General features: G+C 72.5%; 40 protein-coding genes (1 of these 40 only partly in view). 17 read left to right on the top strand and 23 right to left on the bottom strand.

From position 1 onward, the window contains the following. Positions 1 to 213 precede the first annotated feature (213 nt). Entirely contained in the window at positions 214 to 2,958 is a 2,745-nt protein-coding gene (locus GGD88_RS19140) for a hypothetical protein (protein WP_221237068.1), read from the top strand. Between the two features lie 27 nt (positions 2,959 to 2,985). Here GGD88_RS19140 and rarD read toward each other — a convergent pair whose 3' ends face one another. From rarD to GGD88_RS08540, 4 genes are all read right to left on the bottom strand, one after another. Further along, a complete protein-coding gene (rarD, locus tag GGD88_RS08555; RefSeq protein WP_221237067.1) occupies positions 2,986 to 3,963 on the bottom strand; it encodes an EamA family transporter RarD in 978 nt (325 codons plus the stop codon). A 60-nt stretch (positions 3,964 to 4,023) separates the two neighbouring features. Further along, positions 4,024 to 4,563, bottom strand: a complete 540-nt coding sequence (lptE, locus tag GGD88_RS08550) for an LPS assembly lipoprotein LptE (RefSeq protein ID WP_184434175.1) — start codon at positions 4,561 to 4,563, stop codon at positions 4,024 to 4,026. A gap of 67 nt (positions 4,564 to 4,630) precedes the next feature. Then, positions 4,631 to 7,228 carry a leucine--tRNA ligase gene (gene leuS / locus GGD88_RS08545; protein WP_184434172.1) on the bottom strand — a complete coding sequence of 866 codons (2,598 nt, stop codon included), beginning with the start codon at positions 7,226 to 7,228 and terminating at the stop codon, positions 4,631 to 4,633. A 113-nt stretch (positions 7,229 to 7,341) separates the two neighbouring features. Next, positions 7,342 to 7,908: a DUF3576 domain-containing protein gene (locus tag GGD88_RS08540; protein ID WP_184434169.1), complete on the bottom strand. Its 567-nt coding sequence runs from the start codon at positions 7,906 to 7,908 to the stop codon at positions 7,342 to 7,344. A 216-nt stretch (positions 7,909 to 8,124) separates the two neighbouring features. Between GGD88_RS08540 and tgt the strand changes: the two genes are divergently transcribed. Further along, positions 8,125 to 9,270: a tRNA guanosine(34) transglycosylase Tgt gene (tgt, locus tag GGD88_RS08535; protein WP_184434166.1), complete on the top strand. Its 1,146-nt coding sequence runs from the start codon at positions 8,125 to 8,127 to the stop codon at positions 9,268 to 9,270. A 175-nt stretch (positions 9,271 to 9,445) separates the two neighbouring features. On the opposite strand, the gene rplS is transcribed toward tgt, so the two are convergent. The 13 genes from rplS to GGD88_RS08470 form a co-directional block, all read right to left on the bottom strand. Beyond that, the gene (gene rplS, locus GGD88_RS08530) at positions 9,446 to 9,883 is read right to left on the bottom strand and encodes a 50S ribosomal protein L19 (protein ID WP_184434163.1); all 438 of its coding nucleotides are present in this window, start codon (positions 9,881 to 9,883) and stop codon (positions 9,446 to 9,448) included. A gap of 19 nt (positions 9,884 to 9,902) precedes the next feature. Continuing rightward, complete coding sequence (gene trmD / locus GGD88_RS08525) at positions 9,903 to 10,730, bottom strand: tRNA (guanosine(37)-N1)-methyltransferase TrmD (protein ID WP_184434160.1); 828 nt, start codon at positions 10,728 to 10,730, stop codon at positions 9,903 to 9,905. Continuing rightward, positions 10,723 to 11,301, bottom strand: a complete 579-nt coding sequence (gene rimM / locus GGD88_RS08520; RefSeq protein WP_184434157.1) for a ribosome maturation factor RimM — start codon at positions 11,299 to 11,301, stop codon at positions 10,723 to 10,725. The genes trmD and rimM overlap by 8 nt, the downstream gene beginning before the upstream one ends. A gap of 34 nt (positions 11,302 to 11,335) precedes the next feature. After that, complete coding sequence (rpsP, locus tag GGD88_RS08515) at positions 11,336 to 11,713, bottom strand: 30S ribosomal protein S16 (RefSeq protein ID WP_184434154.1); 378 nt, start codon at positions 11,711 to 11,713, stop codon at positions 11,336 to 11,338. A 151-nt stretch (positions 11,714 to 11,864) separates the two neighbouring features. Beyond that, complete coding sequence (gene ffh / locus GGD88_RS08510) at positions 11,865 to 13,529, bottom strand: signal recognition particle protein (protein ID WP_184434152.1); 1,665 nt, start codon at positions 13,527 to 13,529, stop codon at positions 11,865 to 11,867. A 240-nt stretch (positions 13,530 to 13,769) separates the two neighbouring features. Continuing rightward, entirely contained in the window at positions 13,770 to 15,155 is a 1,386-nt protein-coding gene (pelG, locus tag GGD88_RS08505; RefSeq protein ID WP_184434150.1) for an exopolysaccharide Pel transporter PelG, read from the bottom strand. 39 nt (positions 15,156 to 15,194) lie between these two features. Then, entirely contained in the window at positions 15,195 to 16,727 is a 1,533-nt protein-coding gene (gene pelF, locus GGD88_RS08500) for a GT4 family glycosyltransferase PelF (protein WP_184434148.1), read from the bottom strand. Further along, complete coding sequence (locus tag GGD88_RS08495; RefSeq protein ID WP_184434146.1) at positions 16,724 to 17,902, bottom strand: tetratricopeptide repeat protein; 1,179 nt, start codon at positions 17,900 to 17,902, stop codon at positions 16,724 to 16,726. The genes pelF and GGD88_RS08495 overlap by 4 nt, the downstream gene beginning before the upstream one ends. After that, on the bottom strand, positions 17,899 to 19,335 hold the full coding sequence (locus tag GGD88_RS08490) for a GAF domain-containing protein (protein ID WP_184434144.1): 1,437 nt from the start codon (positions 19,333 to 19,335) through the stop codon (positions 17,899 to 17,901). Before GGD88_RS08490 ends, GGD88_RS08495 begins: the two co-directional genes overlap by 4 nt. 115 nt (positions 19,336 to 19,450) lie before the next feature. After that, positions 19,451 to 21,253, bottom strand: a complete 1,803-nt coding sequence (locus GGD88_RS08485; RefSeq protein WP_184434142.1) for a tetratricopeptide repeat protein — start codon at positions 21,251 to 21,253, stop codon at positions 19,451 to 19,453. Then, positions 21,250 to 24,609 carry a tetratricopeptide repeat protein gene (locus tag GGD88_RS08480; protein ID WP_184434139.1) on the bottom strand — a complete coding sequence of 1,120 codons (3,360 nt, stop codon included), beginning with the start codon at positions 24,607 to 24,609 and terminating at the stop codon, positions 21,250 to 21,252. Before GGD88_RS08480 ends, GGD88_RS08485 begins: the two co-directional genes overlap by 4 nt. Further along, complete coding sequence (locus tag GGD88_RS08475) at positions 24,606 to 26,849, bottom strand: polysaccharide deacetylase family protein (RefSeq protein ID WP_184434136.1); 2,244 nt, start codon at positions 26,847 to 26,849, stop codon at positions 24,606 to 24,608. The genes GGD88_RS08480 and GGD88_RS08475 overlap by 4 nt, the downstream gene beginning before the upstream one ends. Then, positions 26,846 to 27,655 carry a glycoside hydrolase family 191 protein gene (locus GGD88_RS08470; RefSeq protein ID WP_184434133.1) on the bottom strand — a complete coding sequence of 270 codons (810 nt, stop codon included), beginning with the start codon at positions 27,653 to 27,655 and terminating at the stop codon, positions 26,846 to 26,848. Before GGD88_RS08470 ends, GGD88_RS08475 begins: the two co-directional genes overlap by 4 nt. Before the next feature lie 557 nt (positions 27,656 to 28,212). Here GGD88_RS08470 and GGD88_RS08465 point away from each other — a divergent pair. Then, positions 28,213 to 31,002: an HAD-IC family P-type ATPase gene (locus GGD88_RS08465; protein ID WP_184434131.1), complete on the top strand. Its 2,790-nt coding sequence runs from the start codon at positions 28,213 to 28,215 to the stop codon at positions 31,000 to 31,002. Between the two features lie 32 nt (positions 31,003 to 31,034). Here the strand turns inward: GGD88_RS08465 and cas7e are convergent, their stop codons facing one another. After that, complete coding sequence (gene cas7e / locus GGD88_RS08460; RefSeq protein WP_184434127.1) at positions 31,035 to 32,102, bottom strand: type I-E CRISPR-associated protein Cas7/Cse4/CasC; 1,068 nt, start codon at positions 32,100 to 32,102, stop codon at positions 31,035 to 31,037. 486 nt (positions 32,103 to 32,588) lie between these two features. Further along, positions 32,589 to 34,583 (bottom strand): sensor domain-containing diguanylate cyclase, encoded by a 1,995-nt coding sequence (locus GGD88_RS08455; protein WP_184434124.1) that lies wholly within the window; start codon positions 34,581 to 34,583, stop codon positions 32,589 to 32,591. 265 nt (positions 34,584 to 34,848) lie between these two features. On the opposite strand from GGD88_RS08455, the gene GGD88_RS08450 reads away from it, so the two are divergent. From GGD88_RS08450 to GGD88_RS08405, 10 genes are all read left to right on the top strand, one after another. Further along, on the top strand, positions 34,849 to 35,673 hold the full coding sequence (locus tag GGD88_RS08450) for an acyl-[acyl-carrier-protein] thioesterase (RefSeq protein WP_184434121.1): 825 nt from the start codon (positions 34,849 to 34,851) through the stop codon (positions 35,671 to 35,673). Positions 35,674 to 35,990: 317 nt separating this feature from the next. Then, complete coding sequence (locus tag GGD88_RS08445) at positions 35,991 to 36,827, top strand: FadR/GntR family transcriptional regulator (protein WP_184434118.1); 837 nt, start codon at positions 35,991 to 35,993, stop codon at positions 36,825 to 36,827. 74 nt (positions 36,828 to 36,901) lie between these two features. After that, positions 36,902 to 37,939, top strand: a complete 1,038-nt coding sequence (locus GGD88_RS08440) for a TRAP transporter substrate-binding protein (RefSeq protein WP_221237066.1) — start codon at positions 36,902 to 36,904, stop codon at positions 37,937 to 37,939. A 227-nt stretch (positions 37,940 to 38,166) separates the two neighbouring features. After that, positions 38,167 to 38,775 carry a TRAP transporter small permease subunit gene (locus GGD88_RS08435; RefSeq protein WP_184434112.1) on the top strand — a complete coding sequence of 203 codons (609 nt, stop codon included), beginning with the start codon at positions 38,167 to 38,169 and terminating at the stop codon, positions 38,773 to 38,775. 1 nt (position 38,776) lies between these two features. Beyond that, on the top strand, positions 38,777 to 40,105 hold the full coding sequence (locus tag GGD88_RS08430) for a TRAP transporter large permease (protein WP_221237065.1): 1,329 nt from the start codon (positions 38,777 to 38,779) through the stop codon (positions 40,103 to 40,105). A gap of 53 nt (positions 40,106 to 40,158) precedes the next feature. Further along, positions 40,159 to 41,310 (top strand): galactonate dehydratase, encoded by a 1,152-nt coding sequence (gene dgoD, locus GGD88_RS08425; protein ID WP_184434109.1) that lies wholly within the window; start codon positions 40,159 to 40,161, stop codon positions 41,308 to 41,310. Next, on the top strand, positions 41,304 to 43,541 hold the full coding sequence (locus tag GGD88_RS08420; RefSeq protein WP_184434106.1) for a dihydroxy-acid dehydratase domain-containing protein: 2,238 nt from the start codon (positions 41,304 to 41,306) through the stop codon (positions 43,539 to 43,541). Before dgoD ends, GGD88_RS08420 begins: the two co-directional genes overlap by 7 nt. Then, positions 43,538 to 44,191, top strand: coding sequence for a 2-dehydro-3-deoxy-6-phosphogalactonate aldolase (locus tag GGD88_RS08415; RefSeq protein WP_184434103.1), 654 nt, complete (start codon positions 43,538 to 43,540; stop codon positions 44,189 to 44,191). Before GGD88_RS08420 ends, GGD88_RS08415 begins: the two co-directional genes overlap by 4 nt. 48 nt (positions 44,192 to 44,239) lie before the next feature. Then, positions 44,240 to 45,166 carry a 2-dehydro-3-deoxygalactonokinase gene (locus tag GGD88_RS08410; protein WP_184434100.1) on the top strand — a complete coding sequence of 309 codons (927 nt, stop codon included), beginning with the start codon at positions 44,240 to 44,242 and terminating at the stop codon, positions 45,164 to 45,166. After that, positions 45,163 to 46,071, top strand: coding sequence for a sugar kinase (locus GGD88_RS08405; protein WP_184434097.1), 909 nt, complete (start codon positions 45,163 to 45,165; stop codon positions 46,069 to 46,071). The genes GGD88_RS08410 and GGD88_RS08405 overlap by 4 nt, the downstream gene beginning before the upstream one ends. A 66-nt stretch (positions 46,072 to 46,137) precedes the next feature. Here GGD88_RS08405 and cueR read toward each other — a convergent pair whose 3' ends face one another. Both cueR and GGD88_RS08395 read right to left on the bottom strand, forming a co-directional pair. Further along, a complete protein-coding gene (gene cueR, locus GGD88_RS08400) occupies positions 46,138 to 46,563 on the bottom strand; it encodes a Cu(I)-responsive transcriptional regulator (RefSeq protein ID WP_184434094.1) in 426 nt (141 codons plus the stop codon). Positions 46,564 to 46,608: 45 nt separating this feature from the next. After that, positions 46,609 to 46,968 carry an SHOCT domain-containing protein gene (locus tag GGD88_RS08395; protein ID WP_184434091.1) on the bottom strand — a complete coding sequence of 120 codons (360 nt, stop codon included), beginning with the start codon at positions 46,966 to 46,968 and terminating at the stop codon, positions 46,609 to 46,611. A 216-nt stretch (positions 46,969 to 47,184) separates the two neighbouring features. Between GGD88_RS08395 and GGD88_RS08390 the strand changes: the two genes are divergently transcribed. Next, positions 47,185 to 49,572: a heavy metal translocating P-type ATPase gene (locus GGD88_RS08390; RefSeq protein ID WP_184434088.1), complete on the top strand. Its 2,388-nt coding sequence runs from the start codon at positions 47,185 to 47,187 to the stop codon at positions 49,570 to 49,572. Between the two features lie 78 nt (positions 49,573 to 49,650). Here the strand turns inward: GGD88_RS08390 and GGD88_RS08385 are convergent, their stop codons facing one another. Beyond that, a complete protein-coding gene (locus GGD88_RS08385) occupies positions 49,651 to 50,601 on the bottom strand; it encodes an aldo/keto reductase (protein WP_184434085.1) in 951 nt (316 codons plus the stop codon). 229 nt (positions 50,602 to 50,830) lie between these two features. Here GGD88_RS08385 and GGD88_RS08380 point away from each other — a divergent pair, with 229 nt between their 5' ends. The 3 genes from GGD88_RS08380 to GGD88_RS19135 are packed head-to-tail and all read left to right on the top strand — an operon-like array spanning position 50,831 to position 55,195. After that, on the top strand, positions 50,831 to 51,565 hold the full coding sequence (locus tag GGD88_RS08380; protein ID WP_184434083.1) for an ABC transporter ATP-binding protein: 735 nt from the start codon (positions 50,831 to 50,833) through the stop codon (positions 51,563 to 51,565). A gap of 4 nt (positions 51,566 to 51,569) precedes the next feature. Further along, complete coding sequence (locus GGD88_RS08375; protein WP_184434080.1) at positions 51,570 to 53,933, top strand: ABC transporter permease; 2,364 nt, start codon at positions 51,570 to 51,572, stop codon at positions 53,931 to 53,933. Between the two features lie 5 nt (positions 53,934 to 53,938). Continuing rightward, the gene (locus tag GGD88_RS19135; protein ID WP_184434077.1) at positions 53,939 to 55,195 is read left to right on the top strand and encodes an efflux RND transporter periplasmic adaptor subunit; all 1,257 of its coding nucleotides are present in this window, start codon (positions 53,939 to 53,941) and stop codon (positions 55,193 to 55,195) included. 643 nt (positions 55,196 to 55,838) lie between these two features. Here the strand turns inward: GGD88_RS19135 and GGD88_RS08365 are convergent. Beyond that, positions 55,839 to 57,671: the 3' portion of a hypothetical protein gene (locus tag GGD88_RS08365; protein ID WP_184434074.1), read on the bottom strand. It continues 243 nt past the right edge of the window; 1,833 of the gene's 2,076 nt are visible here — the last part of the coding sequence; its start codon lies beyond the right edge, outside the window; the stop codon is at positions 55,839 to 55,841.

Genomic DNA, 57,671 nt, shown 5'->3' with positions numbered 1-57,671 from the left:
GATAACGCCGCGTCATCCGCCGCCGCCGGGTCCACCGAGGACACCGCCGCCGCCGCGCCGCCCGCGGCGGACGACGCCACCGGGGACGCCGACGCGGCCGCCCCCCGCCCCCGGGGATTCGGCCGCGCCGCCGAGCCGGCGTCTGCACCGGCCCGCCGTGCCGGGTTGCGGCCCGCGCCCGCGTCGGCCCAGGCCCGACGGCGGACCAACACCATGACCGATACCCCCGACCATACCGGCGCGGCCGGCCCGGACGACGACGCCCCGCCGCTGCCGCCCCTGCCCCCCGATCCCCCCCTGTCGGTGCCGCGCAGCCTCAATTGGCCGGCGTGGATCGCGGCCGGGGTGTCGCTGTTCTGGCTTGCCTTCTTCGCCTTCTACATCCAGCAGAGCGTGGGTTGGGGCAACCTGTTCATGCTGCTGCCGCACGAGTTCGCCGGCTTCGCCGCCGGCGCCCTCATCCCGGTGGCGCTGGCCTGGGCGCTGGTGGCGGTGTTCTCGCGCGACGGCCGCTACGGCCGCGAGGCCCTGGTGCTGCGCGACCAGTTGCGCAAGCTGTCGTACCCGACCGACACCGCGCGCGGCCAGATGAGCGACGTCGCCCGCTCGCTGACCGAACAGGCGCGGCTGCTGACCGATGCCTCGCGCCAGGCCCTGTCCGAGGCCCGCGAGGTGCGCGACGGCCTGCGCAACGAGGTGGTGGCGCTGAGCGCCCTCGCCGACAAGTTCCGCGAGGACATCGCCCAGGTCATCCGTGACACCGAGAGCCAGGTCTACGGCCTGGAGGACGCCACCGAGCGCGCCGTCAGCCGCGCCCGCGACGCCGGCACCACCCTGGAACGGCAGAGCAGCACGCTGAGCCAGGCCGCCGAGACCATGCTGGCGCAGACCCGCACCCTCGACGACAGCCTGCGCAAGCACGTCCAGGACCTGACCCTGGTGGGCCAGCAGGCGCGCGAGCACGGATCCGGCATCCGCGCCGTCAACGACAGCATCGCCAAGTCGCTGCTGGAGGGCCGCTCGCTGGGCGAGGAGCTGTCGGCGCTGTTGCGCGAGGTGGACGACCACCTCGGCGGCCAGCAGGAGCACCTCGACGACCTGCGCGGCCGCTGGGAGAAGACCAGCCACACCGTCATGGAGGGCATGGGCCAGCGCGCCCAGAGCATCGACCAGGTCAGCGAACGCCTGCTCAGCCGCACCCAGGTGATCGAGGGCACCATCGGCCGCCAGACCGACGCGCTGATGAGCGCCTCGGACCAGTCGATGGCCCGGCTGAAGGAGATGGAGGGCCTGTTCACCCGGCGCGTGCAGACCATGAACAGCGCCGTCGACGAGGCCACCGGCAAGCTGTCCGATGCCTCGCTGATGGTGGCGCAGCGCGGCCAGGAGGCGGCCGCCGCCACCGGCTCCGCCACCGAAACCCTGGAGCGCGCCGCCGGCACCCTGGACGACATGCTGCGCACCCTCTCCAGCGCCGTGCAGCGGGCCGAACAGCGCGCCCGCGATGCCGGCGCCGCGGTCAAGGAACAGGCCGAGGGCCTGGAGGACCACACCACCGAGGCCAGCCGCCAGGCCGGCTTCATCCGCGAGCAGATCGCCGCCCAGACCCAGGAACTGGCGGACGGCGCCCGCCTCATCGGCCACCAGCTCGAACTGGTGCAAAGCGCCCTGGCCCAGCAGGCCCGCCACCTGGGCGACGCCGCCAACGGCGCCGTCGGCCGCATCGAGGACACCGTGGACTCGCTGCGCCAGCGCCTGAGCGAGCTGTCCGGGGTCTCCAGCCAGGTGAACGCGGAGCTGGACTCGGTCGGCCAGAAGCTCACCGATCAGGCCGCGTCCCTGGAATCCACCGGGGCCCGCACCGTGGAGCACACCCGCGCCGCCGCCGAGTCGGTGCGCGCCGAGACCGAGAACCTGCAACGCCTGGTCGGCAAGGTGCATGGCGCGCTCGAGGGCCTGGAGGAGACCCTGGCGGCGCGCAACCTCGCCATCAGCCGCGCCGCCGAGAGCGCCGACGCCCGCCTGACCGAAACCGCCCAGGTGATCGAAGGCAAGGCCCGGGTCATCTCCGACAGCGCGGAGCAGGCCGACCAGGCACTGACCGGCACGGCCGGGCTGCTGGACGACCGCACCGGTCACATGGAGGCGGTGGTCAGCCGCGCCCTCGGCCGACTCGGCGAGGTCGGCAGCGCGCTCGACCAGCACGCCCGCCAGTTCGAGGAGATCACCGGGCGCGGCCTGTCGCAGGCCACGGTGGCCGGCAACCGGCTGCGCCAATCCACCGACGGCATCCAGGCCGCCGCCGAGAAGGCCGCCGAGACGGTGCGCGGCGCCGCCAGCCTGCTCGGCGGGTCGCTGGAGGACGCCGACGAGCGCGCCCGCGCCCTGGTGCCACTGCTGGAGAAGACCGCCGCCGCCATCCGCCAGGAGGTGGACGGCATGGCGCTGTCGGGCGAGAAGCTGTCCGAGACCACCAAGCGCCTGGGGGTCGAGTTCGGCCGCCACACGGATACCCTGGTGGCCGCCGCCGACAAGGCGGAGGAGCGTGCCGGCTCGCTGCGCGTCGAGATGGAACGCACCGACGTCACCACCTTCCTGCACCAGGCCAGTTTCATGATCGAACGCCTGGAGAGCGCGGCCGTGGACATCGCGCGCATCTTCAACCCGGTGCGCGACGAGGAGCTGTGGCGGCGCTACCAGAAGGGCGACCACGGCGTGTTCCTGCGCCACCTCGCCCGCGTCATGACGGTCAAGCAGCACGGCGCCGTGCGCGAGGTGTTCGACAGCGACCGCGAGTTCCGCGGCTACGTGACCCAGTTCGTCACCGACTACGAGAGCCTGCTGGAGCAGGTGCGCCAGACCGCCCGCGCCGACATCCTCACGGCGCTGTTCATCGGCTCCGACCTGGGCAAGGTCTACATGGTGCTGGCCAAGGCCCTGGGCCGCCTGGACGAGTAGCCCCCGACCGCGCGCGGGGGCCCGGCATCAGGTGGCGGTGGGGCCGGCGCCGCGGCGGCGCCAGCGGCCGGGCTCGATGGCGTACAGGGCCACGGCGGTCCAGATCAGTCCGAAGCTGAGCGCATGACCGGCGGTGAACGATTCGCCGTAGACCAGCACCGCCATCCCGAACTGGATCGTCGGGTTGATGTACTGGAGCATGCCCAGCGTGCCCAGCGTCAGCCGCCGCGCCCCCATCGCGAACAACAGCAGCGGGACCGCCGTCGCCGGCCCGGCGATCACCAGCAGGGCCATGTCCACGCCGCTGCCGAACGGCATCGCCCCGGCGCCGGCCCAGGCCCACCACAGCAGGCCGGCGGCCGCGATCGGGGCCAGCACCAGCACCTCCAGGGTGAAGCCGACCAGGGACTCGGCCGGCGCGATTTTGCGCAGCAGGCCGTAGAGCCCGAAGCTGACGGCGATCACCAAAGCGATCCAGGGCAGTTGGCCCAGCCCGATCACCATCACCACCACGCCCAGCGCCGCCAGCCCGACCGCCAGCCACTGCCGGCGGCTGGGCCGCTCGCGCAGCACCAGCGCCCCCAGCAGCACCGTCGCCAGCGGGAAGATGTAATAGCCCATGCTGGCGTCCAGCTTCTGGCCGCTGCCGGTGGCGTGAATGAAGGTCAACCAGTTGATCGAGATCGCCAGCGCGCTGCCCAGGAACACCGCCAACTGGCGCGGCCGCGCCAGCACCGACAGCAGGGTGGTCCACTGGCCGAACGCCACCACCAGCGGCAGCGCGAACAGCAGCGCCCAGACGATGCGATGGGCCATCACCTCCAGCGGCGGCACGTGGCCCAGCAGGTGGTACAGGATCGGCGACAGGCCCCAGAACACGTAGGCGCCGATGGCCGCCGACAGGCCGGCGCGGCGGCGGGCGGCGTCTCCCTGGGACGGTGCCCGGGGGCCGGAGGGCGCCGCCGGCGGGGCCGGAGCAGCGGAAACGGGACCGGAGTCGGGCACGGGCGGGATCCTTGCGGGCGAACGGGCGCGGCACCGCGCGGCGCCGCGCGGCCGCCCGGATCAGAGGCCGCGACGGCCGGCGAACAGGGCGGCCAGGCGGGTCTCGATATCGGCGGCGAGGTGCTCCGCCATGTCGCGCTGCGCGGCGCGACGGCTGGCCTCGGTGGCGTACTGATTGTCGAGGATGTTGTAGGTGACGGCGGCGCGCGCCGTACCCTCGGCGTCCAGACGCTGGCGGCCGTCGTCGACCCGGGTCAGCAGCCGCCAGGTCGCCGTCGCCTGGAGGTTGGCGAGGGTGGCGCGGTCGTCCCGCTGCACCCCGAGGTCCTGATCCAGGAGCGACAGCGAGACCTGGAGCTCATGGCGCGGCTCCGGCCCCGGCCGCAGGCGGTCCAGCAGGGCGTTGCGCAAGAGCTGGCCGAACCGCTCCGGGATCGGGGCCACCGCCACCGACGACAGCGCCGGGCCGCCGGCGCCGCCGCGGCCGTACATGGGCCGGAACCCGCAGGCCGCCAGCAGCCCGACGGCGGCCGACACCAGAACGGCGCGGCGGGCCACCGACCGGCCGCGCCCCCGCGGGAGTGCGGGCGCGAGAGCCATCCCCTCGGGGTCACGCTCCCGCATGGACCCGCCGCCGATGGTCCGACGCCTGCTCACACCGCCCCCGTCACGCCGCGACGACGATATTGACGATGCGGTTCGGCACCACGACCACCTTGCGGATGGTCTTGCCGTCGGTGTGCGCGCGCACGTTCTCCACCGCCAGGGCCGCCTTCTCGGCGTCCTCGCGCGGGCAGTCCTTGGGCACCTCGATGTTGCCGCGCAGCTTGCCGTTGACCTGGACCGCCAGCGTCACGGTGTCGTCCACGACATGGGCCGGGTCGGCCTCCGGCCAGGGGCTCTCGGCCAGGATGGTCGCATGCCCCAGCCGCGCCCAGCAGGCTTCGGTGACGTGCGGCACCATCGGGTTGAGCAGCCGCACCGTGGTCTCCAGCGCAAAGCGGCAGACCGCGCCGGCGCCCGGCGCGTCGCAATCGAGGTCCGCCAGCGCATTGGTCAGCGCGCGGATGCGCGCCACCGCGGTGTTGAAGCGGAACCGCTCCAGATCCTCGGTCACCCCGGCGATGGTCTTGTGCACCTCCCGGAACAGGGTCAGGGTCGGCTTGTCCAGGTCGCCCACCGGCACCGCCGCGCCGGCGGCGGGCAGCGCCACCGGCGGGTCGGCGATCAGGCGCCAGACCCGGTTGACGTAGCGCCAGGCGCCTTCCAGTCCGGCTTCGGACCACTCCATGTCGCCGTCGGGCGGGTTGTCGGAGACGATGAACAGCCGCGCCGCATCGGCGCCGTAGGTGTCCAGGATCTGCTCCGGGTCGACCGTGTTGCGCTTCGATTTGGACATCTTCTCGGGCCGGCCGACGGTCACCGACGCGCCGTCGCCGCGGCGCCGGGCGCTGCCGTCCTCGGCGATCTCCACCTCGGCCGGCTCGACCCAGGATCCGTCCGGCGCCTTGTAGGTCTCGTGCAGCACCATGCCCTGGGTGAACAGACCGGCGAACGGCTCGGCCACCCCCAGATAGCCGCAGTCGCGCAGGGCGCGGGTGAAGAAGCGCGAATACAGCAGGTGGAGCACGGCGTGTTCGACACCGCCGATGTACTGATCGACCGGCAGCCAGTAGTCCACCGCCGCGCGGTCGAACGCCTCGGTTTCGCTCCACGGCGCGCAGAAGCGCGCGAAGTACCACGACGACTCCACGAAGGTGTCGAAGGTGTCGGTCTCGCGCCGCGCCGGTTTGCCACAGGACGGACAGTCCACGTGCTTCCAGGTCGGGTGATGGTCCAGCGGATTGCCGGCCACGGAGAAGTCGACGTCCTCCGGCAGCACCACCGGAAGCTGGTCCTCCGGCACCAGCACGATACCGCAGGCGTCGCAGTGGATCACCGGGATCGGGCAGCCCCAGTAGCGTTGCCGCGAAACACCCCAGTCGCGCAGGCGGAACTGCACCGTGCCCTCGCCCTTGCCCAGGGCCTCGATGCGGTCGATGGCGGCGCGCTTGGCCTCGGTGACGGCGAGCCCGTTCAGGAAATCCGAGTGCACCGCGACACCGTCGCCCACGAACGCCTCGTCTCCGGCCACCAGCTCGGCGGAGAAGGCTTCGACGTCGGCGTCCTTCGGTGCCACCACGGGCATGATCGGCAGGCCGTACTTCTTAGCGAAGTCGAAGTCGCGCTGATCGTGGGCCGGGCAGCCGAAGATGGCGCCGGTGCCGTATTCCATCAGCACGAAGTTGGCGACGTAGACCGGCACCGTCCAGTCGGGATCGAACGGGTGCACGGCCCGCAGGCCGGTGTCGAAGCCCTTCTTCTCGGCGGTCTCGATGGCCTCTTCACTGGTGCCGATGCGGGCGCAGTCTGCGATGAAGGCGGCCAGGTCGGGACTGGACTCGGCCAGCTCGGCGGCCAGCGGATGGTTCGGCGACAGGGCACAGAACGAGGCACCGTAAAGCGTATCGGGCCGGGTGGTGAACACCTCCAGGGTGTCGTCGCGGCCGGCGATATCCCAGCGCAACCGCGCCCCCTCCGACCGGCCGATCCAGTTGGTCTGCATCAGCCGCACCTTGTCGGGCCAGCGTTCCAGGTCCTTGATGGCGGCCAGCAGGTCGTCGGCGTAGCGGGTGATGCGGAACGACCACTGCGCCAACTTGCGCCGTTCCACCGGCGCGCCCGAGCGCCAGCCCTTGCCGTCGATCACCTGTTCGTTGGCCAGAACGGTATGCTCGACCGGATCCCAGTTGACCCAGGCTTCGGTGCGGGTGGCCAGCCCGGCCTTGAGGAAGTCCAGGAACATCTTCTGTTCGTGGCGGTAGTAGTCCGGCTCGCAGGTCGAGATCTCGCGCGACCAGTCGATGGACAGGCCCATGGGCTGGAACTGCGCGCGCATGGCGGCGATGTTCTCGCGCGTCCACTTGGCTGGATGGACACCGCGCTGGATCGCCGCGTTCTCCGCCGGCAGGCCGAAGGCGTCCCAGCCCATCGGATGCAGCACGTTGAAGCCGCGCGCCCGCCGATAGCGCGCCACCAGATCACCCATGGTGTAGTTGCGCAGGTGGCCCATGTGGATGCGCCCCGACGGATAGGGGAACATCTCCAGCACGTAGTACTTCGGGCGGTCCGGGTCCTCGGTGGCGCGGAAGCAGTCGCGCTCCGCCCACACGCGCTGCCAGTGGGCTTCGGTATCCTTGACGTTGTAACGCTCGGCGGCGGCCATCGGCCTCATGTCCTTCGTCTGCGGTCGGCCCGCCGGCCGGCGACCGGCGGGGTCAGGGGGGGGGAAACGGTGTGACGGGCGGGAGGGGAACGGGCGGGCGCGCCGGGCGGCCCCTAACGGTCCCGCAGGGCCGCCATGCGGAGCTGCCGGGCGCGGGTCAGGATGGCGTCCTCAAGGTCGGTGCCGATCTGGTCGTCCACCGGGGCATCGGCCCACGGCCCACCGGCCGCCGCATCGGTCGCGGCCGCGTCGGCGCCGCCGCGCTGCTGCTTGAACACCGAGACCTCGATGCCGTCGGCCCGCAACGCCTTGGATAGGATGTAGACATTGACCTTGAACCGCTCGCCCTGGGTCTCCGGCGGCGTGTACCAGTCGGTGATGATGACGCCGCCGAACGGATCGGCGGAGGCCAGCGGCATGAAGGCGATGGTGTCCAGGGAGGCGCGCCACAGGAAGCTGTTGACGCCGATGCCGCCGCCGCCCTCGGACGGGCGGTCGCTGCCGGATCCGAACAGGTCGAGGCCGCCGGGGCCGAACACGGTGTCGCGCTCGTAGGGTTTGCTGAGGTCGCGCCGCACGGTCTCCGTGGACCCGGGCGGCCGATCCGGATAGATCGGGTCCGCATACTGGCAGGCCGACAGAAGAAGGGCCGCCGCCACGGCCGCGCAGACAGCTTTCATGGTCTCCCTTTCCTCGCCCGCTCGATGGACCCCGCGCGCCCCGTCCCGCGGACCGGCGGCCGCCACGGTGCGCGTGGCGGCGAAGACGCGGGCTCTCTTCCTTATAATAGCGCGCCTCCCGGGGCAACAGCGGGCCGGGGCGACGGGTCCGGGGGCGGGCGGCGGGACCGGCTTTCGCTTGAGGCCGGCGCGCCCCCGGTCTATCACCCCCGGACCATGACAGACACCGCCCCCGCCTTTCGCTTCGCCCTGTCCGCCACCGACGGCGCCGCCCGCCGCGGCCGGCTGGAGACCGCGCACGGCCCCGTCGACACGCCGGCCTTCATGCCCGTCGGCACCGCCGGGACGGTCAAGGCCATGCGGCCCGAGGACGTGGCCGAAACCGGGGCCCAGATCGTGCTGGGCAACACCTATCACCTGATGCTGCGCCCGGGGGCAGAGCGCATCGCGCGGTTGGGCGGCCTGCGCCGGTTCATGCACTGGTCCGGCCCGATCCTGACCGATTCCGGCGGCTTTCAGGTCATGAGCCTGGCCCAGTTGCGCACCCTGGACGAGGACGGGGTGACCTTCCAGTCGCATATCGACGGCTCGCGTCATCACCTGTCGCCGGAACGCTCGATGGAGATCCAGCACCTGCTGGGCTCGACCATCACCATGGCCTTCGACGAGTGCACCCCCTACCCCGCCGACCACGCCACGGCGGCGGCGTCCATGCGGCTGTCGATGCGCTGGGCGGCGCGCTCGCGCGCCGCCTTCGTGGACCGGCCGGGATATGCCCTGTTCGGCATCGTGCAGGGGGGCGTGTACGACGACCTGCGGCGCGAGTCGGCGGCGGCGTTGCAGGCCGTCGGCTTCGACGGCTACGCCATCGGTGGCCTTGCGGTGGGCGAGCCGCACGACGAGATGCTGCGGGTGCTGGACGGCGTCACCCCGCTGCTGCCGGCGGACCGGCCGCGCTACCTGATGGGGGTGGGGCGGCCGCAGGACATCATCGCCGCCGTGCTGCGCGGCGTGGATCTGTTCGACTGCGTCATGCCCACCCGCTCCGGCCGCACCGCCCAGGCGTTCACCCGGCGCGGCACGGTGAATCTGCGCAACGCCCGTCATGCCGAGGATCCGCACCCGCTCGACGAGAGCTGCGGCTGTCCGTGCTGCCGCGATTATTCCCGGGCCTACCTGCACCACCTGGTGCGGGCGGGCGAGATGCTGGGGCCGATGCTGCTCACCTGGCACAACCTGCAGCACTATCAGGACCTGATGGCCGGCCTACGCGCCGCCATCGCCGAGGGCCGGGTGCAGGACCATGCCGCCGCCGTGCTGGCCGGGATGGCCGGGGGCGACATTCCTCCGCTCCCGGCCTGAGACTCGGCGCTCGGCTGATCGACGGACGGTAGAGCCGATTCACGTTCGAAATCGGACCGCATCTGCGGTTCCGATTTCGAACACTCGGCTCTCAGCCCCCAAAACGCGACCGGGCGCGGCTTCCCTCGGGACGCCGCGCCCATGCGCGCTGTCGGCGTACTGCGGGACCGCCCGGCTACTCGCCCTTGGCGGCCTCGGCGGCAGCCTTGCGGGCCTTGGAGACCTCGCGCTCGTGGCTGAGCGCCTTCTGGGTCGCGGTGCCGTCCTCGACGATGCGGGCCGAACGGCCGCGACGGCCGCGCAGGTAGTACAGCTTGGCGCGGCGGACCTTGCCGCGGCGGACCACCTCGATGCGGTCGATGGTCGGCGCATAGAGCGGGAACACGCGCTCCACGCCCTCGCCGAAGGAGATCTTGCGCACGGTGAAGGTGCTGTTGATGCCGGCGTTGCGGCGCCCGATCACCACGCCCTCGAACACCTGGATTCGGCTGCGGGTGCCCTCGACCACCTTGAGGTGGACCTTGACCGTATCGCCGGGGGTGAACTCGGGCACGCCGCGCTGGGCCAGCGCCTTGTCGATCTGCTCTTTTTCGAGCTGTTCGATGATGTTCATGGTCGGATGTCCTTTCGCGTCAATCTTGGTTGGTCTTCATTGGCTCAGGGTGTTGTCCGACGGTCTTGGCGCCGCCGTTCGGGGGATCCAGGGACTCCGGGGCCTCACAGTGGGATTGCACATGACGCGCCCACAGGTCGGGCCGGCGTTCGCGGGTGAGGGCCTCCGCCTGATCCCGCCGCCACTGGGCGACGCGGGCGTGATGGCCGGACACCAGCACCTCCGGCACCGTCATGCCGTTCCAGTCCTGCGGCCGGGTGTAATGGGGATACTCCAGCAGCCCGGTCTCGAAACTCTCCTCCGCCAGCGACTCGGCCTTGCCCGTGACCCCGGGCAGCAGCCGCGCCACCGCGTCCAGCAGCACCAGCGCCGCCGGCTCGCCCCCGGACAGGATGACGTCGCCGACGCTGACCTCGTCCATGGCCCAGGCGTCGATCACGCGCTGGTCCAGGCCCTCGTAGCGGCCGCACACCAGGGTCACCCCCGGCCCGGCCGCCAGGTCGCGCACCAGCGGCTGGTCCAGCACCCGCCCGCGCGGGGACAGGTAGATCAGCCGCCGCCCGCTCGCCGGATCATGGCTCGCCTCCAGGGCGTCGCTCACCACGTCCGGCCGCATCACCATGCCGGCGCCGCCGCCGAACGGGCTGTCGTCGACGGTGCGGTGGCGGTCGCGGGCGAAGTCCCGGATGTCCACGGACCGCAGCGCCCAACGCCCCTCGGCCAGCGCCTTGCCGGCCAGCGACAACCCGAGCGGCCCCGGGAACATGGCCGGGAACAGGGTCAGCACCACCGCCGTCCAGACCGTGCCGGCGTCCGCGTCCACACCGACCGTCGCGCCCTCAGCCATTGGCATGCTCGGGAGCAGCCTCAGTGTCGCCCGCGGCCGACGCGTCCGCGTCCAGCAGGCCGGGACCGTCGGCCACCACGACCCGGGCACCGTCCAGGTCCACGACCGGCACCGCGGCCCGGGTGAAGGGCACCAGGGCCCCCCGCCCGCCATCCTGCGGGCTCACCTCCAGCATGTCGCCGGCCCCGAAGTCGTAGACCGCGCGCACGGTGCCGACCGGTGTCCCGTCTTCGCGCTCCACCCGCAGGCCGATGAGGTCGGCATGGTAGAATTCACCGTCCTCACCATCGCTTTGCGGCAACGCCGCGCGCGGCACGCACAACCGCACCCCTTTCAGGGCCTCGGCGGTGTCGCGGTCGGTGACACCGTCGAGGTGGCAGAGCACCACGCCCTTGGCCGTCCCGATCCGCCGGATCGGCCAGGTGCGCGCGCCGTCCTCGGTCGAGACCGGACCGTAGGCGGCCACGTCGGCGGGATCGGCGGTGAAGCTCTTCACCCGCACCGCCCCGCGCACCCCGTGGGCGCCGACCACGACGCCCAGACAGACGTGACGGCCCTCGTGCCCGGCCATGCCCGTTCCTCCGGCTGGCGCCGCGCCGCCGCCGCTACTCGGCGGACTCGGCCTCGGCCGCCTCGGCGGCCGCCGCCGCCCGCTCCTGGGCCTCGCGCAGGCGCTCCTGGGCCTTGGCCTTGGGCTGGCTCTTCTTGGTCTGCTCGGTGCGCGGGCGCGCGTCCATCAGGCCGGCCTCGGCCAGGAACTTCGCCACTCGGTCGGTCGGCTGGGCGCCATTGGACATCCAGTGCCGGATGCGCTCCTCCTTGAGGCGCACGCGCTCCTCGTGCTCGCGCGGCAGCAGCGGGTTGTAGGTGCCCAGCTTTTCGATGAACCGGCCGTCACGGGGCGAACGCGAATCGGCCAGAACGATGCGGTAGACCGGCCGCTTCTTGGCGCCGCCGCGCGCCAGACGGATTTTCAGGGACATGACCGGGGTCTCTCCTTTTGGTGTTCTTCGTCGGTGATGGGTGGGGGCGGCCCGGGGGCAGCCCCTCTGCGTTTGCGGCCCTTCGGCCGCGGGTCAGCGTTTGCGGCCCTTCGGCCGCGGGTCAGCGTTTGCGGCCCTTGGGCCGCGGGTCCTAACGTTTGCGGCCCTTGGGTCGCTGGGTCATGAGGTTGGCCGGCAAGCCGGAGCGGCCGGGCCCACCGCCCCCCGGGGCGCCGAGCCCCGGCGGCAGGGCCGGACTGCCCCCGCCCGGGGCGCCGCCGGGCGCGCCCAGGCCCGGCGGCAGCGCGCCGTCTCCCGACCCCTTGGACAGGCCCTTGGACAGTTCGGGCGGCAGCTCGCCCTTCTTGGCCATCTCGGCCAGCATCTTCGGATCCATGTCGCCGAGGCCGTCGGGCATCCCGCCCCCGCCGCCGAACAGGCCGCCCATGCGCTCGGCCATGCCCTTCATGCCGCCCATCTTCTTCATCTGCTTCATCATCTGGCCCATCTGCTGATGCTGTTTCAGCAGCTTGTTGACCTCCGGCACGGCGGTGCCCGAGCCGGCGGCGATGCGCTTCTTGCGCGACGCCTTGATGATCTCGGGGTGGCGCCGCTCGCGCGGCGTCATGGACAGGATGATGGCTTCCTGACGCTTGATCAGGGAATCGTCGATGTTGGCCGCCTCGATCTGCTTCTTCATCTTGGCGACACCCGGCATCAGCCCCAGCAGGCCCTTGATGTCGCCCATGCGGCGCACCTGCTTGAGCTGGCTGAGCATGTCCTCCAGGTCGAATTTGCCCTTCTCCATGCGGCGGGCGATTTTCTCCGCCTCGTCCATCTCGATGGTGCGGGCGGCCTTCTCGACCAGACTGACGACGTCGCCCATGCCCAGGATGCGCCCGGCGATGCGCTCGGCCTGGAAGTCCTCCAGGGCATCCATCTTCTCGCCGACACCCATCAGCTTGATGGGCCGCCCGGTGATGGCGCGCATGGACAGGGCGGCCCCGCCGCGGGCGTCGCCGTCGACACGGGTCAGCACGATGCCGGTGATGCCGACGCGGTCGTTGAACTCGGTGGCCACCGTCACGGCGTCCTGGCCGATCATCGCATCGGTGACCAGCAGGGTCTCGGCCGGGTTGGTGACCTTGCGCACCTCGGCGACCTCGACCATCAGCTCTTCGTCGATGGCGAGGCGGCCGGCGGTGTCCAGAATCACGACGTCGTAGCCGCCCTTGCGGCCCTCGTCCATCGCGCGCTTGGCGATCTGGACCGGCTTCTGGCCCATGATGATGGGCAGGGTGTCGACGCCGGTCTGCTCGCCCAGGACGGCGAGCTGGTGCTGGGCGGCCGGGCGCTGCACGTCCAGCGAGGCCATCAGCACCTTCTTGCGCTGGGTGGTCTTCAGGCGCAGCGCGATCTTGGCCGAGGTGGTGGTCTTGCCCGACCCCTGCAGGCCGACCATCAGGATCGGCACCGGCGGCGTGACGTTCAGGTTGAGAATCTCGGCGGTGCGGTCGCGGTCGGCCTCGCCCTCGTCGGGCGTCCCGACCTGTCCGGCCAGCATCTCCACCAGGGCGTCGTGGACGATCTTGATGACCATCTGCCCCGGGGTCACCGACTGGATGACCTCCTGACCGACGGCGCGGGTCTTCACCTTGGCGATGAAGTCCTTGACCACCGGCAGGGCAACGTCGGCCTCCAGCAGCGCCACGCGCACCTCGCGCATGGCCTCGTTCACGTCGTCCTGGGAGAGACTGCCCTTGCCGCGCAGCTTCTCGAGAACGTCGCCGAGACGACCGGACAGCCCTTCGAACATCCCAAACCCCACGCGCGTCGCGCGTCCGGCCTGCCCTGCCCTCGCCCCCACGTCACGCCAACGCGTCTGGCGCCAGTGCGCGAACCCTCGCGGACTGGCGGGCCGCCGTGGCGGCGGGACAGGCAACCGAATGCGGTGCATGAACGGTCCGGCGCGGGCGCGCCCCGCCGGAAGCGTGCCTTGTACGCCCGCCGCCGCGCCGGAGTCAACCATCTCCGCGCGCGTCCGGCGGGTCGGGCGCTACGGCGATCCGCGCACCGACGGGTTGTTGGCGATGAACACCAGATAGGGCACCTGGATCAGGTTGCCGAACGTCACGGTGTAGGCGATCACCAGCATCACCGCCGCCGCGATCAGCGCGCCCAGTCCGTAGTACGGCAGCCCCAGGCCCATGGTCCACCAGGTCAGCACCCCGTTGAGCAGGAAGAACAGGATGTGCAGGGTCAGGGTGTGGCGGCGCAGGTCGAGGTAGGTCAGCACCGTGGCCATGAACAGCATCAGCACCTGCAACAGCGCGGCGATCACCCCGAAGCGGAAGATGCCGATCATCAGGTAGGGCAGCCCGAGCAGGTCGAAGATCTTGGGCGCCAGCATGACCACCGCCGCCGCCAGCGCCCCCTGGAGGATGGCGACGTTGCGCAGGCCGACCATCGCTTCGGCCACCATCGTGCGGTGGTCGCGGGCGATGCGGCGGTAGGGTGCATGATGGCGGATGCCGCTGAAGAACGCCTGGTAGGCGCTGAAGAACCGCGTCTCCACGTGCAGCACGAACAGCGCCATGGCCGGGATGACGGTCAGGTAGGCCAGGAACATGCCGCTGTCGTAGATCGGATTGTAGCGCAGCCCGGCCAGGGTGACGCCGTTCGGCGCCAGCCACATCACCCACTTGTCGACCCACAGGGCGGCGTTGCCGATCAGGCCGCTGAAGGCCAGCGTGGGGTAGAGCCGGAAGTACGGCAGGAAGGCGAACGGCCGCACCGGCGGATAGGGGTACTCGCCGAAGACCCGGGCCACCAGGACGAACAGGATCACCGCCAGCCCGACGTCGAAGCCGAGCAGCAGGCCGGCCATGCCGAGCGGCTGCACCAGCAGCCACGCCGCCCCGGCCGCCACCGCCATGCCGCCGGCGAAGGCCAGGGAGACCGCCTTGTAGTCCTTGAGCGCGGTCAGGAACACGCCGACCAGCCAGATTCCCGCCACCAGCACGTAGTTCCAGATCGCCGCCACCCGCTCCAGCAGCGTCAGGTCGGCGTACCAGCCGTACAGCAGCACGGCCAGCGGCGTCTGACTGGCCACGATCAGCGCCAGCCCGCCCAGCAGGGCGCCCGGCGCAGTCTCGGGCTGCCTGTCGTAGGTGCGGTCGGCCAGGTAGCGGGTGACGATGATGGTGATCGGCCCGCACAGCACCAGCGAGAACGAGAAGTTGTAGATCACCACCAGCCGGAACAGCGACAGCGCCCGCATGTCCACGAACACCTGCGCCAGCGCGTTGACGGTCGCCAGGCACAGGATGGTGAACAGCCACGGCCCCACCGTGATGAAGGCGGCATAGACGTAACCCTGCACGATGCCCAGCAGGTTGTCCTGCTCGGTCAGGTGCCGCAGGGTGAATCCGATCCCCGCCATGCCTGCGTTCTCCCTCGTCTCGCCGCCGGCCGCCGCCCCTCAGGCCGAGGCCCGAACGGACGGCCGATCGGGTTGCGCGATCATGCCGGCGTAGAGGTCGGCGTAGGCCCGGTCGATGTCGGTCTTGTTGTACAGCCGCTCGACCCGTCGGCGGATCGCCGCCCCGCAGGCCGCGCGCCAGTCCGGATCGGCCAGCAGGCCCAGCAGCGCCCGCGACGTCGCCGCCGGGTTGGCCAGCGGCGTGATGGCCCCGCCCGGCCCCAGCGGCGGGTCCTCCTCCGGACGCCCCAGGATCATCTCGCTGCACGCGCCGACATTGGTCGCGACCGTGGGAATGCCGGCGGCGCCGGCCTCCAGGATCACCAGCGGCTGGGCCTCGGAAATGCTGGTCAGCACCACCACGTCGATGCGCGGCAACCACGTATGCATCGGCACCCGGCCGGTGAAGCGCACCGTCTCCTCCAGCCGCAGGTGCCGCACCATCGCCAGGCACTCGGCGTGATAGTCCGGATCCTCGTCGTAGGGTCCCAGCACCAGCGCCTCGACGTCGGCGATGTGCTCGCGCAGCATGGCGGCGGCGCGGATGTAGGTCTTGACGTCCTTGATCGGCACCACCCGGCCGATGAGCGCGATGGTCGGCCGCCGGCCAGGGTCGGTCTCGCGTGGCAGCGCGGACAGGCGGGCGTAGTCGATGCCGTTCGGGATGATGCGCTGACGCTCCGGCGCGGCGCCGTCCTCGCGTTGCAGCACCTGGTTGCCGGCGTACAGCGTGATGATCTGATCGCAGGCGTCGTAGCAGAGGCGCGACAGGCTCACGAAGGTCCGGATCCAGACCTCGCGCAGGTCGTGGCCGGTCTGCTCCAGGCTCAGGCTGCCGCGCCGGGTCTCGTACAGCCAGTCGGCGGCGGCCACCTCGATGCGGCGTTCGTTGGTGTAGATGCCGTGCTCGGTCAGCAGCACCGGACGCCCGGTCTCCAGGCCGGCGCGCGCCGCCAGCAGGCCGCCGTAGCCGGTCGACAGCGCATGATAGACCCGCGCCGGCGGCAGCTCCGCCAGCATGCAGGCGAAGATGCTGCCGCACAGGCTGCGCCAGGTCCAGAAGTAGTCCGAGAACGAGGCCGCCGGCATGGCGCGTTCGTACATGTCCAGGATGACCGCCCACGCCGCCTTGCTGTCCATGAGCTGGCGCCGTCCGAGACGCCGGCGCCACGGCGCGATCAGGGCCTGAAAGCGCGCCAGATCGGACAGGTCGGCCCCGGTGAACAGGCGCTCCAGGGTGACGCCGAGACGCCGCATGAGGGGATCCAGCCGGGTCGGCGCCTGGCGCGGGCCGCCCGGCATCTCGTGCAGGAACACCAGGGTGTGCCCGACCACGTTGTCCGGCAGGTCGTAGCGGGCCGCCGGCGCCGGCCCCTTGGCCAGCACGCTGACCAGGTGGAAGGTCAGAGGGGACTGGGCCCGGATCAGGTCGTGCACCCAGGTCGACACGCCCCCGGCCACGAACGGATACGTGCCCTCCAGCATCAGGCAGACGTCGGCCTCGGGGACCCGCTGGCGGCGCCCGATCATCATCGCGCGGCCCCCTCGGCCGGCGTGCCCGCCCAGGCCGACTCCACCGCCGCCACCGCCGCCGGGTCCGCCACCGGCAGCCGGTCCCAATCCGGCCGGCCCGACCACAGCCCCAGCGCGGGCAGGACCGCCGCCCGCACCGGCGTGCCGTGGGCGGCCTCGGTCAGGCGCAGCGCCGCCACGTCCCGCAGCGTGTCGTACTCCCGCAGGGCGTACAGGCATTCCGCGTACCAGTCGTCCAGTTCGGGCGCCCGGACCCCGGCCGTCTCGCGGAAGGTCGTGATCCACACCCGCGCCTCCGCCGGTCGGTGCTGGCGCATCAGCAGCCGGGCCACGGCGATGCGCGGGCCGGGGGCGCCCGGGTCCAGGTCGATGGCCTTGAGGTAGGCGTCCAAGGCCCGCTCGCGGTTGTCGGCCTCGCGGCCGGGGTCGAGCAGCCCGGTATAGGCGTAGTCGTCAAGGTGGCGGGCCAGCGCCGTCCAGCGGTCGGCGGCCTCCGGCGCTGCCTCGACGGCGTCCTGCAGGGCCATCAGGCGGTCCTGGAAGCGGCCCTCGATCTCGGCCACCGCCGAGGCCGCCTGGACCCGGATGGCGGCCAGGTCGTCGTCGAGGGCGCGCCGCAGGACGGGCGCGAACGGCGGCCGGAAGTGGGTCGTCAGCAGCGACAGCATGGCCTGTTTCTGGGCCAGCGCACCGTGGTCCAGCACGTCCATGAACGACACCACGCTGTCGGTGCCCACCGTCTCGCGGCCGCTGACGATGGCCTCGTACAGGGCCTCGGCGCGGCTGCGGTCCTCGTCCGGGAACAGGGCGACGTACCACTCGTCGACGGTCAGCGCGTCGCGGCGCCAGCGCGCGGCCAGGGCCATGGTCGCCAGCGCCCCGACCGCCGCCACCGGACCGAGCACCGGCAGCAGCACGCCCAGCAGCAGCCCGACCGCCGTCACGCGGCCCTGGCGCCAGCGCCAGGACAGCCAGGCCACCACCCCCGCCGCGACCGCGGCATGCATCAACAGCACGGCCGGCAGGGTCGCCGGCATCAGCAGCGCCACCGCGGTCAGCGCCAGTTCGACCGCGGCCACCCGGCGCAGCAGCGGGCCGGCGGCCTCGGGGTCCGCCGTCGCCCGGCGCGCCGGCGTCGGCGCCGGCGTCGGTGCGGTCTCGGCGGCGGCGGTCATGCCGGATCCGTCCCGGGGTCGTGGAGGGAGACGACGGCGATCGACAACCGCAGGTCGGGATCGAGGTCGGCCAGCTGCGGCGCCAGGCTCTCGCGCAGCTTGCCGGCCACGACCTCGGCCCCGTCGAGCGGCGTGTTGGGCAACAGCAGCACATAGCTGTCGTCGGCGTTGCGCCGGTCGAAGGCCAGGTCGGTGGTGCGCAGGGCCTCCTCGACGCACGCCGACAGCGCCCGGCCGATCCGCGCCGCCTCCGCCGGTGCGGCGGCCTTGCGGCCCTCCACCCGCAGGGTGATCTCGGTGACCGGAAAGCCGATCCGGTCGGCCAGGGTGACCAGGAAGCGGCTCTGCCGCTCCAGGAAGCTGGCGGTCAGCAGGTTGACCTCCGGGTTCAGCACGCTCTGGTCGCGGGCCGCCTCGTACAGGCTGGCATTGGCGTAGGCGGTGCCGATCCAGTCGCAGACGGCGCGGAAGTTGTCGACCAGCCCGGGGTTGAAGTCGAGGAAGGGCATGGCCTCGATCTTCAGCATGCCGACGGTCTCGCCGCTGCGGGCGTTGACCAGGGGGCCGGCCAGGAGTCCGTGCTGGGAGACCGACGCGTCGTCGCGGTCAGCCGCGCACAGCACCCGGCGCCGCCCCACGATGTCCTGATACAGCAGGCTTTCCAGCCCGTAGGCGCGCGGGTAGCGGTCGCCCTCGGCCCAGCCCTCGGTGACCGCGGCGCGCAGCCCGCCGCCCTCCTCCAGGAGGAAGACCGAGAACTTTTCCGGCGCCAGCAGGGTCTGCACCAGGGCCGCGATGCCCTCGAGCACGTCCTGGCGGCCCAGGCGCTCCATGGCGCGGGCCGCCTCGTAGGTGGACAAGACGGTCCGCAACTGGCCCGCGACCCGCACTTCGAGGGCCTCATTGACGCGGCTTTGCGCCTCGTAGGCATCGGTCAGCGTGGCGGCCTGGGTTTCCAGGGCGCGCACCCGATCGCGCAGCTGGTCGCGCTCCGCGATCTGGCGGTTGCGTAACTCGCCCACCAGCACGCCGACCACCAGCCACAGCAACGGCAGCCGCGCCACCGCGAAGGTATAGGCGAACACGTCCTGGTCGATGTGCTGCGGCGGCATGTTGCCGATCAGCAGGGCGGCCGTGCAGGCGGCCACCGTCACCAGCGCCTCTGTGGAGCCGTAGCGCAGCGCGATGAACAGCACCGGCAGCCAGAACGGATGCGGCGCCACATCGCGGAAGCGCGTGCCGTCGAACACCAGCAGATCCAGCGCCAGCACCACCCCCAGGAACAGGCCCGTCTCCAGCACCGCCACCCAACGCATCATGTGACGCAGGTCCGGCAGCACGTCGAAGCGACGGCCGAGCCGGGGCAGCACCGCATCGTCGCCGCCCGGCGGCGTCGCGGTCCTGTCCCTGTCCGTGGCCCTGGCCCTGTCCATGGCCCTGTCCGTGCCCCTGTCGCCGTCCCGCATGACTCCCCCCTGGATGCGCCGGGCCGGTGGCGTGGTCGGCCCGCGCCGTGCTGGCGCCCCGTGCGCCGGCGTGGCGCGGGCGCTACCAGCGCACCCGCACCGCCACGCCGAACCGGTCCGTCACCCCCCCCGACGTGCTGGTGGTGTTCACCATGCTGCGCGCGGCCTCGCCGGTGATGTCGATCCGCTCGGTGAGCGGCACCGCGACGCGGCCGCCGAACACGACCCCGTTGTCGCCGAAGCGGTCCAGCGTGTAGCCGGCATAGGCGCTGGCCTCGGTGGCCTCCGGCCAGGTCTTGTTCCAGGTCGCGAGCACGGTGTGGTTCTCGCGCGTCTCGATGGGGATCGGCTCGAAGACCGCGCCCGGCAGCCCGCGGATCGGCTTTTCCGCCCGGGACAGCGCATACTCGGCGTCCATGGTGTACTCGATGGCCCAGGCCCCGTAGCGCCGCACCAGCACTTGTGTCACGCCGAGCGTGGCGGTCGCGGTCTCGGTCAGGACCTCGTACGAGTCACCACCGAGCCCGTACCGATTGTAGCCGGCACCGGCGCGCAGGATCGTGTCGGGGGTCAGCTCGTGGGTGGCGGTCACGGCGACGCGGTCGCGCCAGCCATCACCCACCAGCGCCTCGACGAAGCCCCAGTAGGGCTCGTGCAGGGCGAGCGTGGCGGCCAGACGGCCGATCGGCGTGTCGGCGCTGGCGCCCAGCTCCAGGCCGACGGTGCCGCGGCGCGTGCCGCTGAGGCCGACCCGGCCCAGGACCGGGCCCAGGAGCCGGCCGGTGACCGGGAACGCGGCGTCGACGTCCAGCCGGTTCAGGGTGTCCGAGAAGTCCTCGATGCGGCCGTCGGTGCGGCGGGCGTCCGGCGCGTCGACGAGGCGCGTCTCCAGCCCGGTGGTGATCTTGACGTCGCGCCAGAACAGCGGGCCGGCGGTGACCGGGACCACGACCTGAGTCTCGCCGTCCTCGACCTGGATGACGCTGAAGCCGACCTCGACACCGGGCTGCACCTGGCGGGCCAGGCGGCGGCGATCCTGGTGCAGGAAGCGGTCATCGGGCGTCTGCGCCAGCGCTCGCTCGTAGAAGGCCAGCGCGCGCCGCGGGCGGTTCAGGCGCTCTTCCACCGACCCCAGCAGGGCCAGGATCTCCGCGTTGTCGGGGGCCTGGGCCAGCAGGTCCTGGAGGCTCGCGCGGGCCGCTTCCAGGTCCCCGGACTCCACCTGCGCCCGCGCCCGCAGGATGGCGGCGCGCCGCAGGGCCGCGGCGGAGGCGGTGGCGGCGCCGTCCGGCGCGGCCTGCGCGTCCCCGCCGCCGGCTGCGCCCGTGGCGACCGTCGGCGGCCCGAAGCGCACCGTCACCTGGGCGCCGTCGCTGGTCACCGCGACCACCCGCGGCGTCACCGTCTCGATCAGGACGCTGTCATAGCCCGCCTGCGCCCCGGCGATGACATCGGGGGCGCGGGCCGGCAGGTCCGCGACGTCCAGCCTGCCAACCGGCTGGTCGAGGCGCAGCACCAAATCGCGGTTCTCGTAGGTCCAGGTGACGGTGACCGGGCGCGGGAAGCGCAGGTCCACGCGGGTCTCGTCGTCGCCCCGCAGTACCGTGACGCGGCCCGCCGGCCCGCCGCCCCCGCCGCCCGCGTCGACATCGGCCTGGGCCAGCAGCGGCGCCGTCGCGGCGGTCCGCCGCATCAGCACCCCGAACCGGTTGAGGGAGCCCGCGGCGGGCCGGGCCGGCGCGCCCACGACCCCGGGGGCCGCCGGCTTCGGTCCCGGCGGTGGAGCCTCGGCCCGGGCCGGCGGCGTGGCGCCGGCGGCCAGCAGCCCCGCACAGACGAGCCCCAGGAGGACGCTGACCGGTGGCCGGACGCGGCGGACCCTCATCGCGCCACCTGCGAGGTGCGCAGGCGCGGGCCGTCCAGCACCGCCTCGGCGCGGGCGATCTCGCCCCGGTCGAGCAGGCTGTTGGCGTATGCCGTGCGCAGCGTCACATCGCCCGGATGCAGGGCGATCAGGCGGGTATAGAGGCGTTCCGCCTCCTCGGTGCGGCCGAGCCGGGCCAGCAGCATGGCCCGGGTGCGCTGGATGGCGAGGCTGTCGCCATCCTCGACGCGGTCCAGGGCGGCCAGGGCGCGCGCGTCGTAGGCGCGGGCGGCCCGCTCGCCGCCGCTCCGGCGCAACACGTCGGCATAATACAGCGTGCTCTCCCAGTCGGCCCCCCCGCCCCGCATGACCTGACCCAGCGCCGCCTGGGCCGCCCGCCAGTCCTCGGCCGCGTAGGCGGCCTTGCCCAGACCCGCCAGGGCCTCGGCGTCGTTGGGCCGGCGGTTCAGCACGGTCTGGAACCCGGCCTGCGCCAGCCGCGGCAGTCCGCGCCACAGGGCGATGCGGGCGTGGCCGAGGAGCGCATCGGCGTCCAGCGCCACGGGCTGCGACGGATCCAGCGACAGCGCCAGGAAGCGGCGCAGGGCCATGCCGTCGCCGTCGCGCTCGGCCGCCCGCACCGCCACGTCCAACACCGCCGGGTCGGCCAGCGCGTCGGGGCGGTCGTCCAGCAGGGCGAGCGCCCGGCCCGCCGCGCCCCGGTCCACGAGGTGCGCCAACCAGCCGCCCAGATCGTCGGCGCCGGCGGCACGGGCGCGCTGCTCCAGCCACGCCAGTTCGTCGGCACGGGGGCGCGGCCCCCACAGGTACAGCAGGTTCGAGACCGCATCGGCGGTCGGTGGCGCCCCCTCGGCGAGGCGCCGGAACAGCGGTTCCGCGGCCGCCTTGTCGCCGATCTCCAGCAGCTTGTAGGCCAGTTGCGCGCGCTCCGGCGCCCCCAGATCCGGCCGCGCCGCGCGCGCCCGCCAGAACCGGGCCAGGGCCTGGGTCTGACCGCTGCGGCGCAACTGCTCGGCGTAGATGTCCGACCATGGCGGTCCCTGGCGCACCGCCATGTCGCGCAGCCGCGACCCGGCCGCCGCCGGATCGCCCTTGTCGAGCAGCGCGTACAGCCGCGCCTCGCGTTGTTCGGTGGACAGGTCCGGCCGCTCCAGCTCGGCCAGCAGGAAGCGCGTGATTTCCTCCGAGCGGCCCAGTTCGGCCAGGATCTCCAGATAGGGATAGAGCCAGCGGTCGGGCTCGCGCCGGGCCAGCCGTTCCAGCCGGGGGGCGGCCGTCTCCAGACCGCCCAGCCGCGCCAGCGTCGCCAGCCACTGCTCGGCCCGGGCCGGGTCGTCGGCCGCGACGCGCCGCTCCGCGGTGCGGCGGGCCACCACCGCCGGCGGCTGGTCGGCCCGCGTCGCCACCACGACCGCGCTCGCGTAGGCGGCCGCCAGGGCCGGCTCGGCGTTCGGCAGCAGCGGCCGCAGACCGCCCAGCACCGCCGCGGCCGCCTCCGCCGCCGCCGACGGATCGCCGAGCACCGCCGCCTCGGCGGCGGCGACCGCCTCCCGGGCCTCGGGCGACAGGCCGCGCGCGGCCGGCGCCGGCACCGCCACCCCCAGGGTGCGCGCCAGCGTCGCCGCCAGGCGGGGTGCGGGATCGGCCAGGGCGGCCAGGCCGGCGGCGGTGTCGGGCCGGGCCAGGATGAAGGGCCGCAGCGCCGCCAGGTCCGGCCGTGTCACCGCCGCCATCGCCATCGCGACGGTCAGTTCAGCGCGGTCCTCGGGCGAATCGCGCACCGCCACCAGGCGTTCGCCGGCCGCCAGATGAAGCCGCCAGGACCCGGCCTCGCCGCCCAGCGTCCGGATCCGCTCCAGGGTGGCAACGTCGAGGCGACCGAAGGCGTCGCTCTGCACCCAGTCCGCCACCACGTCGGTGCGGCCGGCGTTGACCGCCAGTACCAGCCACCCGAGCGTCATGTCCGGATCGGCGCCGGTGGCGGCACCACGCTGACGGAAGTCGGCAAGTCCCTCCGCAACCCGGCCCTGGCGGACGTAGGCCCAGGACAGGCCGGGCCAGACGTCCGGCGGTGGCGACGGCTGGGCCGCAACCTGACGGAACATGGCCAGCGAGGCCGCGTCATCCCCGATGGCGCCGAGCAGCGACGCCAGCGCGAGTTGCTGGTCCCCCGACAGGTCGCGCCAATGGGCATGCGCCGTCATCGCCCACTGGCGCGCCATCGCCGGGCGCCCGACGGCGTGCATCAGGCGCGCGGCCAGCAGCGGCACGGGCTCCAGATCCGCGGCGTCAAGGTGCGCCAGCAGCCGCTCCAGGAACGCCGGCCGACCGTCGAGCAACGCCTTCTCGATCAGGGAGGCGACCATCCAGTCGGGGATCAGGGCCGGCGGCGCGGCGCCCGCGAGAATCGACAGCGCCTGATCGAGATGGCCCGTGGTCAGCGCCAGATCCATCAGGGTCTCGACCATCCAGGGCTCCAGGCGGCCCTGGTCGTACAGGCGGGTCAACCGCAGGCGCGCCGCCTCCGGCGCCCCCGTCGCCCGCAGCAGGCGCGCCACCTGACTGAGCAGGTCCGGACTCACCCCGGCCAGCGCGTCGAAGCGCGCCAGCACATCGAGGGCCAGATCGGGACGCCCGAACTGCTCCAGGTAGATGGCGTGCTGCATCGCCGTCTTCAGCGTGCCCCCGCCGGCGATCCACGCCCGCGCCGTGCGCGCCGCCACGGCTGTATCCCCGCCGGCGGCCAGCGCGAACACGCGCAGATTGGTGACATCCGCGTTCACCGCGCGGGGCGACAGCCTGGCCAGGCGGTCCAGGGTCTCGACGGCGGCATCGAAGCGGCCCAGCGCCACCTGGATGTAGGACAGGCCGAGCGCCTCCTGTTTCGTCGCCCAGCCCCGCGCCACCAGTTCCGCCATCGCGTCCACCTGGGCGTCGAGCCGGCCGGCGCGGTTGTACAGCGCGGACAGCGTCCGCAAGAGGGGCGGGGTGCTGTCGATGGCCCGCACCCGCTCCAGTGTCAGGCGGAAGTCGGTGTAACGCTGGGCGTAGCGGTAGTAGGTCGCCAGCCGCTCCAGCGCCGCCACGTCGCGCGGGCGCCGGTCGGTGTAGCGCTCCATCACGGCAATGGCGGCGTCGACATCGCCGGCCTGGAGATGCAGCTTGACCAGCGGGGTGACCACGAACGAGGTCCAGTTGCCCTCGGCGAGTTGGGCCTCCAGCGCCGCCTCGGCCTCGGCGTACTGCTTGTCGCGGAAGTACATCTGCCCGAGATCGTCCTCGCCCGGCACCAGCAGCAGCGCGGCGGCGGTGATCAGCGAGACCAGCAGAAAGACGAAGACGACGTGCAGTTTCATGACGGCCTCGCCAGGGCGAGATGCACCTCCACCGCGTCGAGACCGACCGGCGGCAGCGCATAGGCGAGGCGGCCGGTGCGGTCGGCCCGGGCCGACAGGCGCGCCACCGCCGCGCCACCGGCATCCCGGGCGGTGACGCGCGCCTCGGCCTCGGGTGGCACCTGCCAGGCCATCGCGCCGTCGCCGAAGCCCTGCGCCTGCACCGTCAGGCCGTCGCCGTCACCGTCGCGGCGCAGCGCGCGCAGCGGCCAGCGGCTTTCGATCAGGTACGGCCGCGGCGTCCCGGGTGGCGCCCGGTCCGGGGTCGGCCAGTCCATGAGCGCGATCTCGGGCGCCGCGACCGCCGGGTCCAACGCCACGTACAGGCTGCCCTGGTAATGCCGCTGGCCGAGCACGCCCTCGGAGGCCACCATGTCGACCGCCCGATGGGTGGCCGCGTCGAAGCGGATGGTCTGGAGGGCACCCCGGCCGGAGACGCGCCAGCGGTCCGGTCCGAGCGGGATCAAGAGGGTATCGTAGAAGCCGTCGACGATGGTGACGAAGTGCGTCGTGGTGACCGGGCAAACGGGGTGGGCGCGGGCATAGTAGAGGTTATGCAGCAGCGCGTTGAGGCTCGCCACCTTGCTGCCCGAATACATGTGGTAGTAGACGTTGATCGGCTTGAGACGCATCGGCGACTCGCAGCGGTCCAGCGTCTCGGTGAGGAACCGGAACCCGAAGAAGCGCCCGCGCCACAGGTCGGTGTAGGTGTTCTCGTTGCTGGCGGCGGTGTAGATCTGGCGCTCTTCCTGGTCGGGCGGCCCGACCAGCCGGCCGTTCGGGGAGACCCAGGCCACGGACGGAAACGCCCCGTCGAAGCGGGTGTCGCCGCCGTTGATGTTCAGCAGGCCCGCCTCGCGGGCGGCGGTCAGCGCCTCCGGATAGGGCTTGGTGTCGCCGGACCACTGCACCAGCCGCACGGGCTTGTCCGCCGGCGCGAACCGGTCGATGAAGGCGGCGGCGCCGCCCATCTCCCGGTCGAGATCGAACGGCTGGTCCAGGAAGGCCCGCGGGCGCGAGTACTTCTTGCTGAGGTCCGCCTCGCCGATGTCCAGGATCTCCTGATCGAGCGCGGCGCTGCCGTAGGTGTTGAGTTGTCCACTCGCCTCCAGGGCGGCGACGAACGGCGCCTCCTTCTCCGGCGTGTAGTCGGCGAAGAAGTCCCAGTGGAACGGGTGGGTATAGGTGTGGCTGGCGGTCTCGACCTGCGGCAGCGCGAACAGCGCCCGGGCCATGTCCTGCGACTGCGGCACGGCCCGCCAATCCGGATCCAGTTCCGCCGCGATCGGCGCCACCGTCACCGGCAGATCGGGGAACGGCTCGATGGCCTCGCGCATCACGACCTCGGACGCGATGGCGCCGCGCTCCTCGTAGCCCGGCAGTTCAGCCTTGCTGTTCCAGCCGTCGCCGTCGATATGGCTGAAGTACATCCGCCGTCCGGTCAGGGTGGTGATGTCCGGGCGCGGCAGACCGTCCAGGCCCAACGCCTGACCGAAGAACAGGAACGGATCCAGCAGCCAGGCGCGCAGGCCGTCCGGGTCCAGGTCCTCCGACGCCGGGTTGTAGCCGGAATCCTCGGTGAACACCTCGTAGCCGGCGGCCGCGAACCCGCCCGCCGGGCCGGTGACCACCAGGTGGCTGTCCAGGTCGGGGTCGTCGTCGTAGCGCGCCACCAGCCACGACCGCACGGCCGGATCGGTCGGATCGGTCGGCCGCACCACCGGATACTCCTGGAGCATGCCGCCGAGCGCGCGTTCGTAGTCCATCATGCGCGCATCGCGCACCGGAAAGGTTACGCCGTAACTGGCGGAGATCCAGCGGTCGCCGTAGCGCAGGCCGAGGCCGGCAAGGAAACCCGCCAGCGGCGCCCGGATCGCGGGGTCGTCCGGTGACCCGGCGAACAGAAGATCGCCCAGGACCACGAACCGCACGCCGCGCGCCTGGAGGCCCCCCGCCCAGGCCAGAAATGCCGCCGGATCGTCCAGACGCGCACCGCGGAACCAGGTGACGACCGCCCGCAGGCCGGGCAGCGTGTCGGGATCGGGCAACGGCTCCAGCACGTTGTGATAGCGCACCACCATGCCGAGGTGATTCATGGGAAACTCGGCGACGGCATGCAGCAAGTGATAGCGGATCTCGTTGCCCGCCGGATGGTACAGGGCCAGGACGGTCCGGGGCATCGCGGCGGGCGGCGCGGTCATGGCGACCTCCCCGGTTCCGGCACGATGGTGTCGAGCGCGATGGTCGCCACGTAGGGATCGAAGCCGTTGCGCCGCTGGGCCTGGTAGATCTTCGCGATCACCTCGGCCTCGCCGGACGGCCAGTAGTCCAGCGTCAGCACGCGCAGGGCGGGATTGGCCCGGCGGGCGGCCACCAGGCGCTCCACCTGCCAGCGGTAGGCGTCGTCGTCCACCCGGCGGTAGGTGCGGGACTCGAAGTCGAACGAGGCCACCACCGCCTCGCCCAGCAGGATGTCGATCTGATCGACGATGCGGGGCAACAGCGTGTAGGCCCGGTTCACGGCGATGCGCATGGCGGGATAGTGCCGGCGCAGCGTGCGCACCAGCCCCGCGGCGGCGTCGATCATGCCGGCGTGGCGGGCGGGGTCGGTCTCCTCGCGGTGAATGGCCGTATCGAGCGTGTCCAGGAACACGCCACTGAAGCCGTGCCGCAGGATGCGCGGCACCAGTCGCTCGACCACCATGCGGGTCCAGGCGGGATCGCGCAGGTCGATCAGGCGGCTGTCGGGCCAGTTGGGATTCACCGGCCCGAGCAGGCCGGCGGCCTCCAGGTCGTCGGCCCAGGGTCGGTAGCGATCGACCTCGCCCAGCGACAGGTAGCCGAGCACGTCCTTGTCGCGCTTGCGCAGCGGCCGGACGATCTCGGTCACCGCGCTGTCGAGCACCACCAGATCATAGGGCGCGAAGGCTGACATCGGCGCCTCGGCCCCGTAGTAGACCACCCAGCGCCCGCCCTCGCCGTCCGGCGCGGCGGCGGCCGCAGACATCGCGGCCGGTCCCGGTCGGAGCCCCGACCAGGGGCACGCACTCGCCGCGACACCGATGGTGCCGCCGACCAGAAACGCCCGGCGATCAAATCGGACGGTCATCGCTGAACCCCGAGCGACGAGAAAACGACCCCATACAATCAGCCATAATCGTACGAAACACCTTGTTGATTAACAAGTTGAAATGGGTTCTTCACGCGCCGCCGCCTTGCGCGGGCGGCGAAGATCTAGGCGGCCCCAGGCCCCATGGTCCGGCGCGACCCGGATGCGATCGGTCCCGACACCGCGGTGACTTTGACGCCCTGGGTGCGACCGCCGGCCCGTTCATCCAATAGGCCCAGTCCCGGCCGTCGGATCGCCTTGGAGTCGCACCCATCGGCCCCCCGCGCCGCCGGCACGGCACCCGGCGCCAGGGCGCCGCCAGGATCTTGGACCGGCGGTGGAACGGCTCAGGATGTCCTTCGCCCGCGCCCAGACCGGTGGTACCGTGGAGGGTGGCGGCCCCTGGGGTCCCGTCAGGGCTCTGGTTGGCGGCGCCGCCGCGAGGGAGAGCGGACATGGACACCTCATCGCCCCGACGCGCCGTCGCGGCGGAGTCCTCCGAACGACCCGAGACGCCCGACTGGGCCGCCCTGGACACGGCCGCCGTGCTCGCCCGCCTGAACACGGACCCCGCCACCGGCCTGTCGCCCGCGGAGGTCGAGACCCGGCGCGCCCGCTATGGTCGCAACGCGCTGCCGGAACCGCGGCGCCGCACGGCGCTGATGCGCTTCCTGGCCCAGTTCAACAACGTCCTGATCTACGTCTTGCTGGTCGCGGCCGCGGTCACGCTGCTGTTGCAGCACTGGATCGACGCCGGCGTCATCCTGGCCGTGGTGGTCGGCAACGCCATCATCGGCTTCATCCAGGAGGGCAAGGCCGAACAGGCGCTGGACGCCATCCGCACCATGCTGGCGCCGTCGTGCACCGTGGTGCGCGACGGCGAGCGCCTGACCATGCCGGCCGAGGATCTGGTGCCCGGCGATATCGTGCACCTGGAGGGCGGCGACCGCGTCCCGGCCGACCTGCGCATCGTGGGCGGGCGCGAGCCGCGGATGCAGGAAGCGGTGTTGACCGGTGAGAGTGTGGCCACCGCCAAGGCCCCCGCCCCGGTGGCCCCGGGTGCGTCCCTGGGCGACCGCACCAGCATGGCGTTCTCCGGCACCTATGTCACCGCCGGCACGGCGCGCGGGGTGGTCGTCGCCACCGGCGCGGCCACCGAGATCGGCCGCATCAGCGACCTGGTCTCGGGCGTGCGCACGCTGACCTCGCCCCTGCTGCGCACCATCGACCGCTTCGGCGTGCGCCTGACCATCGCCATCCTGGCCATCGCCGTCGCCATGTTCCTGTTCGGCTGGCTGGTGCGCGACTACGCCTTCGTCGACATCTTCATGGCCGTGGTCGGGATGGCGGTCGCGGCCATCCCCGAGGGCCTACCGGCGGTGCTGACCATCACCCTGGCCCTGGGGGCGCAGGTGATGGCCCGGCGCAACGCCATCGCCCGGCGCCTGCCCGCGATCGAGACCCTGGGCTCGGTTTCCGTCATCTGCACCGACAAGACCGGCACCCTGACCAAGAACGAGATGATGGTGGCCCATGTCGCCACCGCCGACCACGACATCGCCGTCACCGGGGCCGGCTACGACCACGCCGGCACCTTTTACGTGGACGGTGTCGAGAGCCACGCCAAGACCCTGCCGATCCTGGAGGCGCTGGCCCGCGCCGGCGTGCTGGCCAGCGATGCCGGCGTGCATCCGGACGGCGACGGCTGGCGCGTGCACGGCGACCCCATGGAGGGCGCCCTGGTGGTGCTGGCGCGCAAGGCCGGCATCGACGTGGCGGCGCTGCGCCGGGCCGAGCCGCGCGTGGACGGCATCCCCTTCACCAGCGAACGGCGCTACATGGCCAGCCTGCACGACCATCACGACGGCGACAGCGAGGTGCTGGTCAAGGGCGCGCCCGACCGCCTGCTGGATCTGTGCCACGCCGAACGCACCGCGACCGGGGACCGGCCGCTCGACCGTGACCGCTGGACCGCGCGCATCGAGGCCATCGCGGCCGAGGGCCAGCGGGTGCTCGCCGTCGCCCTGCGCCGGCTGGACGGCCACCGCACGCACCTGACCGAGGCCGACGCCGAACGGGACTTGGTGCTGCTGGGCCTGGTGGGGTTGCAGGACCCGCCGCGGCCGGAGGCGGTGGCGGCCATCGCCGAGTGCCAGCGCGCCGGCATCCGCGTCAAGATGATCACCGGCGACCACGCCGTGACCGCCCGCGCCATCGCCCGCGAGCTGGGCCTTGTCGCGGTGGACCGCGCGCTGACCGGCGCCGAGCTGGACGCCATGAGCCCCGATGCGCTGCGGCGCGCGGTCGCCGACGTCGACGTGTTCGCCCGCACCAGCCCGGAAAACAAGCTGCGGCTGGTGGAGGCGTTGCAGGCCGACGGCGCCGTCATCGCCATGACCGGCGATGGCGTCAACGACTCGCCGGCGCTGAAGCGCGCCGACATCGGGGTGGCGATGGGCTGCAAGGGCAGCGAGGCGGCCAAGGAGGCGTCCGATCTCGTCCTCGCCGACGACAACTTCGCCACCATCGCGGCGGCGGTGCGCGAGGGCCGGCGGGTCTACGACAACCTCATCAAGACCATCCAGTTCATGCTCCCCACCAACGGCGGCGAGGCGCTGGTGCTGATCGCCTCGGTCCTGATGGGCTTCTCGATGCCGATCACGCCGGTGCAGATCCTGTGGGTCAACCTGGTGACCGCCGTCACGCTGGCGCTGACCCTGGCCTTCGAGCCGGGCGAACAGACCATCATGGCGCGCCCGCCGCGCCCGATGAAGGAGCCGATCCTGCCGGGCCGCCTGGTCTGGCGCATCGCCTTCGTCTCGGTCCTGTTCCTGATCGGCGTTCTGGCGATCTATCGGATCGCGCGCGGCCTGGGCGCGACCATTCCAGAGGCGCGCACCCTGGCGACCAATACCCTGGTGGTGTTCGAGATCGCCTACCTGTTCAACGTGCGGCGCTTCGGACGCGCCGGGCCGGGACGCGGCGTGCCGCCGATCACCCTGCCCGTCGGCGCCGCCGTGGCCACGGTGCTCGGCTTACAGGTCGCCTTCACCTATCTGCCGGGCCTGGACCTGCTGTTCGATACCCAACCGCTGAGTGCGGCGGCCTGGGGCGCGACCGCGTTGGCCGGGGTGGCGGTGTTCGGCATCGTGGAGGTGGAAAAGCGGATCGAGACCCGGATCCTGGGGCCACGCCGCCGCCCCGGCGAGACGGCCGCATCGGGCCCTCCCGACCCGTCTCGCTGACGTCGTGTATCGGCGGGGTCTCGGGGTCGGCGCTACCCGGCGGCGAAGGCGGCCAGCTCGTCCAGACAGCCCTTGCGACCACGCCAGGTTCCGGTGATGTCCAGCGCCAGTGCGTCCGGGGTATCGTTGTAGGCCGCCGAGAGGGCATCCCGGGTGGTGGCCAGCGCCCGCACCGACTGCGCCAGGTAGTTGCCGGGCGGCACCGGCCGCAGGAACGCCAGCGACAGGCCGCGCGGCGGGGCGGGGCCGCGCTCCACCAGCACGAAGCCGGCCAGGGCGTGGTGGGCGAAGGACGCGATGTGACCGCGCGGCGCCACGGTGGCGACGGCCCGCACAAGGGCCGCGCTGGCGGCCTGGGCGATGCCGTCGTGCCCCTTCAGGTTGTCGCGGAGCTGGTCGCGGTTGAGGCAGACATAGAGGTAGTAGACCCCGGCGCCGAACGCCGTCTCGGGCAGCACCTGGGGATGGGCGGCGGCGTCGCCCGGCGGCGCGTCGGGCGCGTCGGGCTCCTCGGGCGCGGACGTCAGGTCGCGTTCCACCAGTGCCCGGTGGGTGGTCACGGCATGGGCCACCTGGGCGGCCGGCTCGCGGGTGTAGGCGGGGTCGTCCTCCTTCATGCGCCCGAACACCGCCATGTCGGCGGCCACGTCGGTGCGACGCAGCGCGGACGCGGCCGAGGCGTCGATGGTCTCGCCGGCCAGCGCCCGATCGGCCAGCGCGAACGCCCCGGCCGTCTCCTGGGAACTGATCGAGGACAGCCGGCGCACGCTCGGCGCGGTGCCGTTGTCGCCGGCCTCCATGCGTCCGAAGACGTTGACGATGGCCCGCGTGACCTCATGCGCCCGGTCCTCGGCCATGTTCTTGGCCGTCAGGTAGGCATGCACCTCCTCGCCCAGGCGCTCGCGCCGCTCCTCCAGGTGCCCCGCCAGGGTCTCGGCGAAGGTCGGCGACGTGCGCCACGCCCGCGTCAGGCACTGGCTGGAGATGCGCAGCCGCGGCACCCCGCCCATCATCATGCGGGCCGGCCGTCCGGTGTGGTCGCTGCTCAGATTGGCGGCCGGGTAGAAGGTGAGCGCGTGAATCTGGACATAGGTACTCATACCGGGTCTCCGAAGAAGAACACGGCGGGTCCCGGGAGATGGCGGGGCGCCCCTCACGCGGTATCCGGCGCTCCGCCGCAGGCTTCGCTCCGTTGCCGTCCAGGGCCGGATCATGACAGGCAAATTGAGACACGGGAAGATCGCGTCTCACAATCACCGCCTGTTTGCACCATCTCCGATCGGTCTTGGACGCGCTCTGCTCTTCTGCGTGCCTTACTGTGTATTTACAATCAAGACTATATATTAGAGCCGATTTCGAACGTGAATCGGCTCTACATTATTGATTTTACAGCCGATTATCGCCACAAACCGAAATCGCGCCGCGATTCCGGCTTGTCGCAATCGGCTGTATGCTGGGTCGACACGCGCGGCATCGCCCCCCGGAGGCATCCGCGCCCGCGCCATCCCGACCGACGAACGCGCTTTCTCCGTCGGCCGGCCGATGCGACCCCACCGGCGCCGCGGCGCGGCACGAGCCGGCCGGGATCAGTCGGGGATCACCCGGTTGCGGCCGGTCCGCTTGGCCCGGTACAGCGCCTCGTCGGCCCGGTTGATCCACGTCTCCAGCGAATCGCCCACCCGCCAGCGCGCCACGCCCATGCTCATGGTCACCCGTCCGACGCCGTCGAACAGGGCATCGCCCACGGTACCGCGCAACGCCTCCGCCAGGCGGAGAGCGCCGTCCAGGTCGGTGCTGGGCAGGATGACCAGGAACTCCTCGCCGCCCCAGCGCACCAGCCGGTCGGTCTGGCGGATACGATCGCGCAGCCGGGTGGCCAGAGCCTGGAGGACGCGGTCTCCGGCGATGTGGCCGTGGCGGTCGTTGACCCGCTTGAAGTCGTCCACGTCGGCGAGGATCAGGGACAGCGGCCCGGTGTGCCGGCGGCACCGCAGGATCTCCCGCTCCAGCTCCTCGGCGCCCTTCTGCCGGCTGAGCGCGCCGGTCAGGGCATCGTGATTGGCCTTGCGTTCGAGTTCGGCCATCAGTTCGTGCTGGCGGGTGATATCGGTCAGCATCGTCAGCATGTACTCGGCGCCGCCGCTGGTGAAGCGGGTGCTGGTCCACTGGCAGACCAGGGTGCGCCCGTCCGTCAGCCGGAAGCCCATCTCGGTCGGCTCGCCGGGGGAGCGCGCCTCCACGTCGGCGAGGACCTGGCGGCGCGCCTCCTGGGTCTGGAAGAACCCCAGGTCGACGGTGTTGCGGCCGATGACCTGCGCGCGCTCCAGGCCCAGCGCGCGCAGGAACGCCATATTCACGTCGATGAAGCGCCCGGTCTCCGGCTCGGTGATGGCCATCAGCGTGGCGTTGTCGAGGAACACGCGCTCGAACTTCTCGCGCAGCAGGGACAGTTCGGAGAGATCCCGGCTGGAGGTGAACAGCGCCGGCGCATCGTCCCAGGTGCCCCGTACGACCCGGGTCTCCACCGGCACCGGTCGGCCGGCCCGATCGCCGAGTGTGAACGGCTCCGACTGCGAGCGCCCATCCAGGATGGCGCGAATGCGGTGGCGCTGCTGATACCGATGATGGCGCGACAGCAGCCGGATGACGCTGCGCCCGATCAACTGGGGCCGCGTCCACCCCAGGCGGCCGGTGACCGCGGCGTTGATCTCGCGGATGCGGCCGCGCTCGTCGAGCACGAGCAGCAGATCCTGGGAGAGTTCGAAGAACGCCTTGAGGTTCTCCAGGGTGCGGCGCTGCCGCATCTGCGCGGTGCGGCGCTCGGTGATGTCGTGCCCGACGCCGATGATGGCGGTGATGCGCCCCTGATCGTCCAGCACCGCGGTGTCCTGCCACGCCAGCCAGCGCCAGCCCCGCACGGTGAGGGCGCGCTGCTCCAGGTAAGCGGTGTGGGGCGGTTCGCGCAGGCGGTCCATCGCCGCCGCCGTGGCGGCCCGGTCGGCCTCGTGCACCAGCGGCATGAAGGTCTCACCTGTCAACTCGCCGGCGCTGCGGCCGAACAGCGCGCAGTAGGCCGGGTTGACGTACAGGAAGCGGTTCTCGGCATCGACCTTGACGATCAGGGCGGCCTGGTTCTCCGCGATCAGCCGGTAGTCGGTCTCGCCGGGACGTCGCGGCGAGGCGCTGCGCCCGTGCTGCGGCGCACCGTCGCCCAACAGGAGCACCCCGCTGGTGGTCCCGTCGGTCCCAACGATCGGCTCCAGAAGGAAGGTCTCCCCACCCGAGCCGCCGTCGGTCCCCGCGACGTCCCCGCGCCCGGTCACGACCTCGCCCGACAGGCCGGTGCGCACCACGTCGCGGGCCATCGTGACCACGGCCTCGGGCAGGGCGAGGTCGGACAGGCGGCAGCCGGCGACGCGCGGCGGCGTGCCGGCCGCCAGGGCCGCGAACGCGGAGTTCGCCCGCCGCAAGACCAGCCTGTCGTCCACCTCCGCCACCGGCCATCGGCTCTGTCGGAACACCGCTGCCAGCGTCCCGTCGGCGCCGCCTGCCGAGGCCTCGTCCGCAATCATCCTGTCCATGGCGCGCGGCGTCCTGTCGCGAGTGCGGCCCGAGACCACACGTATAACTAACGTAGCGCAGTCTCAAACCGCATTCGCTATTATTAGTGTATCTGCCCCCGGAAGGATAGCCACACGAAGGTCAGGGGAGAGGCTATGCCGTTCGGATGATACGGACGGTGCAATCCGGGTGCCGACCGAAACAGGCGCGCCTCTGGCCCCGCCGGCGCGGACGCTGTATGACGGCGCTCCGACACCCATCCTCTGCCCCGGAGACGGCCGACCGATGGCGGACTCCCTCCAGCCCCCCGTCTGGACCACGATCACCGACGCCGCCGCGCCCGCGCTGGCAAGCCGGCTTCGCTTTCCTGTGCGCGTGCGCGAGGCCACGCCCGACGGCCGTATCGGCCTGCCGGCGCTGGCCGACCTGTGCCAGGAGGCCGCCGCCGCCAATGCCGACCGGTTCGGCGAAGGCCTGGCCGACACGATGGCGCGCGGCGGGGTCTGGGTGCTCAACCGCGCCCGCTATGCGCTGCGGCGCTACCCGCGCCTGGGCGAGACCGTGAGCGTGGAGACCTGGCCCGGGGCGGTGGAACGGCGCGGCGCGGTGCGCCACTACCGTCTCGCCGTCGAGGGCGGTGGCGTGGTGGGCGCGGCGGTCTCCGTGTGGTCGCTGTTCGATCTGGCCACGCGCCGGCCGCTGGCCCATCCCGACGCCGTGCTGCGCGCGCTGCCCGCGCCGGGTCCCGCACTGCTGCCGGCACCGGCCGTGCCGGCCCCGCTGCCGGCCGACGCCGTGGCGGCGACCGCGCGTTATCCGGTGCACCCGGCGCAGGTCGACGTCTACGGTCACGTCAACCACACCCATCTGGTCGCCTGGGCCCTGGGCGAGGCCGGCGCGGTGACCGCGGCGCCGTTCCAGCCGGACGAGCTGATCATTGCCTTCCGGGGCGAATGCCCGCCCCACGGCGTCATCGAGGCCCGGCGCGACGCCGGCACCGGCGGTCGCGTCCGCAGCAGCCTGGTGACGGCCGCCGAGGGGCGCGACATCGTGCGCGCGGCGGCGCTCTACGGCCACCCCGGCGGCGACACGGCGGCCCCGATCGCCTGACCGCCCCGGCCGGCGGCCCTCTCCTTCCTTCGATGCCATCGGCGATCCGAGTCGCAGCCCGGCTTGGTCGCGCCCGCGCCCCGTCGGCCCGCCATGGGGCGGGCGGCCGCGCGCGCATTGGGCGGGTCGTCACGGACCCGGATCCCATTAGAGCAGACATGTTGCAGTGCAAGATAGACTTGCATGGTTCATAAGTATGAGCTGATTGCGGCCATGTCAGACATGGGGTACCGTTTCTGCCATGGTTCATGGCCGGCCCGCCGCGATCCGCGCGGCGCCGCCCCGCAGGGGGGCCGGCCGAACGGGGAGACGCGGTCATGGCCCGCCCCGAGTCCAGCGCCACCGATCCCACCGAGACCGGGCCCGCCGCCCGCAACCAGGGCAGCCGCGTGGCCGAGCATCTGGCCCGCGAGCTGTTCAGCGGGGCGCTGCACCCGGGCGACCTGCTGCCGCGCGAAGTGGATCTGGCCGAGAGCTTCGGCGTCAGCCGCGCCAGCGTGCGCGCCGGTCTGCAAAGCCTGACCGCGCTGGGCATCATCAGCCGCCACGCCGGCCTCGGCACGGTGGTGCGCGAGTACGGCGACTGGAACATCCTGGACCCGCTGGTGACCCGCTGGATGGCGGACTACGCCGCCCCCAACCCCGAGATCCTGCGCCAGATCTTCGAGTTCCGCCGCGCCACCGAGCCCTTCATCTCGGCCCAGGCGGCCGAACGGGCGAGCGCGCGCGACCTGGCCGCGATCGAGGAAGAGTTCCTGGGCATGGAGCGCGCCCTGGCCGAGGCCGCGCCGGGCCAGCCGCTGTCGCGCGCCTTCACCGAGCACGACGTGGGGTTTCACGCGGCCATCTACCGCGCCACGCACAACCTGGTCTGGTCGCAGCTCGCCCACATCCTGCGTCCGACCATCCTGATCGTCATCCGCAAGACCAACGACACCGCGGCGGAACTGCGCGACAGCCTGGAGCGCCACCGCCGCCTGCTGGAATGCATCCGCCTGCGTCAGCCCGAGGCCGCCTTCACGGCGGCCGTCCACGTCATGGCCCGGACCGGACAGGATCTGGGCCTGGAGGACGGGGGCACGACCGCGGACGCCGCCCTGCTCGCCCGCGCCTGGGCGAGCCCGGCCCCCGGCGCCGACAGGCCCGAGGCATAAGGGAGCCGGACCGCGACCGCCGGCCGGTGGTCGCGCCCCGGGTCCCGAACCGTGCACCATCTCCATGGGAGGACATGATGACCGTGCGCACCGTGACCCCGCTCCTGAAGGGCGCCGCCGGCGCCGTCCTGGGCGCGGCGCTGCTGGCCGCCCCGGCCGGCGCCGCCGACTACGAGTGGACCTTCCAGACCTCCGAGACCGCCGGCGAGCCGCAGTACAAGATCAAGCAGCAGTGGGCCGAAAACGTCGGCGTGATGTCCGGCGGTCGCATCAAGATCGAGATCCTGCCCACCGGCGCGGTGGTGCCGCACAACCAGACCCTGGACGCCGTCGGCAGCGGCATCCTGCAGGGCCACCTGACCGACCCGAGCTACTTCTCCGGCCTGAACCCGGCCTTCTCCATGCTGGGCAACCTGGTGGGCGCCTGGGGCGATCCGCTGGAGTTCCTGGAGTACATGCAGTACGGCGGCGGGGAAGAGCTGTATAACGAGCTGGTCAACCCCTACAACGTGCAGCTCATCGGCGCCGCCGCGACGGGCCTGGAGGCGTTCGTCTCCAAGAAGCCGATCCGCTCGGTCGAGGACCTGGAGGGCCTCAAGCTGCGCGCGCCCGAGGGCATGGTCTACGACATCTTCTCCAAGGCCGGCGCCACCCCGGTGAACCTGCCCGGCTCCGAGGTCTATACCGGCCTGGAAAAGGGCGTCATCGACGCCGCCGACTACACCGTGTTCTCCACCAACCACAGTCAGGGCCTGCACAGCTTCGCGCAGTATCCCAGCTATCCGGGCTTCCACTCGCTGCCGATGGTGGCGGTGTCGATCAACAAGGACATCTGGGACGGCCTGCCCGACGACCTGAAGGCGATCCTGGAGACCGCCACGGACGCCCTGGCCTATGACCTGGTGTTCAACCTGAAGGCCCTGGACCTGGAGGCGGTGCAGGAAGCCCGCGCCGATCCCGAGATCACGGTGGTCGACCTGCCGGCCGAGGAGCGCAAGAAGTTCCGCGCTATCGCTCAGCAGGAATGGGCCAACTGGGCCGAGCGCAACGAGCTGACCGGCAAGGTCTACGAGTCCGTGGTCGCCTTCCTGAAGGCCCGTAACCTTCTGTAGACCCCATCGGCCCTGACCCGGACCGAGTCCGGATCAGGGCCTCCGCCGCGGCGTGGCGCCGGCGCGGTCGCGCCGGTGGCCGACCGAACGAAGGGTGTCGTTCGGCGCGCGGCGCGATCCTCCGGCCGGTCCCGGGTGGCCCGTCGCGCGCCGCCCGGGGTCCGACCCGCGCGCCGGATGCCGTGCCGCGTCGGTGCGCGCCCCACCTTTGTCACGGGGGCTCGGTCATGTCCGACCCATCGTCGTTCCCGCCCAAATCCGTCCACATCCCGGAAACCCCGGAGCCCGACCCGCATCGCGCCGCCGAGGGGATCATCCGCACGCCCCTCGACCGCCTCATCGCGCGCAGCGCCGACGGCGTGGCCTGGCTGGTCTTCATCGCCATGGCGATCAGCGTCTTCGAGGTCATCATGCGCTATGTGTTCCACGCCCCCACGTCGTGGGTGCACGAGAGCACGGTCATGCTGATCGCGGCGCTGTTCGCCCTGGGTGGACCGGTGGCGCTGGCCCGCGACAAGCACATCCGGGTGCGGGTGATCTACGACGCGGTGCCCCCCCGCGTGCGGCGCTGGCTGGACGTGTTCAACAACAGCGTGATCCTGGCGTTCTGCATCGGCATGACCTATGCCGCCTGGCAGCTGTTCTACCGCGCCAGCCACAGCCCGACCGGCGCGATCCAGCTCGAACGCTCGGGCACCTCGTGGAACCCGCCGTTCCCGGCCTTCACCAAGGGCTTCATCCTGTTCGCGGTGGCCCTGATGACGCTCCAGGCCGCGTTGCACCTGATCCAGAGCCTGCGCGGCCACAGCATGCCGCGCGACGGGGAGGAACGGTGACATGGGCGGCCTCGGCATGAGCGACATGGGCATCGAGCTCGGCACCTATATTCTGGTGGGCAGCATCTTCCTGTTGCTGCTGACCGGGCTCCCCCTGGCCTTCACCACCGGCATGGTGGCGCTGGTCTTCACCTTCGGCTGGTTCGGCCCCAACGCGCTGCCGCTGGTCACGAGCCGGGTCTACGGCTTCATCACCGAATACTCGCTGGTGGCCGTGCCCATGTTCGTCTTCATGGCTTCGCTGCTGGACCGCTCCGGCATCGCCCGCGACCTGTTCAACGGCATGCGCGTGCTGGCCGGGCGCGTGCCCGGCGGCGTGGCCGTGCAGACGCTGGTGGTGGCCTTCTTCCTGGCCGCCATGTCCGGCATCATCGGCGGCGAGATCGTGCTGCTCGGCCTGCTGGCGCTGCCGCAGATGCTGCGCCTGGGCTACAACAAGCACCTGTCGATCGGCGTGGTCTGCGCCGGCGGCTCGCTCGGCACCATGATGCCGCCGTCGATCGTGCTGATCATCTACGGCCTGATCGCCAGCGTCTCCATCGCCGACCTGTTCACGGCCGCGATCACCCCGGCGGTGATCCTGATGCTGTGCTACATGGCCTACGTGCTGAGCCGCTGCTTCTGGAACCCGGCCATGGGGCCGCCGGTGCCGGAAGAGGAAGCGCACATGCCGTGGCGCGAGAAGCTGCGCGAGATGCGCCACATCGTGCTGCCGGCGATCATCGCCTTCATGGTGCTGGGGTCGATCTACGGCGGCGTGGCCTCGGTGACCGAAGCGGCGGCGATGGGGGTGTTCGGTGTGCTGGTGGGCATCGTGCTGCGGCGCGAGTTCTCGTTCGCCCTGATGCAGCAGGCCGTCACCCAGACCATCAACACCTGCGGCATGATCATCTGGATCGGCGTCGGCGCCGCCACCCTGGTGGGTGTCTACAACCTGATGGGCGGCAACCGCTTCGTCTCCGGCACCATTCTGGGCCTGGACATGGCCCCGGTGCTGATCCTGATGGTGATGATGCTGATCCTGCTGATCCTGGGCCTGTTCCTGGACTGGATCGGCATCGCCATGCTGTGTCTGCCGATCTTCGTGCCGATCGTCGAGCAACTGGGCTACGACCCGATCTGGTTCGGCATCCTGTTCGCCGTGAACATGCAGGTGTCGTTCCTGTCGCCGCCGTTCGGACCCGCCGCGTTCTACCTGAAGGGCGTGGCGCCGCCGAACATCACCCTCGTGGATATCTACCGCTCCGTGCTGCCGTTCATGGCGATCCAGATCGTCGTTCTGGCCCTGCTGCTGTTCCAGCCGCAGATCGCGATGTGGCTGGTGGATTGAGTCGGGCGGCGCGCCGGACCCACGGCGCGCCGGCCCTCCTGGGACGTGACATCATGCGCATTACCGCCCTGAAGACCTACCCCGTGCCGCCGCGCTGGCTGTTCCTGAAGGTGGAGACCGACGCCGGCCTCGTCGGCTGGGGCGAACCCGTCATCGAGGGCCGCGCCGCCACCGTCGCGGCCGCGGTGGAGGAGCTGTCGGACTACCTGATTGGGCGCGACCCGCGCCGCATCGAGGACATCTGGCAGACCCTGTACCGGGGCGGCTTCTACCGGGGCGGACCGGTGCTGATGAGCGCCATGGCCGGCATCGACCAGGCGCTGTGGGACATCACCGGCAAGGCCCTGGGCGCGCCGGTGCACGCCCTGATGGGCGGGCGGGTGCGCGACCGCGTGCGCATGTACGCGTGGATCGGCGGCGACCGCCCGGCCGACGTCGGCGCCCAGGCCCGGGCCGTGGTCGCGCAGGGCTTCACCGCCTTCAAGATGAACGGCACCGCCGAACTGGCCATCGTCGACAGCCACGCCAGGATCGACGCCGCCGTCGCCCGCGTGGCCGAGGCGCGCGCGGCCGTGGGACCGGACATCGGCATCGCCATCGACTTCCATGGCCGCGTGCACCGGCCGATGGCGAAGGTGCTGCTGCGCGAGCTGGCGCCGTTCCACCCGCTGTTCGTCGAGGAACCGGTGCTGCCCGACCACCTGGACCAGTTGCCGGCGATCACCCAGGGCCTGGGCTACCCCATCGCCACCGGCGAGCGCCTGTACCACCGCACCCAGGTCAAGCCGGTGCTGGACTCCGGTGCCGTGGACATCATCCAGCCCGACCTGTCGCACTGCGGCGGCCTGACCGAAGGGCGCAAGATCGCCGCCCTGGCCGAGACCTACGACATCGCGGTGGCGCCGCACTGCCCGCTCGGACCGCTGACCCTGGCGGCCTCGCTCCAGCTTGACGCGGTGGCCTACAACGCCTTCATCCAGGAGTTCAGCCTCGGCATCCACTACAACGTCAACTCCGACATCCTCGACTACCTGGTGGACCCGGCCCCCCTGACCGTGGGCGCGGACGGGTTCCTGCCGGTGCCGGAGGGGCCGGGGCTGGGGGTGGAGATCAACGAGGCGGTGGTGATCGAACGCGCCGCCGAGGGCCATCGCTGGCGCAACCCGGTGTGGCGCCACGAGGACGGGAGTGTGTCGGAATGGTAGACGAGGCGTCCCCCACCGGGCCGGGCACACCCCCGCCCGGTCACAACACCCCGATCGTCATCGACGAAGCCCACAACCCCTATCGCGACTGCATCCAGGGGCTCGCCAACGAACCCATCACCGTGGTGCGCCTGCTGCGCGACGCGGTCGAGGCGCTGCCCCCCGGCTCGCCGCTGACCCGGCTGGAAACCGTCACCCTGCCCGAGGTGGTCAGCCGCCTGGTCGCCAACCGGCCGCGCGTGGCCATCATCGCCGGCTCACCCGACCACCCGGCGCACCTGCTGGACCGCGCCCATGCCCTGATGGCGGCGGCGCGGGTGTGGCAGAACGGCGGCGTGCCGTTCCACTTCTCGGTGCCGGTGATCTGCGACGGCACGGCGCAGAGCAACATCGGCCAGAGCTATTCGCTGGCCTCGCGCAATCACACGTCGGCGGCGGTCAACATCAATTTCGAGGGCCACTCGTACCATGCCGCCTACGTGCTGGCGGGCTGCGACAAGTCGCCGTCGGCCATCATCGCCGCGCTGGCGGCGGCCGAGGTGGCGCGCCGCGCGCGCGGCAACCAGGCGCCGGTGTGGGCGGTGTTCGCGCCCGAGCACGTGCTGCGCGGCGGCACGGTGCCGGAGGGCACCCGGCGCGCCCTGCTGGACGTGGCGGAGGCCGCCGACGCCGCCGGTCACCACGACCTGGGCGCCGACCTGCGCGAGACCCTGCGCTACATCCTGCAATGCTCCTCCGACGAGGCCTTCGCCGGCCAGCTCGAACGCGCCGTCAACCTGGACCTCATCAAGCCGGTGGCCAAGCGCCGCCTGCTCGACCAACTCGCCGCCGCCACCTGCCACGAGGACGGCGGCATCTGCGCCTTCAACGGCACCGGCAACTCGTCGCGGACGATGATGGCGGCGCTCGGCCTGACCCCGCCAGAGCTGGAGCTGCTGACCGGGCTGCCGCCCCAGGAGGGCGTGGCCAAGGGGATCGACGGCCTGTTCGCCCTGTTCAACAAGCCCGAATACAGCGTGGTCTCGCTGCTGGCGGCCAACTTCGCCAACGTGGTCCGGATGCACGGCGCCACCGGCTCGTCGTCCAACATGCTCTTGCACCTGCCGTCGATCATGCGCCATGCCGGCTTCGACGTGACCATCGACACCTACCGCGCGATCCGCGACGCCACCCCGGTCCCCGAGGTGTTCGCCCACAGCCTGACGGAGGGCCGCGACACCTTCGCCCTGGCCCGGCAGTTCGCCCAGGGCGCCAACCGCGGCATGGAAAGCCTCTACGCCGTGCTGGCCCGGTTGGGTGTGCCGCTGGACCTGGACGCACCGACGGTGACCGGCGGCACCTGGGCCGCGCGCATCGCCGACCTGCGCGACCATCCGGTGGACGAGAGCCTGGGCGAGTCGGCCGTGATCCGGGCGCGGCCGATCCGCACCCGCTCCGGCGTCGAAGTGCTGGACGGCAGCTTCTTCGAGTCCTGCGTGGTCAAGATCTCGGGCCTCAGCGACGACCAGATCGCCCACTTCGACGGCCGCGTGCTGCTGGTGCGCCATTACGAGAACGAGCACGCGTGCAGCGCCGACTTCGCCGCCGCCGACCTGATGGAGCGCCTGCGCCGGACCGAGAGCCTGGACGCCGCCCTGCTGGGCGCGGCGGTGGCGGCCAACGGCGGCGCCGCCGCCCAGGGCCGCCAGGCGGCCGAGGACCCGGCCCTGTTCGGTGACCTGGTGGGCCAGGGGCTGCTCGCCTTCGCCTTCGTCATCGCCGGCCAGGGGCCGCTGGCCTATGGCATGCCGGAGATGTTCGCCCCGTCGCAGAACCTGCGCCATCACCGCCTGCTGGAGGCGTCCTCGATCCTGGTGACCGACGGCCGTTATTCCGGGGTGACCAAGGGACCCTGCCTGGGCCACATGGTGCCCGAGGCTTACCAGGGCGGCGGCATCGGCTACCTGCGCGACGGCGACGCGCTGCGCCTGGACCTGAGCGCCGGCCGGCTCGACCTGCTGGCGCCGGCCGCCTTCCGGGCCGGCCGCCTGGAGCCGATGGATCCGCACACCGACGCCGGCCGCACCGCCCTGTTCACCGAACGCTGGGACCGCATGGAGGCGCGCCGGCTGGAGATCGCCGCCTGCAATGTCATGGACGGCGTCTCCGATGCCAGCCGCGGCGTGGTGCCGATGGCCGTCGACCGCCGCGCCAAGAGACCCTACCCCGTGCCGAAGGCCACGAAGACATGACCGCTGATCCCACCCATGACGCCGCCTTCGAGGCCGCGTTCGCCGCCATGCCGCTGGTCGCCGTGCTGCGCGGCCTCACGCCGGACGAGGCGCTGCCGGTCGCCGATGCACTGGTGGACGCCGGCTTCACCCTGCTGGAGGTGCCGCTCAACTCACCCGAACCGTTCGAGAGCATCGCCCGCCTGCTGGCCCACTGTCCGCCGGGGGTGATGGTCGGCGCCGGCACCGTGCTGACGCCGGAGGACGCCGGCCGCCTGGCCGCGCTCGGCGCCGGCCTGATGGTGACCCCGAACACGGATCCGGGGGTGATCGACGCCGGCGTGCGGGCCGGGCTGGTGCCCCTGATCGGCTGCATGACGCCGACCGAGGCGCTGCTGGCGACCCGCCACGGCGCCACCGTGCTGAAGGTGTTCCCGGCCGCGCGGCTGGGGCCGGATTACCTGAAGGACATCCGGGCGGTGCTGCCCCGGGGCACCCGGCTGATCCCCCTGGGCGGCATCGACGTCTCCCGCATGGCCGCCTTCCACGCCGCCGGGGCCGACGGCCTGGGCATGGGCTCCAACCTGTACAAGCCGGGTCGCCCGGCCGCCGAGGTGGGCGCCATCGCGCGCGACCTGGTGGCGGAGTGGCGCCGCCTGACGGCGGGGTGAGGCGGCGCGGCGGCGTTCGGCGCCGTGCGGGCGAGGGAGGGGGGCAGGATGAGCGAGCGTCTGATCGTCATCGACTGGGGCACGACCAGCTTCCGGGCCTGGCTGGTGGACCGGGTGAGTGGGCAGGTTATGGAGACCATCCCCGAGGGCCGCGGGTTGACGGCCATGGCCGGGCTGTCGTTCCCGGAGTACTGCGCCGCCCGCCTGGCGCCCTGGCGCGAATCGGGCCGGGGCGCGCCGCCGGTGCTGATGGCCGGCATGGTGGGCGCGCCGTCGGGCTGGCTGAAGGCCGGGCAACCCTCGGTGCCGGTCGGTGCGGTCGACCTGGCCGCGGGCGCGGTGGCCGCGGAGGGCCTGTCCAACGCCTGGATCCTGCCCGGCACGCACCGCCGCAACGCCTCTGGCGACGTCGACGTGATGCGCGGCGAGGAGGTGCAGATCCTGGGCGCGCTGGCGCTGCTGGACCGCCCGGGCGGGCGCTTCTGCCTGCCCGGAACCCACGCCAAGTGGGCGCGCGCCGAGGCGAACCGGGTGGTAGACTTCGCCACCTTCCTGACCGGCGAGATGCACGCCGTCCTCATGCGCCACACGATCCTGGGCCAGCCGGCGCAGTCGGGCGTCGCCTTCGACCCGGCCGCCTTCGACGCCGGGCTGACGCAGGCTGCGGGACCGGACGGGGTGCTCCATCATGTGTTCTCGGCGCGCGGTCGGCACCTCTACGGCACGCTGCCGGCAACCGGCATCGCCAGCTTCCTGTCGGGCGTGCTGATCGGGGCCGAGTTGGACGGTGCCCTGGCGCGCGATCCGTCGATTCGTGACGGGCCGGTGATCCTGGTCGGCGGGGCGGCGCTGCGGACGCCCTACGAGCGGGCGCTGGCGGCCCGCGGCCTCGACGGGGTGTGGGTGCCGGCCGACCGCGCCACCCTGGCCGGGGTGCAGGCGGTGGCGGCGCTGATGGAGGTGGGAGAGAGATGACCCTGGACCTGGTCTGCCTGGGCGAACCGTTGATCGAGTTCAACGAACAGCCCGACGGCCGCTACCTGCGCGGCTTCGGCGGCGACACCGCCAACGTCGCGGTGGCGGCGGCGCGCCAGGGCGCGCGCGTGGGCATGGTCACCCGCCTGGGCACCGACCCGTTCGGCGACGCGTTCCTGGACCTGTGGGCCACCGAGGGGGTGGACGCGCGCGGCGTCGTCCGCGATCCGACGGCGCCGACCGGCCTCTACTTCGTCAGCCACGGCCCGGACGGCCACCGGTTCAGCTACCGCCGCGCCGGCTCCGCCGCCAGCCGCCTGTCGCCCGCGACCCTGCCCGCGGACGTGATCCGGGAGGCCGGGATCCTGCACGTCTCCGGCATCAGCCTCGCGATCTCCGACAGCGCCGCCGACGCCGTGTTCGCCGCCATCGACCTCGCCCGCGCGGCCGGGGTGCGCGTCTCCTGCGACACCAATCTGCGCCTGGGCCTATGGCCGCTGGCGCGGGCAAGGGCGCTGATTCATGCCGCCATGGCGCTGTGCGATATCGCGCTGCCCGGCCTGGAGGATGCCGAGCACCTGACCGGCCTGTCCGACCCCGACGCCATCGTCGACGTCTACCTGGGCCTCGGAGCGTCCATCGTGGCGCTGACCATGGGCGCGGCCGGAACCCTGGTGGCGACACCCCAGGCGCGCACCCGGCTGCCCGTGCACCCGGTGACGCCCGTCGACGCCACCGGGGCGGGCGACACCTTCGATGGGGCCTTCCTCGCCGCGCTCGCGGCCGGCCGCGATCCGGTCGAGGCGGCGCGCACCGCCAATGTGGCGGCGGCGCTGTCGACCCAGGGCTATGGCGCGGTGGCGCCGATGCCGCACCGCGCCGCGGTCGAAGCCGCGCTGACCTGACGGACGGCCTCGACGCGGGGCGCCCGGCCTTCCTCGCCCAACGCCGACGCGTCCCGGTGCGTCGTCTCAATGCCGCTCCGCCGGTGCGGCCTCGGCCGCCGCCGCATCGCTCCCGGCCAGGTCCGCCAGGATCGGACAGTCCGGGCGCTCGTCGCCCTGGCAGCGGTCCACGAGGTGGCGCAGGGTCGCCCGCATCAGCTCCAGATCGGCGATCTTGCGGGTGATGCGGTCCAGATGCTCCTGGGCCACGGCCTGCACGTCGGCGCTGGCGCGGCTGCGGTCCTCGTACAGCCGCAGCAGCGAGCGGCAGTCCTCCAGGGTGAACCCGAGCGAGCGGGCGCGGGCCAGGAACGCCAGCTTGTGCAGGTCGGTGTCCGAGAAGGCCCGGTAGCCGTTGGAGTCCCGGGCCGGCCGCACCAGGCCGATCTCCTCGTAGTAGCGGATGGTCTTGGCCGGCAGGCTGCTGCGTTCGGCCACGGTGCCGATGTTCATGGCGGAGATCCTCCGGTCGGGGGTGGCGCGCCGCGGTGCGGCGCGTCAGCTTTCGAGAGCCTTGCGGCGCGTCTCGTACTCGTCGCGGTCGATGTCGCCGCGGGCGAACCGGGTGCGCAGCGCATCCAGCGCCTGGTCGCGCTCGCTGGGCCGGCCGCCGCCGGGGCCGCTGCCGCCGATCAGCCGGGCCACGAACACCGCCAGGGCGATGAACAGCAGCACCCAGATCACCATCATGAACGGGCCGCCGAACCAGCCGCCGCCCCATCCCATCATGCCGTCCATCATGCTGCCGTGGCCGTAGCCGCCGGTGCCGGTGCCGGTGTCGGCCGCCGCCAGCGGCGCGAGGGCGACGAGCGGCGCCGCAGTGGCCGTCGTGGTCAGGATCCTGCGGATCGGTGTCATTGGTCCTCTCCTTCTCGGATGTGGGGCGGCGCGGACCACGCGATCAAGCCCGCTCCGCACCCGCGTTCTCGGTGATGGCTCCGACGATGGGGCTTCCAGCAGGGGGAAGGTCAAGAGGCCGCGCATCGCGCCCAACGCGCCCTTGACCTTCCAGCACGGGGAACCCCCACCGTCGTGCTATACCGTCCCCAAGGGACTCCGGACGAGGAGGTCATCATGGCCCACGCCCCTTCCCATGCGGCCCGCGCGGCCGCCCCCGCAGACACGCCGGGCACGGCCACCGACCCCGTGTGCGGCATGTCGGTGGATACGACACGCGGCGCCCACACCGCTGTCTATCGCGGCGAGCGTTTCCACTTCTGCTCGGAGCGGTGTCGCACGCGGTTCGAGGCCGACCCCGACCGATATGTGGCGGACGAGTCGGGCGCGCCACCGCCCGCCGGCCCCCGCGACGAGGCGCCCGCCGACGCCATTTACACCTGCCCGATGCATCCCGAGATCGAACAGGTCGGCCCCGGCTCCTGCCCGCTGTGCGGCATGGCCCTGGAGCCCAAGGGGAGGCCGGCCGAGGACAGCGGTCCCAACCCGGAACTGGTGGATTTCCGCCGCCGCTTCGCCGTCGGCGCGGTGCTGACGGTGCCGCTGGTGGTCATCGCCATGGGGCCGTACATCGGCCTGCCCGTGCGCGAGTGGATCGGCCACCGCCTGGCGTTGTGGATCGAGCTGGTGCTGGCCACCCCCGTCATCCTGTGGTCCGGCTGGCCGTTCCTGGTGCGTGGCGCGGTTTCGTTCCGCACCCTCAAGCTCAACATGTTCAGCCTCATCGGCATGGGGGTAGCGGCCGCCTATGCCTTCAGTGTCGTGGCCGTGGTCGCGCCGGGCCTGTTCCCGGCCGGCTTCCGCAACGCCGACGGCACCGTCGGCGTCTACTTCGAAGCCGGCGCGGTGATCGTGGTCCTGGTGCTGCTGGGCCAGATCCTGGAACTGGCGGCGCGCGAACGCACCGGTTCGGCGATCCGCGCCCTGATGGGGCTGGCCGCCAAGACCGCGCGTATCGTGCGTCCCGACGGCCGCGAGGACGACATCCCGGTCGACGACGTGCAGACCGGCGACCGCCTGCGGGTGCGCCCGGGCGAGAAGATCCCGGTCGACGGCGTGGTGGTCGAGGGCCGCTCGGCGGTCGACGAGTCGATGATCTCCGGCGAGCCCATCCCGGTGGAGAAGGAGACCGGCGACGCGGTCACCGGCGCCACCCTGAACGGCAGCGGCAGCCTGATCATGGAAGCCACCCGGGTCGGCGCCGAGACCACGCTCAGCCGGATCGTCGAGATGGTCGCCGCCGCGCAGCGCTCGCGCGCCCCGATCCAGAAGGTGGCGGACGCCGTGGCCGGGCTGTTCGTGCCGGCGGTGATCGCCATCGCCGTGCTGTCGTTCATCGCCTGGTCGGTCTGGGGGCCGGCGCCGGCCTATGCCTACGCCCTGGTCTCCGCCATCGCCGTGCTCATCATCGCCTGCCCCTGCGCGCTCGGGCTGGCGACGCCGATGTCGATCATGACCGCCACCGGGCGCGGCGCCCAGGCCGGCGTCCTGGTCAAGGACGCCGAGGCCCTGGAGGGCTTCGCCAAGGTCGATACCCTGGTGGTCGACAAGACCGGCACCCTGACCGAGGGCAAGCCCCGGCTGGTCGCCGTGCTGCCGCGTGACGGCCACGACGAGGCCGAGGTGCTGCGGCTGGCGGCCAGCCTGGAGCGGGGCTCGGAACATCCGCTGGCCGAGGCCATCGTGAGCGGCGCCGAGGCGCGCGGCATCGCGCCCGCCGCGGCGTCGGACTTCGAAGCCCTGACCGGACGCGGCGTGCGCGGCGTGGTCGAGGGCCGGCGCGTGGCCCTGGGCAACGCCCGCCTGCTGGCCGAGTTGGGCCTGGAGGACGCGGAGACCCAGGCGATGGCCGACGACCGCCGCGACCGTGGCGAGACCGTCATGAGCGTGGTGTTGGACGGCGCCGTGGCCGGCCTGGTCAGCGTCGCCGACCCGGTCAAGGCGACCACGCCGGACGCCATCCGGGCGCTGCACCGGCTCGGCCTGTCGATCATCATGGCGACCGGCGACTCCGAGCGCACGGCGCGCGCGGTGGCCGGCCGGCTCGGCATCGACGACATCCGCGCCGGCGTGCTGCCGGAGGACAAGGCCGACCTGATCCGCGCCCTTCAGGCCGAGGGCCGCCGGGTGGCGATGGCCGGCGACGGCGTCAACGATGCCCCCGCCCTGGCCCAGGCCGACGTCGGCATCGCCATGGGCACCGGCGCCGACGTGGCGATCGAAAGTGCCGGCTTCACCCTGGTCAAGGGTGACCTGGACGGCATCGTGCGGGCGCGCCGGCTGGCCAAGGCCACCATGCGCAACATCCGTCAGAACCTGTTCTTCGCGATGGTCTACAACGCGGCCGGGGTGCCGGTGGCGGCCGGGGTGCTGTATCCGGTGTTCGGCATCCTGATCTCGCCGATCTTCGCGGCGGCGGCCATGAGCCTGTCGTCGGTGTCGGTCATCGGCAACGCGCTGCGACTGCGCACGGTCCGCATCGACGACCGGCGCCGCTCGGCCTGATGGGGCTCACCGCGCACCGGCCGGGCGGGTCGTCGCCCACCCGGCCGGTGACGCTCATCCGAACGCACCCGAGGGGTCTCACGCCGCCCACAGGGTCTCCATGGTGTACGGGCTGCCGGGCAGGAACCAGAAATTGCCGCTGACGTAGCGGGCGTCACGGTCGAGCGTGCCCAGCGCCGCCATGTCGTCGTCGGACAGCCGGACCTCGGTCGCCGCCAGGTTCTGCGCCAGCCGCTCCGGGGTCACCGACTTCGGGATCACCGCCGTGCCCCGGTGCAGCGCCCAGGCGATCAGCACCTGGGCCGGCGTCGCGCCGTGACGGGCGGCGATCTCGGCCACGGTCGGGTCGTCCAGCAGCGTCGGCTCGTTCTCCTGGCGCAGAACGGCCGGCCGGTCGCGCGAGCCCAGCGGCGAGTAGGCCGTCAGATGCACCCCGGCCTCCCGGCAGAAGGCCAGCATCTCGGGCTGCTGGAGGTACGGGTGCAGCTCGATCTGGTTCATCTCCGGCGTGATACGGGCGCTCTCCATCAGGGCCTTCAGGCGCGGCACGTTGAAGTTGCTGACCCCGATATGCCGCGTCAGACCGGCGTCCACCAGCGCCTCCATGGCGGCCCAGGTCTCGGACGGCGGCAGTTCGTCCGGCATGAACATCTCGTCGGTCGTCTGCGGCAGGGTCACACCCGGCTTGTGCGCGATCGGCCAGTGCATCAGGTACAGGTCCAGATACGACAGGCCCAGGTCGGCCAGGGTCTGCTCCAGGGCCGGGCGCACGTCCTCGGGCCGATGGGCATCGTTCCACAGCTTGGAGGTGATCCACACGTCCTCGCGCCGCAGGCCACCCTTGAAGGCCTCGGCCAGGGCCTGCCCGACCTCGGCCTCGTTGCCGTAGATGCGCGCGCAGTCGATGTGACGGTAGCCCAGCCGCAGGGCCTCGGTCACCGCGGCGCCGACGGCGCCGGGTTCGGCCTTCCAGGTGCCGAGGCCGAACTGGGGCATCGCATCGCCGTTGGCAAATGTCAGGGTCGTCATCTCGCCTCTCGATTGGTGAAGCAGGGGAAGCGGGCCGGCGGCGCGGACACGGACGGTCCGGCCGCGCGCCGGTCCCGGTCTGCCCCCCACGTAGGACCACGGTGCGGCCTTTGCCACCGTCGGGGGCTCCGTGGCGACGTCCCTCGCTTGCGTGCGCCGCAGCACCGGGTCATCCTGATGACCGGAGACGGGCGCGGTCGCCGCCCGTCGCGACTCACGCGAGGGCGGCATGCCCGGCGAGACCAGCGCAGGCGGACGCGACAGCCCCGCCTTCACCACCCGGGGGCTGACCAAGGTCTACGGCGAGGGGCCGGCCGCCGTGCACGCCCTGCGCGGTGTCGACCTGGAGATTCCCCGGGGGGAAATGGTCGTGCTGCTCGGCCCCTCGGGCAGCGGCAAGTCCACCCTGCTGAACATCATCGGCGGCCTGGATCGGCCGACGGCGGGCACCGCCCTGTTCCAGGGCCAGGACCTGACCGCGATGACGGACGCGCACCTGACGCGCTATCGCCGCGACCACGTCGGCTTCGTGTTCCAGTTCTACAACCTGATGCCCAGCCTGACGGCACACGAGAACGTCGAGCTGGTCACCGAGATCGCGCGTGACCCCATGGAGCCGGACGAGGCCCTGGCGCTGGTCGGCCTGCACGCACGCGCCGACCATTTCCCGGCCGAGCTGTCGGGCGGCGAACAGCAGCGCGTCGCCATCGCCCGCGCCGTCGCCAAGCGGCCCACGGTGCTGTTCTGCGACGAGCCCACCGGCGCCCTGGACAGCACCACCGGCCGGGCCGTGCTGGGGGTGCTGCGCGACGTCAACGAGACCCTGGGCGCGACCGTGCTGATCGTCACCCACGCCGCCGCGACCGCCGGGCTCGCCGACCAGGTGGTCCACTTCGCCGACGGCCGCATCCGGGCGGTGGAGACCAACGCGACCAAGCTGTCGCCCGACGACATCGCCTGGTGACCGCATGCGCCCGCTGGACCGGAAACTGCTGCGCGACCTGTGGCGCATCAAGGGCCAGGCCATCGCCATCGGCGCGGTCATCGCCGTGGGCGTGCTGCTGCTGGTGATGATGACCGGGCTGGTCACCTCGCTCGACGAGACGCGGCGCACCTACTACGAGCGCTATCGCCTGGCCGACGTGTTCGCGCCGCTGACCCGGGCGCCCGACCGGGTGATGACCGAGTTGGCCGCGATTCCCGGCGTCGCCGCCGCCGAGGGCCGGGTCGCCGGTGGTGCCCTCATCGACCTGCCCGGCGCGGATCTGCCGTTGCAGGCGCAGGCGGTCTCGCTGCCCGACTTCGGCGCCCCACGGGTCAACGACGTCTACCTGACCGACGGCCGCCGCCTGGACCCCGATCGGGCCGACGAGATCCTGCTGCTGACCAGCTTCGCGCGCGCCCAGGGCCTGCGCCCCGGTGACACCCTGTCGGCCACCATGAAGGGGGCACGGCGCACCTTCCGGGTGGTGGGGCTGGCGCAGTCGCCGGAGTTCCTCTACACCACCCCGCCGGGCGAGCTGGCGCCGGACGACGCCCGCTTCGGCGTGATCTGGATGAGCCGCACGGCGCTCGCCGCCGCCTACGACATGGAGGGCGCGTTCAACGAGGCGCTCTTGTCGCTGGGGCCGCGCGCCAACGCCGCGGCGGTGCGGGCCGCCGTCGACCGCCTGCTTGCGCCCTATGGCGGCCAGGGCGCCTACGGCCTGGAGGATCACGTCTCCAACCGCTTCGTCAGCGAGGAGATCGCCGGGCTGCGCACCACCACCACCGTGGTGCCGCCGATCTTCCTGGCGGTGGCGGCCTTTTTGCTGACCATCGTGATCTCGCGCATGGTGCAGGCCGAGCGTGAACAGATCGGCCTCCTCAAGGCGTTCGGCTACAGCAACCTCGCCGTGACCGTGCACTACTTCAAGATGATCCTGGCCATCGCCACCGCCGGCGCGCTGGCGGGCTGCCTGCTGGGGGTCGCCGCCGGGCGGTCGATGGTGGAGTTCTATCTCACGTTCTTCAAGTTCCCCTTCCTGGTGTTCCAGACCGACCCGGCCGCCTTTGTCCTGGGCGTTCTGGTCAGCGTGCTGGCCGCCTCGGCCGGCGGGCTGGTCGTGCTGCGCGGCGTGTTCGCGCTCACCCCCGCGACCGCCATGCGCCCGCCCACCCCGCCGAACTACGCGCGCGCCGGCCGCATCGCCGCCGGGCTCGGCGCCTGGCTCGACCAGCCGAGCCGCATGGTGCTGCGCCGCATCACGCGCCAGCCGGGCCGCATGGCCGGGGCGGTGGTCGGCATCGCCGCGGGGCTGGCGCTGTGCGCCGGCCTGCTGTCGATCCTGGACAGCTTCAACCGCGTGATGGACATCACCTTCGACCTTGCCGACCGCAGCGACGTGACCGTCACCTTCGTCGAGGCCCAGGGCGACAAGACCATCCTGGAGTTGCAGCGCCTCCCGGGTGTGATCGCGGTGGAGCCGATGCGGGTGGTGCCGGCGGTGCTGCGGCACGGCCTGAACACCTACCGGGGCGCGGTGCACGGCCTGGTCGGGGCGCCGCGCCTGAACCGCGCCCTGGACCAGGACAGCCGCCCCATCCGGTTGCGCGAGGAGGGCGTGATCCTGGCCGTGGCGCTGGCCGACATTCTGGAGATCGCGCCCGGCGACGCCCTGACCGTCGACGTGCGCGAGGGCCGCCAGCCGCTGCTCGACCTGCCCGTGATCGGCATCGCCGAGACGCTGGTGGGCGCGCCGGCCTACATGGAGATCGGGGCGCTCAACCGCGCGCTGCGGGAGCCGCACCGCGTTTCCGGCGCGGTGCTGCGCATCGACACCGCCTCCGGCCCCGCGATCTACCGCACGCTGAAGGACATGCCGGCGGTGGCCGGGGTCAGCCTGAAGGCCCAGGCCCGCGACGCCGTGCAAAGCCTGATCGACAGCGGCGCCGGCGCCCAGCGCTTCGTCATGGCGGGGCTGGCCTTCGTCATCACCTTCGGCGTGGTCTACAACGCCGCCCGCATCGCCCAGGCCGAACGCACCCGCGACATCGCCAGCCTGCGGGTGCTCGGCTTCACCCGCGGCGAGGCGGCCTTCGTGCTGCTCGGCGAACTGGCGGTGGTGACCCTGGCCGCGCTGCCGCTGGGGCTGGCGCTGGGCGCCCTGCTGGCGACCGGCCTGGCCGAGGGCTTCAGCACCGACCTGTACCAGATCCCCGCCCTGTACAGCGCCCGGGCCTGCGGTGTCGCCGTGCTGGCGGTGCTGACGGCGGCGCTGGCCTCCGGTTGGCTGGTCAAGCGCGACCTCGACCGCGTCGACCTCGTCTCCGCCCTGAAGACCCGGGAGTGACCCCGATGGCCCGCAAACGGTCCCGCCATCTCCTCACCGTCGCCGCCGTCGGGCTGGTGGCCGCCGGGCTGGCCGTGGCGTTCTGGCCGCGCGCGCTGCGGGTGGACATCGGCACCGTGACGGTCGAGCCCATGGTCGTGACCATCGACGAGGAGGGCCGCACCCGGGTGCACGACGCCTACGTGGTCTCGACGCCGGTCGCGGGCCGGTTGCTGCGGGTGGAGGTGGAGCCCGGCGACCGCGTCGCCCGGGGCGAGACGGTGGTGGCGCAGATGCTGCCCAGCAACCCGTCGGCGCTGGACGTGCGCACCCGCGAGCAGGCCCGGGCGGCGGTGACGGCGGCCGAGGCGGCGGTCCGGTTGGCCCAGGCCGAATTGAACCGCGCCGTCGCGGACAAGGACCTGGCCGACACCGAACTGGCCCGCACCCGGCGCCTGCAGGCCAGCGGGACCGTCAGCCAGGCGGTGCTGGATCGCGCCCTGCGCACGGCGCGCGCCACCGACGCCGCCCTCGCCACCGCCGAGGCCGCCATCGCCATGCGTCAGGCCGAGCTGGAGACGGCCCGCGCCCAACTCATCGAGTTCGATACCGGGGGCCACGCCCCGGCCCTCGCCCCCGCCGGCGGTCCCCCCGGCGCCGCCGCCGCCGGCCGCGCCCCCATCCCGGTGCGGGCGCCCACCGACGGCCAGGTGCTGCGGGTGATCCAGCAAAGCGAGACCACCCTGGCGGCCGGCACCCCGATCCTGGAGATCGGCAATATCGACCACGACCTGGAGGTGCTGGTGGAACTGCTGTCCACCGACGCCGTCCAGGTCGCGCCGGGCGACCGGGTGATGATCGAGGCCTGGGGCGGTCCCGGCACCCTGGACGCTGTGGTCGAGCGGGTGGACCCCTGGGGCTTCACCAAGTATTCCGCGCTCGGCGTCGAGGAGCAGCGGGTCAACACCGTGATCCGCTTTTCCGGTCCGCGCACGGACCAGGCGCGGCTCGGCCACGGCTACCGCGTCGAGGCCCGCATCGTGGTGTGGGAGGACGCGGCCGCGCTGGTCGTCCCCGCCAGCGCCCTGTTCCGCGACGGCGAGCGTTGGGCGGTGTTCATGGTGGCGGACGGCCGGGCGCGGCTGCGCGCGGTGGAGGTCGGGCGCAACAACGGGGTCCAGGCCCAGGTTCTCGACGGCCTGGCGGACGGCGATCGGGTGATCCTCTATCCCGCCGCCGGGCTCGCCGACGGCCTGGCGGTCGCCCAGCGCGCGGTGGAGTGAGCCCGCGCGGGACCGAGACACACGGGGATCTCGCGCCCCCGCTCCCGCGGGGGCGTCGCGCCTGGTCCCACGCGGGAGCGTGGGACCGAGAGGGAAATGGTCCCACGCGGGAGCGCGGGACCGAGACACACGGAGGTCTTGCGCCCCCGCTCCCGCGGGGGCGTCGCGCCGGGTCCCACGCGGGAGCGTGGGACCGAGACACACGGGGATCTTGCGCCCCCGCTCCTGCGGGGGCGTCGCGCCGGGTCCCACGCGGGAGCGTGGGACCGAGAAAGAGATGGTCCCACGCGGGAGCGTGGGACCGAGAAGGAGATGGTCCCACGCGGGAGCGTGGGACCGAGAAGGAGATGGTCCCACGCGGGAGCGTGGGACCGAGACACACGGGGATCTCGCGCCCCCGCTCCCGCGGGGGCGCCGCGCCGGGTCCCACGCGGGAGCGTGGGACCGAGAAGGAGATGGTCCCACGCGGGAGCGCGGGACCGAGACACACGGGGATCTCGCGCCCCCGCTCCCGCGGGGGCGTCGCGCCGGGTCCCACGCGGGAGCGTGGGACCGAGAGGAAAATGGTCCTACGCCGGAGCGTCGGACCGAGACACACGGGGATCTTGCGCCCCCGCTCCCGCGGGGGCGCCGGCCAGGATGCCTACCGCCCCTCGCGCCACCAGGCCCAGCCGAGCCCGCCCAGCATGGCCAGCAGCGCCAGCCACGCCGGCATCAGCGGCGTCTGGTCGACCCCGGCGACACTGAAGGCCCGGTTGTCGCGCAGCCCGATCCAGCCCGGCCCGTGGGTCGCCTGCGCCCCCAGCACGCGCCGCACCGCCGGCGTGCCGTCCTCGGCCAGCCAGTGCACGCCGCCGCCGCTGGCCTCGGCCAGGGCGCGCAGGAGGTCGGCGGTGGCGCTGACCTCGCTGGTCTCGCGCGGGTTGGGTGTGCCGACCACCGCCACGGTGGTCAGGGTGCCGTCGTCGATGGTGTAGACCCCGGGACGGTCGGCCGCCAGGGTCGCCACCGCGCGCCCGTCGCCCTGGTCCGTCAGCGCCAGCGCCCGGCGGTCGCCCAGCGGATCGGTGACCGTCACGGTCTCTGGCATGGTCTCCGGATCCAGGCCGCGCCGGGTCACCGTCAGGCCGGCGCCGGTCATGCGGGCGCGCAAGGCGTCCTCCTCCAGCTCCGGCTCCTTCATCAGCCAGTGCGCGAGGCGGCGCAGCAGTTCCGCCTGCGGCCCGCCGCCCGCGTAGCCCTTGGCCCACAGCCAGGCGGTATCGCTGAGCAGCAGCCCGACACGCCCCTCGCCGCTGCGCGCCAGGTGCAGCACCGGCCGGCCGCCCGGACCGGTCAGCAGGGTGCGCCCGCCGGTGGGCCGGACCTCGATCAGGCGCGCCCACGGCCCCCAGTCCGGCGTCCCGTCGGGGCCGCCCTCCAACCCGGGCAGGCCGGCGGTGACCGGGTGGCGGCGGCCGTCGGTCGTCGGCAGTGGACGGAACGGCTGCTCGACCACGGCGCGGGTCAGGGTGATGGGCAGCACATCGGCCAGCGCGCTGTCGTACAGGCTGATCGGGTCGGTGAACTCCGGTCCGGCCGCCAGCAGCAGGGCGCCGCCCGCGCGCACGTAGTCGGCGACGTTGGCGAGGTAGCCCAGCGGCACCAGCCCGCGCCGGCTGTAGCGGTCGAACACCACCAGGTCGAAGTTCTCAAGCTGTTCCTCGAACAGCTCGCGGATCGGAAAGGCGATCAGCGCCAATTCGCGCAGCGGCGTCGAATCGTCCTTGTGCGGCGGGCGCAGGATGGTGAAGTGCACCAGGTCGACGTTGGCGTCGGCCTTCAGCAGGTTGCGCCACACGCGCTCGCCCACGTGCGGCTCGCCCGAGATCAGCAGCACCCGCAGCCGGTCACGCACGCCGTTGACCGTCAGGGCGGCGCCGTTGTTGGCCGTCGTCAGGTCCCCCGGCACCGCCTCGGCGGTCAGCTCGAACACGTTGTCGCCGGCATGCTCCACCGGCAGCGTCACAGTCTCCGCCCGGTTGGCCGGCACCACCACGTCGCCGGCGGGGCGGCCGTCGCGCGTCACCGCCAGCGGCACCGGCGTGCCCGGTGCCAGGCCCGGGTCCTCCAGCCGCACGGTCGCGGTCAGGGTGCGGCCCACCAGGCCGTAGGCCGGCGCCGCCTCCACCACCAGGCGCCGGTCGCGCTCGTCGCGGGCACCGGTGAGCAGGACGTGCAGCGGGGTGCCCAGGGCGGCGGCGCCGACGGCCTCGGCATCGTGCACCCGCCCGTCGGTGAGCGCGATCACGCCGGCGCGGCGGCCGGGCGGCACGTCGGCAAGGGCGCGCTGGACCGCCTCCATCAGCCGGGTGCCACGGTCGGCGCCGCCATCGGGCACCGGCACCACGCGGACGTCGAGCGTCGGCTGGGTGGCGAGGGCGCGGTTCAGGGCGTCGAGGGCCGCGGCGGTCTGGGCCGGACGGTCGCCGAGGCC

Origin of the sequence: Roseospira goensis (assembly GCF_014197795.1) — a bacterium.
Classification (GTDB): domain Bacteria; phylum Pseudomonadota; class Alphaproteobacteria; order Rhodospirillales; family Rhodospirillaceae; genus Rhodospira; species Rhodospira goensis.
Note: the sequence above shows the minus strand (reverse complement) of the source record. Positions and strands in the feature narration are given on the sequence as shown.

Bases quoted from the DNA above. Each gene is read 5' to 3' on its own strand.
- GGD88_RS19140 (WP_221237068.1), top strand. From the start codon at position 214: ATGACCGATACCCCCGACCATACCGGCGCGGCCGGCCCGGACGACGAC.
- lptE (WP_184434175.1), bottom strand. From the start codon at position 4,563: ATGGCTCTCGCGCCCGCACTCCCGCGGGGGCGCGGCCGGTCGGTGGCC.
- leuS (WP_184434172.1), bottom strand. From the start codon at position 7,228: ATGGCCGCCGCCGAGCGTTACAACGTCAAGGATACCGAAGCCCACTGG.
- GGD88_RS08540 (WP_184434169.1), bottom strand. From the start codon at position 7,908: ATGAAAGCTGTCTGCGCGGCCGTGGCGGCGGCCCTTCTTCTGTCGGCC.
- tgt (WP_184434166.1), top strand. From the start codon at position 8,125: ATGACAGACACCGCCCCCGCCTTTCGCTTCGCCCTGTCCGCCACCGAC.
- rplS (WP_184434163.1), bottom strand. From the start codon at position 9,883: ATGAACATCATCGAACAGCTCGAAAAAGAGCAGATCGACAAGGCGCTG.
- trmD (WP_184434160.1), bottom strand. From the start codon at position 10,730: ATGGCTGAGGGCGCGACGGTCGGTGTGGACGCGGACGCCGGCACGGTC.
- rimM (WP_184434157.1), bottom strand. From the start codon at position 11,301: ATGGCCGGGCACGAGGGCCGTCACGTCTGTCTGGGCGTCGTGGTCGGC.
- rpsP (WP_184434154.1), bottom strand. From the start codon at position 11,713: ATGTCCCTGAAAATCCGTCTGGCGCGCGGCGGCGCCAAGAAGCGGCCG.
- ffh (WP_184434152.1), bottom strand. From the start codon at position 13,529: ATGTTCGAAGGGCTGTCCGGTCGTCTCGGCGACGTTCTCGAGAAGCTG.
- pelG (WP_184434150.1), bottom strand. From the start codon at position 15,155: ATGGCGGGGATCGGATTCACCCTGCGGCACCTGACCGAGCAGGACAAC.
- pelF (WP_184434148.1), bottom strand. From the start codon at position 16,727: ATGATGATCGGGCGCCGCCAGCGGGTCCCCGAGGCCGACGTCTGCCTG.
- GGD88_RS08495 (WP_184434146.1), bottom strand. From the start codon at position 17,902: ATGACCGCCGCCGCCGAGACCGCACCGACGCCGGCGCCGACGCCGGCG.
- GGD88_RS08490 (WP_184434144.1), bottom strand. From the start codon at position 19,335: ATGGACAGGGCCAGGGCCACGGACAGGGACAGGACCGCGACGCCGCCG.
- GGD88_RS08485 (WP_184434142.1), bottom strand. From the start codon at position 21,253: ATGAGGGTCCGCCGCGTCCGGCCACCGGTCAGCGTCCTCCTGGGGCTC.
- GGD88_RS08480 (WP_184434139.1), bottom strand. From the start codon at position 24,609: ATGAAACTGCACGTCGTCTTCGTCTTTCTGCTGGTCTCGCTGATCACC.
- GGD88_RS08475 (WP_184434136.1), bottom strand. From the start codon at position 26,849: ATGACCGCGCCGCCCGCCGCGATGCCCCGGACCGTCCTGGCCCTGTAC.
- GGD88_RS08470 (WP_184434133.1), bottom strand. From the start codon at position 27,655: ATGTCTGCGGCCGCCGCCGCGCCGGACGGCGAGGGCGGGCGCTGGGTG.
- GGD88_RS08465 (WP_184434131.1), top strand. From the start codon at position 28,213: ATGGACACCTCATCGCCCCGACGCGCCGTCGCGGCGGAGTCCTCCGAA.
- cas7e (WP_184434127.1), bottom strand. From the start codon at position 32,102: ATGAGTACCTATGTCCAGATTCACGCGCTCACCTTCTACCCGGCCGCC.
- GGD88_RS08455 (WP_184434124.1), bottom strand. From the start codon at position 34,583: ATGGACAGGATGATTGCGGACGAGGCCTCGGCAGGCGGCGCCGACGGG.
- GGD88_RS08450 (WP_184434121.1), top strand. From the start codon at position 34,849: ATGGCGGACTCCCTCCAGCCCCCCGTCTGGACCACGATCACCGACGCC.
- GGD88_RS08445 (WP_184434118.1), top strand. From the start codon at position 35,991: ATGGCCCGCCCCGAGTCCAGCGCCACCGATCCCACCGAGACCGGGCCC.
- GGD88_RS08440 (WP_221237066.1), top strand. From the start codon at position 36,902: ATGATGACCGTGCGCACCGTGACCCCGCTCCTGAAGGGCGCCGCCGGC.
- GGD88_RS08435 (WP_184434112.1), top strand. From the start codon at position 38,167: ATGTCCGACCCATCGTCGTTCCCGCCCAAATCCGTCCACATCCCGGAA.
- GGD88_RS08430 (WP_221237065.1), top strand. From the start codon at position 38,777: ATGGGCGGCCTCGGCATGAGCGACATGGGCATCGAGCTCGGCACCTAT.
- dgoD (WP_184434109.1), top strand. From the start codon at position 40,159: ATGCGCATTACCGCCCTGAAGACCTACCCCGTGCCGCCGCGCTGGCTG.
- GGD88_RS08420 (WP_184434106.1), top strand. From the start codon at position 41,304: ATGGTAGACGAGGCGTCCCCCACCGGGCCGGGCACACCCCCGCCCGGT.
- GGD88_RS08415 (WP_184434103.1), top strand. From the start codon at position 43,538: ATGACCGCTGATCCCACCCATGACGCCGCCTTCGAGGCCGCGTTCGCC.
- GGD88_RS08410 (WP_184434100.1), top strand. From the start codon at position 44,240: ATGAGCGAGCGTCTGATCGTCATCGACTGGGGCACGACCAGCTTCCGG.
- GGD88_RS08405 (WP_184434097.1), top strand. From the start codon at position 45,163: ATGACCCTGGACCTGGTCTGCCTGGGCGAACCGTTGATCGAGTTCAAC.
- cueR (WP_184434094.1), bottom strand. From the start codon at position 46,563: ATGAACATCGGCACCGTGGCCGAACGCAGCAGCCTGCCGGCCAAGACC.
- GGD88_RS08395 (WP_184434091.1), bottom strand. From the start codon at position 46,968: ATGACACCGATCCGCAGGATCCTGACCACGACGGCCACTGCGGCGCCG.
- GGD88_RS08390 (WP_184434088.1), top strand. From the start codon at position 47,185: ATGGCCCACGCCCCTTCCCATGCGGCCCGCGCGGCCGCCCCCGCAGAC.
- GGD88_RS08385 (WP_184434085.1), bottom strand. From the start codon at position 50,601: ATGACGACCCTGACATTTGCCAACGGCGATGCGATGCCCCAGTTCGGC.
- GGD88_RS08380 (WP_184434083.1), top strand. From the start codon at position 50,831: ATGCCCGGCGAGACCAGCGCAGGCGGACGCGACAGCCCCGCCTTCACC.
- GGD88_RS08375 (WP_184434080.1), top strand. From the start codon at position 51,570: ATGCGCCCGCTGGACCGGAAACTGCTGCGCGACCTGTGGCGCATCAAG.
- GGD88_RS19135 (WP_184434077.1), top strand. From the start codon at position 53,939: ATGGCCCGCAAACGGTCCCGCCATCTCCTCACCGTCGCCGCCGTCGGG.